At 62.3% G+C, this 55,684-nt stretch carries 58 protein-coding genes (2 of these 58 only partly in view); 33 read left to right on the top strand and 25 right to left on the bottom strand.

Translation table 11 applies throughout. The features are described from left to right. The 4 genes from FEV51_RS03900 to FEV51_RS03885 all read left to right on the top strand — a co-directional run. Nucleotides 1–878: the 3' portion of a beta-ketoacyl-ACP synthase III gene (locus FEV51_RS03900; RefSeq protein ID WP_138616038.1), read on the top strand. 88 nt of this gene lie to the left of the window's left edge; only the last 878 of its 966 coding nucleotides appear in the window; the start codon falls outside the window, past its left edge; its stop codon occupies nucleotides 876–878. Between the two features lie 106 nt (nucleotides 879–984). Continuing rightward, on the top strand, nucleotides 985–1,284 hold the full coding sequence (locus FEV51_RS03895) for an integration host factor subunit alpha (RefSeq protein WP_171033024.1): 300 nt from the start codon (nucleotides 985–987) through the stop codon (nucleotides 1,282–1,284). 34 nt (nucleotides 1,285–1,318) lie between these two features. Then, nucleotides 1,319–1,684, top strand: coding sequence for a MerR family transcriptional regulator (locus tag FEV51_RS03890; protein WP_138616036.1), 366 nt, complete (start codon nucleotides 1,319–1,321; stop codon nucleotides 1,682–1,684). Nucleotides 1,685–1,740: 56 nt separating this feature from the next. After that, nucleotides 1,741–2,028, top strand: a complete 288-nt coding sequence (locus tag FEV51_RS03885) for a hypothetical protein (protein WP_138616034.1) — start codon at nucleotides 1,741–1,743, stop codon at nucleotides 2,026–2,028. 30 nt (nucleotides 2,029–2,058) lie between these two features. On the opposite strand, the gene smc is transcribed toward FEV51_RS03885, so the two are convergent. From smc to FEV51_RS03865, 4 genes are all read right to left on the bottom strand, one after another. Next, nucleotides 2,059–5,481, bottom strand: coding sequence for a chromosome segregation protein SMC (gene smc / locus FEV51_RS03880; protein ID WP_138616033.1), 3,423 nt, complete (start codon nucleotides 5,479–5,481; stop codon nucleotides 2,059–2,061). Between the two features lie 30 nt (nucleotides 5,482–5,511). Beyond that, nucleotides 5,512–6,255 (bottom strand): thioredoxin domain-containing protein, encoded by a 744-nt coding sequence (locus FEV51_RS03875; RefSeq protein WP_138616031.1) that lies wholly within the window; start codon nucleotides 6,253–6,255, stop codon nucleotides 5,512–5,514. A gap of 128 nt (nucleotides 6,256–6,383) precedes the next feature. Continuing rightward, nucleotides 6,384–7,103, bottom strand: a complete 720-nt coding sequence (locus FEV51_RS03870) for a thioredoxin domain-containing protein (RefSeq protein ID WP_138616029.1) — start codon at nucleotides 7,101–7,103, stop codon at nucleotides 6,384–6,386. Further along, nucleotides 7,100–7,663, bottom strand: coding sequence for a DUF721 domain-containing protein (locus FEV51_RS03865; protein ID WP_138616406.1), 564 nt, complete (start codon nucleotides 7,661–7,663; stop codon nucleotides 7,100–7,102). The genes FEV51_RS03870 and FEV51_RS03865 overlap by 4 nt, the downstream gene beginning before the upstream one ends. Nucleotides 7,664–7,692: 29 nt before the next feature. On the opposite strand from FEV51_RS03865, the gene FEV51_RS03860 reads away from it, so the two are divergent. Next, on the top strand, nucleotides 7,693–8,739 hold the full coding sequence (locus FEV51_RS03860) for an A/G-specific adenine glycosylase (protein WP_138616027.1): 1,047 nt from the start codon (nucleotides 7,693–7,695) through the stop codon (nucleotides 8,737–8,739). Here the strand turns inward: FEV51_RS03860 and FEV51_RS03855 are convergent. Beyond that, nucleotides 8,736–8,957 (bottom strand): hypothetical protein, encoded by a 222-nt coding sequence (locus FEV51_RS03855; protein ID WP_138616025.1) that lies wholly within the window; start codon nucleotides 8,955–8,957, stop codon nucleotides 8,736–8,738. The genes FEV51_RS03860 and FEV51_RS03855 overlap by 4 nt on opposite strands. A 143-nt stretch (nucleotides 8,958–9,100) precedes the next feature. Here FEV51_RS03855 and FEV51_RS03850 point away from each other — a divergent pair, with 143 nt between their 5' ends. The 3 genes from FEV51_RS03850 to FEV51_RS03840 are packed head-to-tail and all read left to right on the top strand — an operon-like array spanning nucleotide 9,101 to nucleotide 11,967. Then, nucleotides 9,101–10,405: a serine hydrolase domain-containing protein gene (locus tag FEV51_RS03850; protein WP_138616023.1), complete on the top strand. Its 1,305-nt coding sequence runs from the start codon at nucleotides 9,101–9,103 to the stop codon at nucleotides 10,403–10,405. A gap of 6 nt (nucleotides 10,406–10,411) precedes the next feature. After that, entirely contained in the window at nucleotides 10,412–11,281 is an 870-nt protein-coding gene (gene nudC, locus FEV51_RS03845; protein ID WP_138616021.1) for an NAD(+) diphosphatase, read from the top strand. Next, nucleotides 11,278–11,967, top strand: coding sequence for a DsbA family oxidoreductase (locus FEV51_RS03840; protein ID WP_138616019.1), 690 nt, complete (start codon nucleotides 11,278–11,280; stop codon nucleotides 11,965–11,967). The genes nudC and FEV51_RS03840 overlap by 4 nt, the downstream gene beginning before the upstream one ends. A 56-nt stretch (nucleotides 11,968–12,023) precedes the next feature. On the opposite strand, the gene FEV51_RS03835 is transcribed toward FEV51_RS03840, so the two are convergent. Continuing rightward, complete coding sequence (locus tag FEV51_RS03835; RefSeq protein ID WP_138616017.1) at nucleotides 12,024–12,815, bottom strand: histidine utilization transcriptional repressor HutC; 792 nt, start codon at nucleotides 12,813–12,815, stop codon at nucleotides 12,024–12,026. A gap of 40 nt (nucleotides 12,816–12,855) precedes the next feature. Here FEV51_RS03835 and hutI point away from each other — a divergent pair, with 40 nt between their 5' ends. The 4 genes from hutI to hutG are packed head-to-tail and all read left to right on the top strand — an operon-like array spanning nucleotide 12,856 to nucleotide 18,204. Further along, complete coding sequence (gene hutI / locus FEV51_RS03830) at nucleotides 12,856–14,058, top strand: imidazolonepropionase (protein ID WP_138616015.1); 1,203 nt, start codon at nucleotides 12,856–12,858, stop codon at nucleotides 14,056–14,058. Continuing rightward, nucleotides 14,052–15,596 carry a histidine ammonia-lyase gene (gene hutH, locus FEV51_RS03825; RefSeq protein WP_138616014.1) on the top strand — a complete coding sequence of 515 codons (1,545 nt, stop codon included), beginning with the start codon at nucleotides 14,052–14,054 and terminating at the stop codon, nucleotides 15,594–15,596. The genes hutI and hutH overlap by 7 nt, the downstream gene beginning before the upstream one ends. After that, a complete protein-coding gene (gene hutU, locus FEV51_RS03820) occupies nucleotides 15,589–17,265 on the top strand; it encodes a urocanate hydratase (protein WP_138616013.1) in 1,677 nt (558 codons plus the stop codon). The genes hutH and hutU overlap by 8 nt, the downstream gene beginning before the upstream one ends. A gap of 9 nt (nucleotides 17,266–17,274) precedes the next feature. After that, nucleotides 17,275–18,204, top strand: a complete 930-nt coding sequence (gene hutG / locus FEV51_RS03815; protein WP_138616012.1) for a formimidoylglutamase — start codon at nucleotides 17,275–17,277, stop codon at nucleotides 18,202–18,204. Between the two features lie 136 nt (nucleotides 18,205–18,340). On the opposite strand, the gene FEV51_RS03810 is transcribed toward hutG, so the two are convergent. After that, nucleotides 18,341–18,730: a DUF1489 family protein gene (locus FEV51_RS03810; protein WP_138616011.1), complete on the bottom strand. Its 390-nt coding sequence runs from the start codon at nucleotides 18,728–18,730 to the stop codon at nucleotides 18,341–18,343. Nucleotides 18,731–18,929: 199 nt separating this feature from the next. Continuing rightward, nucleotides 18,930–20,381 carry a magnesium transporter gene (mgtE, locus tag FEV51_RS03805; protein ID WP_138616010.1) on the bottom strand — a complete coding sequence of 484 codons (1,452 nt, stop codon included), beginning with the start codon at nucleotides 20,379–20,381 and terminating at the stop codon, nucleotides 18,930–18,932. Between the two features lie 111 nt (nucleotides 20,382–20,492). Here mgtE and FEV51_RS03800 point away from each other — a divergent pair, with 111 nt between their 5' ends. The 6 genes from FEV51_RS03800 (at nucleotide 20,493) to FEV51_RS03775 (ending at nucleotide 25,831) form a co-directional block, all read left to right on the top strand. After that, nucleotides 20,493–20,957: a peptidylprolyl isomerase gene (locus tag FEV51_RS03800; RefSeq protein WP_138616009.1), complete on the top strand. Its 465-nt coding sequence runs from the start codon at nucleotides 20,493–20,495 to the stop codon at nucleotides 20,955–20,957. A gap of 13 nt (nucleotides 20,958–20,970) precedes the next feature. Beyond that, on the top strand, nucleotides 20,971–22,329 hold the full coding sequence (gene miaB / locus FEV51_RS03795) for a tRNA (N6-isopentenyl adenosine(37)-C2)-methylthiotransferase MiaB (RefSeq protein WP_138616008.1): 1,359 nt from the start codon (nucleotides 20,971–20,973) through the stop codon (nucleotides 22,327–22,329). A gap of 91 nt (nucleotides 22,330–22,420) precedes the next feature. Next, complete coding sequence (locus FEV51_RS03790) at nucleotides 22,421–23,452, top strand: PhoH family protein (RefSeq protein ID WP_138616006.1); 1,032 nt, start codon at nucleotides 22,421–22,423, stop codon at nucleotides 23,450–23,452. Beyond that, nucleotides 23,452–23,940 carry an rRNA maturation RNase YbeY gene (gene ybeY / locus FEV51_RS03785; protein ID WP_138616004.1) on the top strand — a complete coding sequence of 163 codons (489 nt, stop codon included), beginning with the start codon at nucleotides 23,452–23,454 and terminating at the stop codon, nucleotides 23,938–23,940. Before FEV51_RS03790 ends, ybeY begins: the two co-directional genes overlap by 1 nt. A 20-nt stretch (nucleotides 23,941–23,960) precedes the next feature. Further along, a complete protein-coding gene (locus FEV51_RS03780; RefSeq protein ID WP_138616002.1) occupies nucleotides 23,961–24,878 on the top strand; it encodes a hemolysin family protein in 918 nt (305 codons plus the stop codon). Between the two features lie 68 nt (nucleotides 24,879–24,946). After that, complete coding sequence (locus FEV51_RS03775; protein WP_138616000.1) at nucleotides 24,947–25,831, top strand: LysR substrate-binding domain-containing protein; 885 nt, start codon at nucleotides 24,947–24,949, stop codon at nucleotides 25,829–25,831. Here FEV51_RS03775 and FEV51_RS03770 read toward each other — a convergent pair. The 7 genes from FEV51_RS03770 to FEV51_RS03740 all read right to left on the bottom strand — a co-directional run bounded on the left by FEV51_RS03770 (nucleotide 25,828) and on the right by FEV51_RS03740 (nucleotide 30,065). Beyond that, nucleotides 25,828–26,664, bottom strand: coding sequence for a lysophospholipid acyltransferase family protein (locus tag FEV51_RS03770; protein WP_138616404.1), 837 nt, complete (start codon nucleotides 26,662–26,664; stop codon nucleotides 25,828–25,830). The genes FEV51_RS03775 and FEV51_RS03770 overlap by 4 nt on opposite strands. A 28-nt stretch (nucleotides 26,665–26,692) precedes the next feature. After that, nucleotides 26,693–27,115 (bottom strand): Fur family transcriptional regulator, encoded by a 423-nt coding sequence (locus FEV51_RS03765; RefSeq protein WP_138615998.1) that lies wholly within the window; start codon nucleotides 27,113–27,115, stop codon nucleotides 26,693–26,695. Nucleotides 27,116–27,189: 74 nt separating this feature from the next. Further along, complete coding sequence (locus FEV51_RS03760) at nucleotides 27,190–27,630, bottom strand: Ros/MucR family transcriptional regulator (RefSeq protein ID WP_138615996.1); 441 nt, start codon at nucleotides 27,628–27,630, stop codon at nucleotides 27,190–27,192. A 109-nt stretch (nucleotides 27,631–27,739) separates the two neighbouring features. After that, nucleotides 27,740–28,204 carry a GNAT family N-acetyltransferase gene (locus FEV51_RS03755; RefSeq protein WP_138615994.1) on the bottom strand — a complete coding sequence of 155 codons (465 nt, stop codon included), beginning with the start codon at nucleotides 28,202–28,204 and terminating at the stop codon, nucleotides 27,740–27,742. Further along, a complete protein-coding gene (gene tsaB / locus FEV51_RS03750) occupies nucleotides 28,201–28,812 on the bottom strand; it encodes a tRNA (adenosine(37)-N6)-threonylcarbamoyltransferase complex dimerization subunit type 1 TsaB (protein ID WP_138615992.1) in 612 nt (203 codons plus the stop codon). The genes FEV51_RS03755 and tsaB overlap by 4 nt, the downstream gene beginning before the upstream one ends. 39 nt (nucleotides 28,813–28,851) lie before the next feature. Beyond that, entirely contained in the window at nucleotides 28,852–29,460 is a 609-nt protein-coding gene (locus FEV51_RS03745; RefSeq protein ID WP_138615990.1) for a malonic semialdehyde reductase, read from the bottom strand. Nucleotides 29,461–29,483: 23 nt separating this feature from the next. Next, nucleotides 29,484–30,065 carry a NifU family protein gene (locus tag FEV51_RS03740; RefSeq protein WP_138615988.1) on the bottom strand — a complete coding sequence of 194 codons (582 nt, stop codon included), beginning with the start codon at nucleotides 30,063–30,065 and terminating at the stop codon, nucleotides 29,484–29,486. Nucleotides 30,066–30,177: 112 nt separating this feature from the next. Between FEV51_RS03740 and FEV51_RS03735 the strand changes: the two genes are divergently transcribed. The 11 genes from FEV51_RS03735 (at nucleotide 30,178) to trxB (ending at nucleotide 44,692) form a co-directional block, all read left to right on the top strand. Further along, entirely contained in the window at nucleotides 30,178–33,111 is a 2,934-nt protein-coding gene (locus tag FEV51_RS03735) for a M16 family metallopeptidase (protein ID WP_138615986.1), read from the top strand. Nucleotides 33,112–33,238: 127 nt separating this feature from the next. After that, nucleotides 33,239–34,612 carry a class II 3-deoxy-7-phosphoheptulonate synthase gene (locus FEV51_RS03730; RefSeq protein WP_138615984.1) on the top strand — a complete coding sequence of 458 codons (1,374 nt, stop codon included), beginning with the start codon at nucleotides 33,239–33,241 and terminating at the stop codon, nucleotides 34,610–34,612. Nucleotides 34,613–34,722: 110 nt separating this feature from the next. Then, nucleotides 34,723–35,805 (top strand): GGDEF domain-containing protein, encoded by a 1,083-nt coding sequence (locus tag FEV51_RS03725; RefSeq protein WP_138615982.1) that lies wholly within the window; start codon nucleotides 34,723–34,725, stop codon nucleotides 35,803–35,805. A 144-nt stretch (nucleotides 35,806–35,949) separates the two neighbouring features. Further along, entirely contained in the window at nucleotides 35,950–37,209 is a 1,260-nt protein-coding gene (gene egtB / locus FEV51_RS03720; RefSeq protein WP_138615980.1) for an ergothioneine biosynthesis protein EgtB, read from the top strand. Nucleotides 37,210–37,211: 2 nt separating this feature from the next. Beyond that, nucleotides 37,212–38,204 (top strand): L-histidine N(alpha)-methyltransferase, encoded by a 993-nt coding sequence (gene egtD, locus FEV51_RS03715; protein WP_138615978.1) that lies wholly within the window; start codon nucleotides 37,212–37,214, stop codon nucleotides 38,202–38,204. A gap of 46 nt (nucleotides 38,205–38,250) precedes the next feature. Further along, nucleotides 38,251–38,925 (top strand): retropepsin-like aspartic protease family protein, encoded by a 675-nt coding sequence (locus tag FEV51_RS03710; RefSeq protein WP_138616402.1) that lies wholly within the window; start codon nucleotides 38,251–38,253, stop codon nucleotides 38,923–38,925. Nucleotides 38,926–38,955: 30 nt separating this feature from the next. Beyond that, nucleotides 38,956–39,699, top strand: a complete 744-nt coding sequence (otsB, locus tag FEV51_RS03705; RefSeq protein ID WP_138615976.1) for a trehalose-phosphatase — start codon at nucleotides 38,956–38,958, stop codon at nucleotides 39,697–39,699. Continuing rightward, nucleotides 39,696–41,483, top strand: coding sequence for a glycoside hydrolase family 15 protein (locus FEV51_RS03700; protein ID WP_138615974.1), 1,788 nt, complete (start codon nucleotides 39,696–39,698; stop codon nucleotides 41,481–41,483). The genes otsB and FEV51_RS03700 overlap by 4 nt, the downstream gene beginning before the upstream one ends. A gap of 41 nt (nucleotides 41,484–41,524) precedes the next feature. Continuing rightward, nucleotides 41,525–42,871 (top strand): alpha,alpha-trehalose-phosphate synthase (UDP-forming), encoded by a 1,347-nt coding sequence (locus FEV51_RS03695; protein WP_246034419.1) that lies wholly within the window; start codon nucleotides 41,525–41,527, stop codon nucleotides 42,869–42,871. Beyond that, complete coding sequence (locus FEV51_RS03690) at nucleotides 42,868–43,647, top strand: tyrosine-protein phosphatase (protein ID WP_138615972.1); 780 nt, start codon at nucleotides 42,868–42,870, stop codon at nucleotides 43,645–43,647. Before FEV51_RS03695 ends, FEV51_RS03690 begins: the two co-directional genes overlap by 4 nt. Before the next feature lie 64 nt (nucleotides 43,648–43,711). Further along, entirely contained in the window at nucleotides 43,712–44,692 is a 981-nt protein-coding gene (gene trxB, locus FEV51_RS03685; protein WP_171033023.1) for a thioredoxin-disulfide reductase, read from the top strand. Between the two features lie 3 nt (nucleotides 44,693–44,695). On the opposite strand, the gene FEV51_RS03680 is transcribed toward trxB, so the two are convergent. From FEV51_RS03680 to FEV51_RS03670, 3 genes are all read right to left on the bottom strand, one after another. Continuing rightward, nucleotides 44,696–45,127 carry an MAPEG family protein gene (locus tag FEV51_RS03680; RefSeq protein ID WP_138615970.1) on the bottom strand — a complete coding sequence of 144 codons (432 nt, stop codon included), beginning with the start codon at nucleotides 45,125–45,127 and terminating at the stop codon, nucleotides 44,696–44,698. Between the two features lie 16 nt (nucleotides 45,128–45,143). Next, complete coding sequence (locus FEV51_RS03675; RefSeq protein ID WP_138615968.1) at nucleotides 45,144–45,575, bottom strand: MAPEG family protein; 432 nt, start codon at nucleotides 45,573–45,575, stop codon at nucleotides 45,144–45,146. 63 nt (nucleotides 45,576–45,638) lie between these two features. Continuing rightward, complete coding sequence (locus FEV51_RS03670) at nucleotides 45,639–46,586, bottom strand: threonine ammonia-lyase (protein ID WP_246034418.1); 948 nt, start codon at nucleotides 46,584–46,586, stop codon at nucleotides 45,639–45,641. A gap of 86 nt (nucleotides 46,587–46,672) precedes the next feature. Between FEV51_RS03670 and FEV51_RS03665 the strand changes: the two genes are divergently transcribed. The 4 genes from FEV51_RS03665 (at nucleotide 46,673) to FEV51_RS03650 (ending at nucleotide 51,420) form a co-directional block, all read left to right on the top strand. Beyond that, entirely contained in the window at nucleotides 46,673–47,884 is a 1,212-nt protein-coding gene (locus tag FEV51_RS03665; RefSeq protein WP_138615964.1) for a saccharopine dehydrogenase family protein, read from the top strand. Beyond that, the gene (locus FEV51_RS03660) at nucleotides 47,884–48,849 is read left to right on the top strand and encodes a peptidyl-alpha-hydroxyglycine alpha-amidating lyase family protein (protein ID WP_138615962.1); all 966 of its coding nucleotides are present in this window, start codon (nucleotides 47,884–47,886) and stop codon (nucleotides 48,847–48,849) included. Before FEV51_RS03665 ends, FEV51_RS03660 begins: the two co-directional genes overlap by 1 nt. After that, the gene (locus FEV51_RS03655; RefSeq protein WP_138615960.1) at nucleotides 48,849–50,024 is read left to right on the top strand and encodes a carboxynorspermidine decarboxylase; all 1,176 of its coding nucleotides are present in this window, start codon (nucleotides 48,849–48,851) and stop codon (nucleotides 50,022–50,024) included. The genes FEV51_RS03660 and FEV51_RS03655 overlap by 1 nt, the downstream gene beginning before the upstream one ends. A gap of 193 nt (nucleotides 50,025–50,217) precedes the next feature. Continuing rightward, the gene (locus FEV51_RS03650) at nucleotides 50,218–51,420 is read left to right on the top strand and encodes a type III PLP-dependent enzyme (protein ID WP_138615958.1); all 1,203 of its coding nucleotides are present in this window, start codon (nucleotides 50,218–50,220) and stop codon (nucleotides 51,418–51,420) included. Between the two features lie 17 nt (nucleotides 51,421–51,437). Here FEV51_RS03650 and FEV51_RS03645 read toward each other — a convergent pair whose 3' ends face one another. From FEV51_RS03645 to hemA, 7 genes are all read right to left on the bottom strand, one after another. Continuing rightward, a complete protein-coding gene (locus FEV51_RS03645) occupies nucleotides 51,438–52,211 on the bottom strand; it encodes a hypothetical protein (RefSeq protein WP_138615956.1) in 774 nt (257 codons plus the stop codon). Between the two features lie 75 nt (nucleotides 52,212–52,286). Continuing rightward, on the bottom strand, nucleotides 52,287–52,748 hold the full coding sequence (locus FEV51_RS03640; protein ID WP_138615954.1) for a response regulator: 462 nt from the start codon (nucleotides 52,746–52,748) through the stop codon (nucleotides 52,287–52,289). After that, nucleotides 52,745–53,779 (bottom strand): sensor histidine kinase, encoded by a 1,035-nt coding sequence (locus FEV51_RS03635; RefSeq protein ID WP_171033022.1) that lies wholly within the window; start codon nucleotides 53,777–53,779, stop codon nucleotides 52,745–52,747. The genes FEV51_RS03640 and FEV51_RS03635 overlap by 4 nt, the downstream gene beginning before the upstream one ends. Nucleotide 53,780: 1 nt before the next feature. Further along, the gene (locus FEV51_RS03630; RefSeq protein ID WP_222927435.1) at nucleotides 53,781–54,311 is read right to left on the bottom strand and encodes a methanogen output domain 1-containing protein; all 531 of its coding nucleotides are present in this window, start codon (nucleotides 54,309–54,311) and stop codon (nucleotides 53,781–53,783) included. A 194-nt stretch (nucleotides 54,312–54,505) separates the two neighbouring features. Next, nucleotides 54,506–55,183, bottom strand: coding sequence for a nitroreductase (locus tag FEV51_RS03625; protein WP_138615950.1), 678 nt, complete (start codon nucleotides 55,181–55,183; stop codon nucleotides 54,506–54,508). A gap of 21 nt (nucleotides 55,184–55,204) precedes the next feature. Further along, entirely contained in the window at nucleotides 55,205–55,483 is a 279-nt protein-coding gene (locus FEV51_RS03620; RefSeq protein WP_138615948.1) for a YdeI/OmpD-associated family protein, read from the bottom strand. Nucleotides 55,484–55,496: 13 nt separating this feature from the next. Continuing rightward, on the bottom strand, nucleotides 55,497–55,684 hold the final stretch of the coding sequence (gene hemA, locus FEV51_RS03615; RefSeq protein ID WP_138615946.1) for a 5-aminolevulinate synthase. The gene runs 1,033 nt beyond the window's last position; 188 of the gene's 1,221 nt are visible here — the last part of the coding sequence; the start codon falls outside the window, past its right edge; it ends in the stop codon at nucleotides 55,497–55,499.

The following is a 55,684-nucleotide window of genomic DNA, read 5'->3' as shown; positions in this document are numbered from 1 at the left end:
GCGATGACTGGATTGTCGAGCGGACCGGCATACGCCAGCGCTATATCGCGCAGGACGACGAGACGACTTCCACACTGGCGACCGAGGCCGCGCGCCGCGCGCTGGAGGCGGCCGGAATGGACGCTTCGGAAATCGGGCTGATCGTGCTGGCCACGGCGACGCCTGACCACACCTTTCCCGCCACTGCCACACAGGTGCAGGCGGCGCTGGGCTGCGGCGGCGGCATCGCTTTCGATGTGGCCGCAGTCTGCTCGGGTTTTCTTTATGCGATGGCGACAGCCGATGCGATGCTGCGCACCGGCATGGCCAAGGCCGCGCTGGTGATCGGTGCCGAGACTTTCAGCCGCATCCTCGACTGGGAAGACCGCACCACTTGCGTGTTGTTCGGCGATGGCGCGGGCGCAATCGTGCTGGAGGCGCAGGACGTGGCGCAGGACGGCCCCGGTATTCTGGCCAGCAAGCTCCATGCCGACGGCGCGCATAAGGACATGCTCTATGTCGATGGCGGCCCGTCCACCACCGGCACTGTCGGCAAGCTGCGCATGAAGGGCCGCGAGGTCTTCCGCCACGCGGTGGTCAATCTCGCCGAAGTGCTGAAAGAAGTCAGCGCGGATGCCGGGATCGCCGCCAGCGATGTGGATTGGGTGGTCCCGCACCAGGCCAATTCGCGCATTCTGGACGCCACTGCGCGCAAGCTCGATCTGCCGCCTGAAAAGGTGGTGGTCACGGTTGACCAGCACGCCAACACCTCCGCTGCATCGGTGCCATTGGCGCTGGATGTTGCAGTGAAGGACGGGCGGATCAAGCCGGGCGATCTGGTGATGTTTGAGGCGATGGGCGGCGGCTTTACCTGGGGCGCTGCGCTGGTCAGAATGTAAGGTGCGGTGGACACTTCACCGCGCCGGTTGCGAAAATGCATACAAACCGTTAGTTTGATGGATGAACTTTGCTCGGGGTCGCATCCTAGCAAGAGGACAAATGACCATGATGCGTTCTGTGGGAACACTCACTCGCGCCGACCTTGCCGAAACCATCAACCGCAAGATGGGGCTTTCGCGCGCCGAATCGCTCGACATGGTTGAATCGATTCTCGCCAAGATGTGTGAAGCCATGTCGAGCGGCGAAAACGTCAAGATTTCGGGCTTCGGCAGCTTCATTTTGCGTGACAAGAAAGAACGCATTGGCCGCAATCCCAAGACCGGCGTCGAAGTGCCGATCACCCCGCGCCGGGTGATGACTTTCCGCGCCAGCCAGCTGCTCAAGGATCGCATCGCCAAGGGCTGAACCGGCCTGCCGCGCTGCTGCAAAGGAACCTGCGATGACCAAGTTCGACGATGGCAAGGATGCCGGCGCGCTGCGCACCATCGGCGAAGTCGCGCAGGCCACCGGGATCAAGACCCATGTGCTGCGCTATTGGGAGCAGCAGTTCCCCACGCTCAAACCCCTAAAACGCAGCGGCGGGCGGCGGTATTACCGTCCCGAAGACGTGGCCGTGGTCGAAAATATCGACCGCCTGGTCAACCGTGAGGGCTACACACTCAAAGGCGCGAAGGCGGCTTTGAAGGGTGGGGGCGAGGCACGCGCTATTGTTGAAGAAGCCGCGCCGTCGGCTCCTGTTGAAGGTGATATGCTGGCAAGGTTGAAAGCCATTCGCGAAGATTTGCATGTGGCGCTGGCAGCGTAGCTTACCTTCGCTTTCCGCGAGCTTGGCCATGTTGTCCAACGACCCAATAGCAGACGTTGACCGACCCACCCATGTGCGTGGCAATGGCAAAATTTTCTCCGGCGAGAGACTATGATGCGAACCGACACGCCAATGTGATCGACGGAGATTACGTTGGCGACCGCACTGACATCTTGCGTCTAGAAATGGCTGATGGGTCAACGATGAAGAGTGAGGCAATCTCAATCCAAGACTATCCTACGTTGGATGAGCGCCAGGTTGATTTGATTGGGATATTTGAGCCGAGCTTTGATGAGCTTTTCAAAGAGCACCCGAGTTACACGGCGTATTGGGCCAAGGAATAAAGTCCGCTTCCCACCCAATCCCTGAGGCCTTTACTCCGCCGCCAGCAACTCCTCCGCTCTGCCCAGATCCACGCTGACCAGACGGCTGATGCCTTTTTCGATCATCGTGACGCCGAACAGGCGGTGCATCCGGCTCATGGTCACGGCGTTGTGCGTGACGATCAGATAGCGCGTCGCGGTTTCGCGGACCATCGCGTCGAGCAGGTCGCAGAAGCGGTCGATATTGGCATCGTCGAGCGGCGCATCAACCTCGTCCAGCACGCAAATCGGTGCGGGGTTGGTCAGGAACAGCGCAAAGATCAGCGCGATGGCGGTCAGCGCCTGTTCGCCGCCGGACAGCAGGGTGAGCGATTGCAGCCGTTTGCCCGGAGGTTGCGCGAAAATCTCCAGACCAGCCTCCAGCGGATCGTCGCTGTCGATCAGCGCCAGATGCGCCTGACCGCCTTCGAACAGCCGGGTGAACAGGCGGCGGAAATGCGTGTCCACCTGTTCAAAGGCGGTGCGCAGCCGTTCGCGGCCCTCGCGGTTGAGGCTGCCGATTGATCCGCGCAGGCGGTGGACCGCTTCGCCCAGTTCGGCCTGTTCCTCGGCGCTGGAACCGGCGCGTTCTTCCAGCTTTTGCAATTCCTCTGCGGCAACCAGATTGACCGGTCCGATCCGTTCGCGGCTGGCGGTGAGGCGGTCCATCGTTTCGCTTTCCGCCTCGGCGCTGGCGACTTGGTTGTCATCGAAGGCAAAGCGTTCGGGCAGCAGCGGGGGCGGGCATTGGAAGCGTTCGCCCGAAATCCGGCCCATCTCGATGCGCCGCGCTTCCTGGCTTTCGGCCCGCGCGGCCAGCCCGGCGCGGGTTTCGCGCGCTGCGGAAAGGGCTTCATTGGCGGCGGTGAAACCGGTATCGGCCACGCGCCCGGCTTCGCTGGCGGAGGCTACGGCAGTCTCCGCCGCCGCCAGTTCGCGGGTCAGCCGTTCGCGCACCGTGTCGCCCTGCTCGATTTCGCGCAGCAGCCCTTCGGGTTTGGCGGCGGTCACTGCGCGCTCTTGCTCGATCTCTTCGAAGCGGCGGGCCATATCCGACAGCCGCCGTGCCGCTTCCCCCGATCGCGCCTGCCAATTGGCCATATCGCTGCGCTGCGCCGCCGTGCGTTCGCGCGCGACTGCGAGGCCTTGATCATGCGCGGCCACCTCGGCAGCGCGGGTTTGAAGAGCCCGCCGCGTATCCTCATTACGCTGCCGTGCCGTCTCCAGAGCAGCGCGTCCTGCCGCCGGATCGGGCAGCGCGGCACGTTTGGCCTCGGCTGCTGTCAGATCATCCTGCGCGGATGTCAGCGTCTCGCCATGTTCGGTCAGCGCGGTGTCCAGTTCGTCAAGCCGGGCGGCGATACGGTCGCGGGCGGCCTCCGCCTGATCGAGTGCGCGCAGGGCGGCGCGTTCCTGCTCGCTGGTTTGCGCAATCTCGCGCTCGGCAGCGATCAGCGCGCGCTGGAGTTCTGACAGCTGCGTTGCGGCGACGTCCTGCGCGGCGCTGGCGGATTCGACTGCGGCATTCAGCGCCGGGAGCTGCTGGTCAAGTTCGAGAAAACGGTTCTCCGCCTCCAGCCGCGCCGCCTCTGCCGCCCCTTCGCCGCGCACCACGAAGCCGTCCCACCGGCGTAGCTGTCCGTCCTGCGTGACCAGCCATTCGCCGGGAGCCAAGGTGCGACTGTCATCGACCGCAGCGACATGGACCAGCGCCAGCCGGGCCTGTAATTCGGCGGGGCATCTGGCGACATGATCAGCCAGGCTGTCGGCGACTTTCGCGGGCGATCCGGCACCCGTCCAGAACCGGCCTTCGTCGCGGTCGGCATCGCCCAGCAGAGCCTTGCCATTGCGACCCAGAACCGCTGCCAGCGCGCGTTCATAGCCCCGCTCGGCCCGCACTGCGTCGATGGCTTGCTGCTTGCCGGCGCGCTTCTCTGCGGCGCGGCTGCGAGCCTCGCGGTCGCGGCGTAGCGCTTCGTGTTCGCGGCTGACGCCCGCCAGTTCGGCCTTGGCGGAGGCAAGCGCGGTTCCGGCTTCGTCACGCTCGGCCTGCAGGGCGGCCTTGCGCTGTTGCATATCACTTAGCGCGGTGCGCATCTGTTCGACTGCCTGCGCCAGCCGCTCAGCCTCGGACCGCGCAGCTTCCACGCTGTCGGCACCATCCCCCTCGGCAGTAAGCGCGGTGCGCTGGTCCGCCATGCGCTGCCCCTCGGTGCGGATGCGTTCGAGCCGTCCTTGTGCCTGAGAAACCTCTGCCTCCACCACGCGCCATTCCGCTTCGACCCCCGCATGGTCGGCGGTTGCCTTGGCCAGTGCCAGTTCGGCGGTGCGACTGTCGCGCTCGGCATTCTCGGAATGCGCCACCAGTGCGGGACGCCGCGCCTCGTCTGCGGCCAGCTTTTGCTCGCTGTCGGCCAAATCCTTTTCCAGCCGCGCCAGCGCCTCGCCCGCATCCTTGGTCAGGCGGTCAGCCTCGCCGCGATCCGCCTCCAGCCGGGCGCGCTGGCGGTCGAGATCGGCCAGGCGTTGCTCGGCGGCTTCGAGCTGGCTGGTGAGCGCCGCCATGCGGTGGCCATGCGCGCTGGCATCGTCTCGGCGGTCAGCCTGTTCCTCGCGCGCTTCGGCAAGAGCCCCGGCTGCGGCGTGCTGCGCCTTCTGCGCTGCCGCCGCCTCGATCCGGGCACTGGCAACCGCCGCATCGGCAATGCCCGCCGCCTGCTTCGCTTCGTCCGCCGCTGCCGCCGCATCGCGCCAGCGGGCAAACACCAGCCGCGCCTCGGCAGTGCGGATTTCGTCGGATAGCCTGGTGTAGCGTTCCGCCTGCTTGGCCTGCCGCCGGAGCGCGGCGATCTGGCTGTCCAGACCCGCCATCAGATCCTCCAGCCGCGCCAGATTGGCTTCGGTCTGGCGCAGTTTGCTTTCGGCATCGCGGCGGCGCACGTGCAGGCCCGCGATCCCCGCCGCTTCTTCCAGCATCATCCGGCGTTCGGCGGGCTTGGCGGCGATGACCTGCGCGATCTTGCCCTGGCTCACGAGCGCCGGGCTGTGAGCGCCGGTGGCGGCATCGGCAAAGGTCAGCGCCACATCCTTGGCGCGCACATCGTGGCCATTGACGCGGTATGCCGATCCAGCCCCGCGCTCTATCCGGCGGACGACTTCCAGCTCTTCACCCTCGGCGTCTGCGCCTTGCAGCACCACTTCGGCAAAGTCGCGCGGCGGGCGGCTTTGCGTGCCTGCGAAGATGACATCTTCCATTCCGCCGGACCGCATGGATTTGGGCGAGTTTTCACCCATGACCCAGCGGATCGCTTCAAGCAGGTTGGACTTGCCGCAGCCATTGGGGCCGACAACGCCGGTCAGGCCGGGTTCGATATGCAAAATGGCAGGCTCGACGAAACTCTTGAAACCGCTGAGTTTGAGCCGCCTGATGAGCATTGCGTTCGCCTGTCCCCCGCTGCCGCTGCGTTATCTGGCGCCGGCGCGCTGGAGAATGGGTTCGAGCGCGCTCCAGGTGATGGCGTCAACCTTCTGGCCGTTGACCATCAGCGTGGGCGTGCCGGTGATGCTGAATTCCTCACCCTGCGCGCGGGTGTCTTCGGCCAGCTGTTCCATCGCCGGGATATCGGCAAGGCAGCTGCGCGCCTGATCTTCGCTGATGCCGCGGGCGGCGAAGAAATCGTAATAGCCGGCGACCTGCGCGAACGCGCCAAAGCGCTGTTCCATCGGTTGCTGCATGGCAGCTTCCAGCGCGGCGGCATTGGTCTGCAAGGGTGCCAGCAGCGTTTCGAGATTGGCCCAGATCTGGTCAGACAGCGGAACCACCGCTTCGGGCGAGGAACAGCGGGCCAGCCGCGCCAGCACCACGTCGACCGTTCCGTGCAGCGCGAAATTGCGCAGTTCGAAGCTGACCACGCCGGAATTGACGTATTTGTCCATCAGCGGCTCCACCCCTTCCACGCTGAAACGCGCGCAGGTGGGGCAGGTGAGCGAGCCATATTCGACCAGCTTGATCGGGGCATCGGGATTGCCGACCAAATGGCCGTTATACTTGGTGACCTGCACCGTATCGCGCCACGCGCTGCCCGCCGGGGCAGGGACTGCGGCGATGGCATCGCCTTCCAGCGATCCGGGTTCTTCCGCGCCGGAATTGCACGAGGCGAGCGCCAGAGCGAGCGGGGCGGCGATGGCGAAACGCAGGGTCTTGATCATGGGATTCCTTCGTGGGGCCGAAACAGTCGATTGACCGGAGAGGCTAGGACAAGCGCCGGGACAGGTGAAGCGCGGCGGCGGCCTTGTTCACAGGGCTGTCCCCCGCAAAATCCTGCTGGTCGTGATGCTCAGATAGCCTTGTCGAGATGCGGCTGGAGCATTTCCCAGCCATGGGTGCCTTCCAGCAGCGTGCCGTCCAGCATGAAACTGGGCGTGCCCTTGATGTCGTAAGCCACCATGTCCGCACGCGAATTTTCGGCCAGCGAATTGGCTTTCGCCTCGTCAGACAGGCATTTGTCGAGGTCGGGCCGCGAATAACCGCGCACCAGCATGATTTCGTAAAAGTCGAGATCGCTGGCAATCGCCTGGAAGCGTGCGCCAACGGTGCCGAACTGCCAGCGGGCGCGCTGCGCCTGGGTGGTCTTGCGTGCCTTGTCCAGCCAGACGTCCTGACGGATCATGATCGCTTCGTGATTGCCGAAGAATTTGTCGGCCGGGCCGCAATGCGTCAGCAGTGCAGCGGCCAGATCGACCGGGTCGCGCACCAGATGGCGGATTTCGTAATTGATCTTGCCCGTGGGGACATACAGCAGTTTCAGCGCGCCATCGCCGGTGCGCGCAAATTCGGCGCAGTGCGAGCAGGTGTAGCTGACATATTCGACCAATTTGGCCTTGGCTTCGGGATTGCCGATGCGGTGCCCACCTTCGGTTTCGGCAACCATCACCGCCCAATTGGCGCGCTTAGGCTCGGAAGAAGGGGAATCCTGTGCCGCAGCGGGACCGATTGCCGCGATACAGCTGGCTGCTGCGAGCATGACTGCTTTGGCTGCTCCGAAAGTCTTTCTCACGTGTCTGCTTCCCCATCTTCTTCTTGCGAACCGATGCTGCGCGCCAGTGATTCGAGCACTGTGCGCAGTTCCGGGTCGCCAATATCGCGCAGACTGTCGCCCAATTCCATCGGAATCGGTTTTAGCGACGGCGGCGCGGCTGGACGGGTTTTGCGCTCTGGCGGCTTAACTGCACCTTGCCGCAGCTTGATCCGCGCCACGGCGCGATAGCCGAAGAAACGGTTCACCCGCTCGATAATCTCCGGGATCACCTGCTGGATCAGCGGCGCATTGGCAGACACCACCACCAGTTCAAGGATACCGTCCGATTTCTCGCCCGGTGGAAAGCGGATCATTTCCGGTGCGCAGACCCGTGCGTGTGCCTCGCCCACAATTTCGGGCCAGCGGCTGACGACGGAGGATTGGACAAAGCCGAAGCGGCGAAACGCGCTGCGGCCGATTTGCGGCATCAGATCGGCGATTGCCTTGGCGCTGCCGCCGCGCGGGCGCTGCCACGCGCGCGGCGTCTTGCCCGGCTTGCGAGCGGTGCCTTTCGGCTTGGCTTTATCATCCCGTTCCATTGCGCCGGGGGTCATGCCATAGCCGCGCGGTGACCGCCACTGCCACTGCCACCATTCCAGACAAATTGCTCGGCTGGTACGATGCCCATGCCCGCACGCTGCCGTGGCGCGCACCGCCCGGCACACCGCCGCCCGATCCCTATCGCGTGTGGTTGTCCGAAGTGATGTTGCAGCAGACCACTGTGGCGGCGGTAAAACCCTATTTCGCAAAATTTACCAATAGCTGGCCCACTGTCGAAGCATTGGCGGCAGCCCCAGAGGAAGCCGTTATGGCGGCATGGGCAGGGCTGGGCTATTACTCGCGCGCCCGCAATCTGGTGAAGGCGGCGCGCGCCGTGGCGCAGCGGGGCGGCTTTCCCGATACCGTGGAGGAATTGCGCAAGCTGCCGGGGCTGGGCGCTTATACCGCCGCTGCTGTGGCGGCGATCGCCTTCGGACGGCGCGCGGTGGTGGTCGATGCCAATGTCGAGCGGGTGACAGCGCGGCTGTTCGCCATTGCCGAGCCGTTGCCCGCCGCGCGCAAAGCGATCCGCGCCGCGACCGACACAATCACGCCGGACGCGCGCGCCGGAGATTTTGCGCAGGCGATGATGGATCTGGGCGCGACGCTGTGCACCGCGCGCGATCCCAAATGCCTGCTGTGCCCACTCAGCGCCGATTGTGCGGGCAGGGCAACTGGCGAACCGGCGCAGTTTCCCGTCAAAGCGCCCAAGCAGGCCAAGCCGATGCGGACAGGCCAGTGTTACTGGATCGAACGCGCTGGCGCCGTTTGGCTTGTCACCCGCCCGCCCGCCGGGATGCTGGGCGGGATGCGCGCCTTGCCCGATGACGGGTGGAGCGTGCACGGTAATGGCAGCGGGCAGTCCCCGGTCACTGGCGCTGGCGAGCCGCTGGGCGTGGTGCGCCACGGTTTCACGCACTTCACGCTGGAGTTGTCAGTTGTGCGCCATCAGACCGCAGCGCCGATTGCGGGCGAGGGGACATGGTGGCCCATCGACCGGATAGAGGATGCCGGATTGCCCACCTTGTTCGCCAAGGCCGCGCGACTGGCACTGGCCCAAAGCGGTGAGGCTTAGATAATCCCGCCGCCCAGGCTCAGCCGGATGGCGGCAATGGCCAGCACGATCAGGCAGAAATTACGGCCGCCATTGGTCGAAGACAGCGCTCCGATCCCGGCACCCGCCACTGCGAATGGCAGTGCCAGCCAATTGCCCCAGCCAAGCAGCGGAATGGCCGAGGGGATGACGATGACCAGCGAAATGATCCCCAGCAGGATCGAGAGTAGATTAAGCATGTGTCTTATATGCATAGCACAGCCGCGCATTTCAAGGCTGGTTTTACTCTCGCCAATTCTCCAACGGTTTCAATTCGCAATTGACCGTTCATCGCGGCTCCCGCACAGATGCACCGCAAAATAATCAGACGGAGAGACCACGCATGGCTTATCGCGATTTCGCAGACCCACAATTCTCGCGGCGTTCGCTGCTGCGCGGCGGGGCATGGCTGACCGCCGGTGCCGCCATGTCGGGCCTGCCGATGGGCCGGTTGGCGATGGCGCAGCCGGGCGGCACGGGTTGGACCAATGTCGCGGCGATGGTCGATAAATATGTGGGCGAGCGCAAGGTCGCCAATATGGTTGCGGCGCTGGGCTGGGGTGACAAGGACCCGGCATTTATCGCACGCGGTGAACTGGCGTTTGGATCAGGAGTGCGCGCGGATGCGGAAAGCCTTTACCGCGTCTATTCAATGACCAAGCCGGTCACCGGCATGGCAGCGATGATGCTGATCGATGATGGCAAGCTGGGCCTCGATCAGCCGATTGCCGAGATACTGCCCGCCTATGCCAATATGATGGTGCAGAAGACCTATGACGGGACGATCACCGATCTGGTCCCTGCCGATCGCCCGATCACGGTCCGCCACCTGATGACGCACACCGCCGGGCTTGGCTATGGCATCGTCCAGAAGGGCGCGATCAAGGATCATTATGAGGAACAGGGGCTGGTCCCCGGTCAGGTCAGCCGCATTCCGATCCCCGGCCTTGGCCGTTCGGTGGCAGTGGCCGGGCTGGACGTCTTCGCCGACCGGCTGGCCAAGGCGCCGCTGGTCCTGCAACCGGGCACCAAGTGGAGCTATTCGGTCGGTCTGGACCTGCTGGGCCGCGTGATCGAAGTTGCCAGCGGGATGAAGTTCGACGAATTCCTGCGCACGCAGATTTTCGAACCGACCGGCATGAACAGCACCTATTTCGCGGTTCCGGCCAGCGAGGCGCGCCGCCTGACCACCAATTACGGTATCCTCAACGGCACCCCGCTGCCGATCGATCCGGGCTCGGCCTCGATCTATCTCGACACGCCGCCCTTCCCGATGGGCGGGGCCGGTCTGGTGTCCAGCCCGCGCGATTACGACCGCTTCTTGAAGATGTTGCTGGGTTATGGCGTTATCGACGGCAAGCGCGTGATGGGCGAGCTGGCCGTGCGGGTCGGCACATCCAATCTGCTGCCCGAAGGCGCCACCACCGAAAACACCTGGATCGCGGGTCAGGGCTTCGGCGCTGGCGGGCGCGTGCAGGACGGGGCCTATGGCTGGGGCGGGGCCGCCGGAACGGTCGCTTTCGTCAGCTACAAGGCCAATCTGCGCGCCAGCATGTACACGCAATACATGCCGTCCGAAGCCTATCCCATTCACGGCGGCTTCCCGGCTGCGGTGATGGCTGATCTGGCGGCGATGCAGGGGGCGTAACGCCTGATGATCGCCTTCACCGGATCGCCGATCGACCGGGCGGACAATATCCGCGCCGACCCATCGGTATTGGCCGGGCTGATGAACTGGCGTGCGCGGCTGTTGGTGATGGACGGGCTGAACCCGGTGTTCGACGATGCCGGGTCGCTGACCTGGGGCACGCTGGCCGATGCAGAGGAAACGGCAGAGCTGGTGTTCCTCGGCATGATGGCGGGCAAGGCTTGCTTTGCCGCTGTACCGGACCAGGGGGCGGGCAGTCCGGCCTATGCCGATCCGGCGATCTGGCAAGCGATGCAGGTGCTCAGCCCGGGCGATCTGGCGCTGTATGGCGGTGCGCGCAGTCTGGTGGACTGGCACGCACGGCACCGCTTTTGCGCCCGCTGCGGCGCGACGACCAAGCTGGCCAAGGGCGGCTGGCAGCGTGATTGTCCGGACTGCGCCGCGCTGCATTTCCCGCGCACCGATCCGGTCACCATCATGCTGGTCGAACATGAAGACCGCCTGCTGCTGGGCCGCCAGCCGCGCTTTCCGCCGCGCATCTATTCCGCGCTGGCGGGCTTTGTCGAACCGGGCGAAAGCATCGAGGAGGCCGTGGCGCGCGAGGTGTATGAGGAAGCGGGCGTCCGCGTGCGCGATGTGACCTACATCGCCAGCCAGCCGTGGCCCTTTCCCAGCCAGCTGATGATCGGCTGCCACAGCTTTGCCGACGACCCTGACCTCACCATCGACCGGACCGAACTGGACGATGCCCGCTGGTTCACCCGCGCCGAGCTGGAGACTGCCCGCGCCGCAGGCGAACAGGGCACGGAGGATCTGGTCTTCCCGCGATCCTATGCGATTGCGCATCATCTGGTAACTTGGTGGATGGACAAATGACCAACGCGCGCAGGCTGACAATCGACATCTGGTCCGACGTGATGTGCCCGTGGTGCCTGGTCGGCTGGGGCAATCTGCAACAGGGGCTGGCACTGGTGGCGGGCGAGATCGACGCCGAAGTGCGCTGGCACGCGTTCGAGCTTAACCCCGATATGCCGCCCGAGGGCGAAGAGCGCACCGCCCACATCGCGCGCAAATATGGCCGCACTATGGAACAGTCGCGCGGCGTGCAGGGCCAGATGCGCGAAGCGGCGGAGAAAGCCGGCGTATCGCTGGATTACACTGGCGCCGAACCGGCCCCCGACGCGATGATGTGGAACACCTTTGCCGCGCACAAATTGCTGACCTGGGCGGGTGAGGAACACGGCGCAGCCCAGCAGACTGCACTCAAGCTTGCGCTGTTCACCGCCCATTTCAACGCCCGCCGCCCGATTGGCGAGCAGGCCGTTCTGCTCGACATTGCCGAGGAAACCGGCCTCGACCGCAAGGCCGCCGCCGCCGCGCTCGCCAGCGAGGAATATGCCCGCAAGGTCCGCGCCGAAGAAAGCGCCGCCTGGGACATGAATATCACCGGCGTCCCCGCGATGCTGATCGAAGGCCGCTACATGATCCCCGGCGCACAGGGCGCGCAGGTTTACGCCGACGCATTGCGGAAGGTGGCTGAGAAGGTTGCGGCGGCGGGTTAGGCAGCTGGCGTCTGGCGTTCCCGCAAAATGAGCCACAAACGGCGTGCCGCAGCGCTTTAATCAAACACGCCAGTTTGTGTCGTAATCGAAAACAGATCTGCCGGGTGGCTCATCTTGACCAGCGTTACAGGCAGGATGTCGAGGTGGGTTTGCCGTTCGATTACAAACAGAGGGTAGCCCTTCCTGATCTTCAGGTGCCGGGCCTGTGTGCTATCTGCAGCTTCGGCCCTCAGAACTGTGCCCACGGCGGAATAGGGCACTTTTTCCACAAGCCACTCATTGGGGCTCTTGTTATCGAAGTTTGTTTCCGCCGCATCCGGTACAGCATCCAAATTGATCAGCCTGTCTTCAAACTGGTAGGGTCGCCCGTCCGACAGGTGCAGGCAACAGATATGGAAGAGCGGCGCGCCCTTGAAATGTCCGGTCTTGTCGAGAGCGTTGCCGCCCTTTTCCGCCGAGAGTAATTCATAGCCATAATCCGCGCCGCTATCGATAATCTCATGGCGGACGATGGGGATTGTAAGCGTTGACGAGTGGGCGATGCGCGAGGCCACTTTGCTGCCCGCTTTGCGTCGGCGCACGATTATGCCTTGCTGAACCAAATCAGCCATCGCCCTGCGGATGGTGCCGCGTGCCACGCCAAATTCGGCAGCCAACTGCTCTTCATGCGGCAGGTTGCCGCCCGCAGGCCATATCTGTCTGGTGATCCGATGCAGCATCTCGGCCCTGATTTTCTCGTATGCGTGCATCAACTTCCTGACCTTGGTGCGCTTTGGTCGGCCATGCCGGAACTGTCTGTAAAAATACACCAGCGCAGGTGATTGACAATGACGATTATGTATAGACATATTAGCCCTCTGCCTATCGCCAATGACTCGGGATTCGCCAATGTCTGACTGCTATATTCTGACGGATGCTCGTCTCGCACCCATGCATCTGGAGGGGGAGGCAGGTTACTCGCAGTCCGGCGCTATTGGGGTCGAGGGCGACACGATCGCTTTTGCGGGCGCTGAGATTGATATCCCTGAGCGCTTTGATCAGATGCCGCGGCGACCGCTGGGCGGACGCCTTGTCACGCCGGGACTGATCGATTGTCATACGCATCTTGTCTATCATGGCTCGCGGGCGCGAGAGTTCGAGATGCGGCAAACCGGTGCGAGCTATGAAGAGATAATGCGCGCGGGCGGCGGGATATTTTCCACGGTTAAGGCGACCCGGTCAGCCACAGACGAAGAGTTGCTGGCGGGCGCTCTAACGCGAATTGACCGCCTGATTTCAGACGGCACAACGACGGTTGAAATCAAATCCGGATATGGGCTGGATTTAGAAACTGAACTTCGCATGCTGCGCGTCGCACGGATGATCGAGCAGCATCGCCCCATTCGGATCTGTACAACTTTTCTGGGGGCGCATGCTTTCCCCAAACATATGGAAGCCGATGATTATCTGACCGAAATCTGCCTTCCAGCGATGGAGGCTGCAGCGGCAGAAGGGCTGGTCGATGCGGTCGACGGGTTCTGTGAAACGGTTGGATTTTCGGCGCGGCAGATTGAGCGTGTTTTTGAACATGCGGCAAAGCTTGGCCTTCCCGTCAAAATCCACGCTGAACAATTATCAGATCAGGGCGGCGCGATCCTGGCGGCCCGTCACCGGGCCTTGTCCGCCGATCATCTTGAATTCCTGAGTGACGAAGGCGTTGCGGCAATGGCGGCCGCTGGCACAGTCGCAGTCCTGCTGCCCGGCGCATTTTATATGTTGAAGGAAACCCGCAAACCGCCCGTTGAAAAACTGCGCGAAGCGGGTGTGCCGATGGCGCTTGCCACTGACAGCAATCCGGGATCATCACCGATGACTTCGCTGCTTCTGGCCATGAATATGGGCGCGATTTTGTTCGGGCTTTCGCCGCAGGAATGTCTCGAAGGGGTCACGGACAATGCGGCCCGGGCGTTGGGGCTTTCGCAGGTTGGTCAGTTGAAGTCCGGAATGCGCGCCGACCTCAATATCTGGGATGTGACCGACCCTGCAGAACTGACCTACCGCATGGGCGATGCGCCCTTGCAGCAACGTATTTTTGGAGGTGTCACATGCTGACCCTGTCTCCTGGGAAAGTCAGCCTGGGCGCGCTCGAACGGATCTGGCGTGACGAATTGCCGGTATCGCTGGATGATGCAGCGCGCGAAAGAATTGCCGCTTCGGCTGCGCGAATAGGGAAGGCAGCAGCTGGGCCCGATGCCGTCTATGGCGTCAATACCGGGTTTGGAAAACTGGCCTCCATCCGCATCGCCTCAGAAGATACCGAAACGCTTCAGCGCAATCTGATCCTGTCGCATTGTTCGGGCGTAGGCGCTGACACGCCGCGCCCGGTCAAACGGCTTATGATGGTGCTCAAGCTGATTTCTCTGGGCCGCGGCGCGTCAGGCATCAGGCCGGAAACAGTCACGCTGCTGGAAGCCATGCTGGAGGCGGGGGTTCATCCAGTTATTCCCGCGCAAGGGTCGGTTGGCGCTTCGGGTGATCTGGCACCGCTCGCGCATATGGCTGCGGTCATGATGGGTGAGGGAGACGCGGAGTGGCGCGGTGAGGTGATGTCCGGTGCGGCTGCGCTTGGCAAAGCCGGATTGTCGCCAGTTGTGCTGGGCCCAAAGGAAGGGCTGGCCCTGATCAACGGGACGCAGTTTTCAACTGCGCATGCGTTGGCCGGGCTGTTCAATGGTTGGCACGCAGCGATGACATCCCTGCTTTCCTCCTCGATGTCGATTGATGCCGCAATGGCATCGACCGCTCCGTTGATAGAAGAAATCCACACTCTGCGCGGGCATCCCGGCCAAATAGCAGCGGCTGCAACCATGCGCGCACTGCTGAACGGAAGTGATATCCGCGAAGCGCATCGTGAAGACGATCCGCGCGTGCAGGATCCATATTGTATGCGCTGCCAGCCACAAGTTGTGGGGGCGGCAATGGATATACTGGCACATGCAGCCATTACCTTGCGGCGCGAAGCCAATGCCGCGACCGACAATCCGCTGGTGCTGACATCGGAAGACCGCATTGTTTCGGGCGGCAATTTCCATGCCGAACCGGTCGCATTCGCCGCCGATATCATTGCTCTGGCCCTGGCTGAGATAGGCGCAATTTCACAGCGCCGGATCGCGTTGCTGGTGGATCCAACGCTCAGCTTTGATCTGCCGGCGTTTCTGGCCGCGGATCCCGGCCTCAATTCGGGGATGATGATTGCCGAAGTAACCAGCGCCGCCTTGATGAGCGAGAACAAGCATCTGGCCAATCCATGCTCAACCGATTCGACACCGACCAGCGCCAATCAGGAAGACCATGTCAGCATGGCAGCGCATGGCGCGCGCCGATTGGGGCTGATGGCAGACAATCTGTTCCGGATATTGGGCATCGAAATCTTCAGCGCGGTCGAGGGTATCCGTTTTCGCAGTCCGCATAAGACCAGCCCGGCCCTGATGGCGGTGGCAGAGCGGTTTCACGGCGACGTCGCACCGTTGACGCAGGACCGTTTTCTCAGCCCCGACCTTGAAGCCGCAGCACGCCTTGCCGAACATTTTGCCTTGCTGGACGCCGCAGCAATATCCTTCCCAAAGATTGAGGATTTTCTCGATGGTTGATCGCTCTCACAACAGCCGTGCGGTGTTCCCGCCGACAGGCACGAAGCTGAACGCGAAAAGCTGGCTTACCGAAGCGCCGCTGCGCATGCTGATGAACAATCTTCACCCCGATGTTGCAGAAAATCCTGACGAGCTGGTGGTTTATGGCGGGATCGGGCGGGCGGCGCGCAATTGGGCGGCTTTTGATGCCATTGTCGAGAGCCTTAAGGCACTGGAATCTGATCAGACATTGCTTGTCCAATCGGGCAAGCCTGTTGGCGTATTCCGGACCCATGCCGATGCGCCCCGCGTGCTGATCGCCAATTCCAATCTGGTCCCGCATTGGGCGACCTGGGATCACTTCCACGAGCTCGATAAGAAAGGCCTGGCGATGTACGGCCAGATGACGGCCGGTTCGTGGATTTACATCGGTACGCAGGGCATCGTTCAGGGCACTTACGAGACTTTTGTCGAGGCTGGCCGCCAGCATTATGGCGGCGACCTGACTGGCAAGTGGATCCTGACTGCCGGACTGGGCGGGATGGGCGGTGCGCAGCCGCTTGCAGCGGTTATGGCCGGGGCATGCTGTCTGGCCATAGAATGCGACGAAACCCGCGCGGATTTCCGGCTTCGCACAAATTATGTCGATGAAAAGACCAGCGATGTTGATGAAGCGCTGGCGATGATCGATCGCTGGACATCGGCAGGTGAAGCGAAATCGGTCGCGCTGATCGGTAACGCGGCGGAGATTGTGCCGGAGCTGTTCCGGCGCGGTGTCCGTCCCGATATTGTGACCGACCAGACCAGCGCGCATGATCCTGTTCATGGGTATCTGCCCATCGGATGGGGCGTTGCTGAATGGCGCGCGAAACAGGAAAGCAACCCCAAGGCGGTCGAAAAAGCCGCCCGCGCCGCTATGAAAATCCACGTCAGCGCAATGGTGGATTATCACAAGGCCGGCGTGCCCACCGTCGATTATGGCAACAATATCAGACAGGTCGCCTTGGAAGAGGGGCTGGAAGATGCCTTTGCCTTCCCCGGCTTCGTGCCCGCCTACATCCGCCCGCTGTTCTGCCGCGGCATCGGCCCGTTCCGCTGGTGCGCGCTATCGGGCGATCCCGAGGATATCTATAAGACCGATGCCAAGGTAAAGGAGATCATCCCCGATGATCCCCATTTGCACAATTGGCTCGACATGGCGCGCGAGCGGATCAGTTTTCAGGGCCTGCCCGCGCGGATATGCTGGGTGGGGTTGGGGCAGCGCCACAAGCTGGGACTGGCTTTTAACGAAATGGTCCGCAGCGGCGAATTGAGCGCGCCGGTAGTCATCGGGCGCGACCATCTGGACAGCGGCTCTGTCGCGTCCCCCAATCGCGAAACCGAGGCCATGATGGATGGCAGCGATGCGGTTTCGGACTGGCCATTGCTCAACGCCCTGCTCAACACCGCGAGCGGCGCGACATGGGTCAGCCTGCATCATGGCGGCGGCGTTGGCATGGGCTTTTCCCAGCATAGCGGCATGGTCATCTGCTGCGACGGAACCGAAGATGCCGACCGGCGGATCGGCAATGTCCTGTGGAATGACCCGGCGACAGGTGTGATGCGCCACGCCGATGCGGGTTATGAAGATGCCATCGCCTGCGCGCAGGAACACGGGCTCGATTTGCCCGGTATTGCCGGTGTGGGCTAGAGACCTTTCATGCCGGTAAATGTCATCCCTGCGCCCCCGTGGAGTGGCCGCTCTGATCCTGAAGACGGGGCGGGTGCGGTCCGCCTGCATCATATTGTTCAGGACAACGCCGGGCGCGCGCTGATTGGTTTTGCTTGCGAGGCCGGTGTTATCCGCAACAAGGGGCGAGGGGGCGCACATGCAGGCCCAGCGGCACTGCGCGGCGCACTTGCAAACATGGCCGCACCGCCGGATGCCAAGCCGTTCTCCGATCTTGGCGACATTGATGTCACGGCCGACGATCTGGAAGCGGGACAGTCAGCGCTGAGCGATACGCTCGCAGAGGTATTGCAGCAGCACGAGAGGGTGATCGTACTGGGCGGCGGGCACGAAACCGCCTTTGGCAGTTATTGCGGGCTGGCGGCACGCTATCCGGGCAGGCAGATCGGTATCATCAATCTGGATGCGCATCTGGATTTGCGATTGACCGGCGACAATGGTCCATCATCAGGCACGCCTTTTGCCCAGATCAGAGAACTGGACCCCAACAGATTTGATTATCTGTGTCTTGGTGTTGCCGAAGAATCGAACACCCAAGCCCTGATGAACCGGGCGCGGGATTGGGGAGTCAATATCGTTACCGATCACGCCCTGATTGCCGATCGGAACGCTGCCAACCGCGCTATTGACGAGCTCGTTGCGCGGTCGGATATCATCTATCTGACAATCGATATAGATGTGCTGCCGCATTACGAGGCTCCCGGTGTCAGCGCTCCGGCTGCACGAGGGGTGCCGTTCGCCACCATCGAATATCTGGTTGGCTATATCCTGAGCCAGAGCAAGCAGTCGGGGCGTCCCTGCCCGCTGGCCGATATAGTGGAATTGTCGCCGCCAAATGATCCACAAAATGTGACAGCGAAGAGCGCTGCACTCTTGGTGCGGCGCCTACTGTTCTCGTAAGAAGTACAGAAACAGACCCGTCAGATCAGGCAGGACAGCAGCTATCACCGATGTCTGCCGTCCACCGCAGCTTGCGGACGTCGGCGCTGGTTCGCAGCATTGTTGACAGCCAACAATTGCGGATATCCGTCCTGCTTCAGATCAACCCCAGCCGCTCCAGCTTGCCTGCCAGTTTGCCCGGCAGCACATCGCCGATATCCTCGCCCTCTTTAAGATCGCGCGGGGGGTCGCCTTTGAGGTAGCGCCAGCCCTGGTGGGCGCGTTTGGGGCGGGGCATTACGCGGATCAGGCGTGGTTCCAGGTCGATGGACCAGCGCCCGTCGCTCGTCTCGCTGAAGCCAAAGATTTCGCTGCGCGCGACGATGCTGTGCTGGTGAATCCAGTAGAGCGATCCGCCGATGCACTGCTCCCACTTCGTCGGGCGATAGCGGGTGGTCAGGTTCGGGCTGCGCCGCGCGCTGTACCAGCCTTCGATATCGGCAAAGCTTTTCGCACCGAAGGCGATCTTGGTCAGGTTGAGCGGCATGGCAGAGCAGATAGCAAACGCAGCCGTTTTTGCGACCAGTGTTTTTAATTTTCCTACAGCCGAAGCGCGGGTGCATTCGTAGCAGACGATGTGTTTTTCCGCTGATATTCAAACTGTGCCGACACTGTTTGCAGTGCCGTTACGGGCGGCCGGTTTTTTCTATCCTGGACCGTGTAACACCCGGTCCATGTCTCCCGCCCTATCCGGCAATCCCGCTGAGCACGGCGAGGCCGAGGAAGGCGAAGAAGCCCATCGAATCGGTGATCATGGTCACGAACACGCTGCTGGCGACGGCGGGATCCTGATCCAGCCGCTCGAACGCCACGGGCACCAGCACGCCCGCCATTCCGGCAACGAAGACGTTGATCACCATCGCCAGCGCAATCACCACGCCCAGCGTCGGTCCGAAGATCACCGCTGTCGCCGCGCCGACCAGCAGCGCGATGGTCGCCCCGTTCAGCATCCCCACGCGCATTTCGCGCCACAGGATGCGCCGCGTGTTGCTGCGCGTCAGCTGGTTGGTGGCAATCGCGCGCACCGTGACGGCCATCGTCTGGGTGCCCGCATTGCCGCCGATGCTGGCGACAATCGGCATCAGCACGGCCAGCGCCACCAGCTGTTCGATGGCCGCACCAAAGGCGGCGATGATCAGGCTGGCGACCAGCGCAGTGCCAAGGTTGGCGACCAGCCAGCGCACGCGCGCGGAATAGGCATCGCGGATCGGTTCGTTGATGTCGCCTTCACCCGCACCCGACAGCAGAAGCGTATCCTCGCCCGCTTCTTCGGAGATGATGTGGACCACGTCATCGACGGTCATCTGGCCGACCAGCCGACCGCTGTCGTCGATCACCGCGGCGCTGATAAGGCCGTATTTCTGGAACATCAGCGCGACTTCTTCCTGGTCGAGCATGGCAGGGATCAGTGTCTGGTCACGCTTCATCACATCGCCCAGCGCGATGGCGCGGGGGGTGCGCAGGATCCACGAGAGCTGGCAGGTGCCCACCGGATGATGGCCCGCATCGACCACGAAGATCTCGAAGAAATCTTCGGGCAGTTCATGCCCATCGCGCAGAAAGTCGATCAGCTGACCCACGGTCATGTGTTCGGGTACCGCCACGAAATCGCGGCTCATCAACCGGCCGGCGGTTTCCTCGGGATAGCCCAGCGCGGTTTCGATCGCGATGCGGTCTTCGGCGTCGAGTTCGGCAAGGATGGCCTGCTGGTCATCCTCGTCCAGATCCTCGATCAGCTGGACCGCGTCATCGGTATCGAGCTGTTCGGCGATCAGCGCCACGCTCGCCGCCGGGAGCGATTCCATCATGTCCTCGCGGACGTAGTCGTTGAGCTCGGCGACCACTTCGCTGCTCATCAGATCGGTGATGGCCGCGGCCAGCTCGTGCCGCTCGTCGCGGCTCAGCAGTTCGAGCAGATCGGCGATGTCAGCGGGGTGGAGCGGTTCGACCAGCTCGTACACCGCCTGCTTGTCGCCAGCGTCCAGCCCGTCCTGAATGGCGCGGATATAGCCGGGCTTGAGCGTATTCTCCTCGTCCATCCGCTCGTCATCGATGCGGTCGTCCGGACGCGCGCCTTCGCCTGCCGGCAATTCCGCCAGCATCAGGTCATCTTCATCGGGGCGCGGGGTCTCGGCCATGGCGTCGCTCTAGGCGGTGCCCGATCAAAATCAAGACCAGCGGGGCCGCTGCGGGGTGACACAGGCCGCACAATCCCTATATCGGCCCGCAACCCTTCAAGGAGATCACAAATGTCAGGCGATAAACTCACACTCACCCTGGATTGCGGCGATGGCAAAGGCGGCGATGTCGTCATCAAGCTGCGCCCCGATCTGGCCCCCGGCCATGTTGCGCGGATAACCGAGCTTGCCAAAGACGGGTTCTACGATGGCGTGGTGTTCCACCGCGTGATCCCCGGCTTCATGGCGCAGGGCGGCGACCCGACCGGCACCGGCATGAGCGGCAGCGACAAGCCTGACCTCAAAGCCGAATTCAACGCCGAACCGCACACCCGCGGAACCTGCTCGATGGCGCGCAGCCAGATGCCCGACAGCGCCAATTCGCAGTTCTTTATCTGCTTCGACGACAGCCATTTTCTCGACGGGCAGTACACCGTCTGGGGCCAGGTCGAGAGCGGCATGGAACACGTCGACGCGCTGCCCAAGGGCGAACCGCCACGCGAGCCGGGCAAGATTGCCAACGCGAGCGTTTCCTGATTCCGGAACAACGATGAGCACCGAGGCACCCCCCAAGACCTATCGGGTCGAGAGCTTCGGCTGCCAGATGAACGTCTATGATGGCGAGCGGATGGGCGAAATGCTGTCCGAGCGTGGGATTGCGCCTGCTGCCGATGGCGAGGATGCCGATCTGGTGGTGCTGAACACTTGCCATATTCGCGAGAAAGCGGCGGAGAAGGTCTATTCGCGTGTCGGGCGGCTCACCAAGGCCGGGCGCAAGGCGGGCAAGCAGCCGCTGATCGCGGTAGCTGGCTGCGTCGCTCAGGCCGAGGGTGAGGAGATCATGGCGCGCAGCCCGGCGGTCAGCATGGTCGTCGGCCCGCAGGCCTATCACCGCCTGCCCGAAATGCTCGAACTGGCGGTGGCCGGTGGACGCGCGACCGACACCGATATGCCCGCGATTGCCAAATTCGCGGCCCTCCCGCCCAGAAACGCAGGGGGCCGCAAAAGCGCACCCGCCGCGTTCCTGACCATCCAGGAAGGCTGCGACAAATTCTGCACCTATTGCGTCGTGCCCTATACGCGCGGCGCGGAAATCTCCCGACCGTTCAGCGACCTGGTCAATGAAGCACAGAAACTGGTCGAAGCGGGCGCGAAGGAAATCACGCTGCTGGGCCAGAACGTCAGCGCGTGGAGCGACGAGGATGACAAGGGCCGCGCAGTCGGGCTGGCGGGGCTGATCCGCGCGCTAGCCAAGGTCGATGGCCTTGCCCGCATCCGCTATACCACCAGCCACCCCGCTGACATGGATGACGCGCTGATCGCGGCGCATGGCGAGATCGAGAAGCTGATGCCGTTTCTGCATCTGCCGGTGCAGGCGGGCAGCGACCGCGTGCTCAAGGCGATGAACCGCAGCCACACGGTGGACAGCTATCTGCGCCTGCTCGAACGCTTCCGCGAGGCCCGCCCCGATCTGGCGCTGAGCGGCGATTTCATCGTTGGCTTCCCCGGTGAAACCGATGCCGAGTTCGATGAGACGCTGAAGCTGGTCGATGCAGTCGGCTATGCACAGGCGTTCAGCTTCAAATATTCGCCGCGCCCCGGCACGCCCGCCGCGACGATGGAAGGGCAGGTGGCGATGGAAGTCATGGACGAACGCCTCCAGCGCCTGCAAGCCGCGCTCAACCGCGACCAGCACGCTTTCAATCAGGCCAGCGTGGGACAGACCTGTCAGGTCCTGGTCGAGCGCAAGGGCAAGCACGAAGGCCAATGGCTGGGCAAATCGCCCTGGCTGCAATCGGTGTGGTTCGAAGGGGACTGCGCCATCGGCGATCTGGTGCAGGCAGAACTGATGGAGGCCGGGCCGAATTCGCTGGCCGGGCGCGTGTTGATACCCGCCCACGCCACATAAATACGCGCAGCTTTCCACCGGCTTGTCGCAGCCTCTCTTGCGCCGCGACAATGTGGGCCTAGATTTGCGAATCACAGATCGAAAGGAGCGCATGGCCCGTAAACCCGCACGAAGTGCCGATCGGCCCTTCAGCCCGCCGCCAAGTCCGCAGCGCGAAGTGCGCCGTGCGCAGATCGATGTCAGTTTCGACAACCAGAGCCTGCTGGGCGCGTTGTTCGGACAATTCGATGCCAATCTGGTGCAGGTCGAAAACCGGCTGGGCGTGTTTATCTCTGCCCGCGGTGACCAATTGCATCTGGAAGGGCCGGAGGACGCGGTTGCCCGCGCGCGCGATGTGCTGACCACCATGTATGACCGGCTGGCTCAGGGACAGGATCTTGATGCCGGTGCCATCGAGGCGCTGATTGCCATGTCGAACGAGCCAACGCTGGAAGGGATCATCTCTGGCAAGGTCGATGCCCCGCCGATCATGATCCGCACCCGCCGCAAGACCATCGTGCCGCGCAGTGCCATGCAGGTCGATTACATGCGCAGTCTGGTGCGTGACGATATCATCTTTGCGCTTGGCCCCGCAGGCACCGGCAAGACCTATGTGGCGGTCGCACAGGCGGTGGCGCAGCTGATTACGGGCAGCGTGCAGCGGCTGATCCTGTCGCGTCCAGCCGTGGAGGCGGGCGAGAAGCTTGGCTTTCTGCCCGGCGATATGAAGGAAAAGGTCGATCCCTATCTGCGCCCGCTGTACGATGCGCTGTATGATTGCATGCCGCCCGAACAGGTGGAGCGGCGGCTGGCCTCTGGCGAGATCGAGATTGCGCCGATCGCCTTCATGCGCGGGCGCACGCTGGCCGATGCCTTCGTGATTCTGGACGAAGCGCAGAACACCACGCGCGAACAGATGAAGATGTTTCTCACCCGCTTTGGCCAGAACAGCCGGATGGTGGTGTGCGGCGATCCGCGTCAGGTCGATATTCCCGGCGGTGACCGGATGAGCGGGTTGGCTGATGCGGTGGACAAGCTGGAGGGGGTGGACGGCTTCGGCACCATTCGCTTCACCGCCGCTGATGTGGTGCGCCACCCGATCGTAGGGCGCATCGTGGAAGCCTATGAAGGTGTGGACCCTTAATGGATCTGGATATCGAAATCGACGGTTGGCCGCGTACCAGTGACTGGGCCGATCTGGCCGAACGCGCGCATGAGGCGGCCGAGCGGGTCGAGACCCTGCTGGCCAACCGGCGCCTGTCTGCCAGCATCCTGTTCACCGTCGATGCCGAAGTCCGCACGCTGAACCGCGAATGGCGCGCCAAGGACCAGCCCACCAATGTGCTGTCCTTCCCAATGCTGACGCGCGAAGAACTGGCGGCGCTTGAGGGCGAGGGCGGGCCGGAAATGCTGGGCGATCTGGCGCTGGCGCATGAAACCTGCGCGCGCGAGGCGGCGGAAAAGGGCATCACGCTGGAGCAGCACGCGGCGCATCTGCTGGTCCACGGAATGCTGCATCTGGCGGGTCATGATCATGTGAATGATGACGCACAGGCGGAAAATATGGAGGCGCTGGAGATTACAGCGCTTGCGCACATGGGGCTTGCGGACCCATATGGGGATCGCGACTAGAAGGAGCGCGTTAAGCGGCTATGGCCGACACTAATTCACCCGCAGGAGATGCGGACAGTAGCGGCGGGCTGTGGCTCGCAATCCGGAAAATTTTCGATCCCGAAAGCGGCGACCGGTCCCTCCGTGCGCAGCTTGAGGACGCTATCGACGAGCATGAGGTCGAAAATGGCGACGAGGAGGAGAGCGAGGCCGTCAAGGGCGACCTGTCGGGCGTCGAGCGCCAGATGCTGCGCAACCTCCTGCATTTCAGCGAGCATGATGCCGACGATGTAGCGGTGCCGCGCGGTGAGATTGTGGCGCTGTCGGCAGATGCCGCGTGGGACGAGGTCGTGGCGTCCTTTGCCGAGCATGGCCATTCGCGGATGCCGGTCTATCGCGACACGCTGGACCGCGTGGTGGGGATGATCCACATCAAGGACATCTTCCCCTTTCTGGCGAGCCAGGACGAGCCGCCGGCCGACTGGACCGTGCTGATGCGTCAGCCGCTCTATGTCCCGCAAACCCGTAATGCCATTGATGTGCTGGCCGATATGCGCCAGCAACGCGTCCACCTCGCCATCGTGCTTGATGAGTTCTCTGGCACGGACGGACTGATCACTATCGAGGATCTGGTCGAGGAAATTGTCGGCGATATCGAAGACGAACATGACGATGCCCCCGAAGAACTGATCGTGCCGATTGGTGACGGAATGTGGGATTGCGACGCGCGGGCCGAACTGGATGACGTCGCGGAGCAGGTCGATCCCCGGCTTGGCGAAGTGGCCGAATCGGTGGACACGCTGGGCGGTCTGGCATTCGTACTGGCGCAGCAGGTGCCCGAGGTGGGCGCGGTGCTGGAGCATTCGAGCGGGTGGAAAATCGAAGTGACTGGCGGTGACGAACGCCACGTTACCCGGCTGCGGCTGCACGCCCCGGATGACACCGCAGCGGCAAGTTAGACGCGGCTGGTTGCGAAAATAGCAATTCATCCTCGACAAGCGCGGCCCGCACTTGCAAGGTTCGCAGCATGGCGACCCGCCGGCTTCCTCCCCTCCGCGCGCTCGAAGCTTTCGTGCGCACCGTCCGGCTCGGCTCCGCCCGTGCGGCTGCGGACGAGCTTGGGCTGAGCCCATCGGCGCTATCACGGCGGATCGGCAATCTGGAAGAATTCGTCGGCAAGAAGCTGTTCACACGCGCGCGGCAGGCGATGCAGCTGACCGACGATGGTCATGCATTCTACGAAGCGGTCAATCCGCAGCTAGAGGCGCTGGCCCGCGCGGTGGAAAGCCAGTCGGAAAATCTCTCGCTCTTGCGGCTGCACCTTGGTGTCTTGCCGCTGTTTGGCACACAGCGGCTGTTCCCGCGGCTGGCCGAATTGCGCGCCAAGCATCCGCTGCTGCATATCGACATCGATACCGGCGCGCATCTGGAGGACCGGGTGGGCGATCTGCTCGATGCCGCGATCATCCTGTCGCGCGGGCCGAGCACCAGCCTGCACGCGGTGCGGCTGGATTATAACAAGGTGCACGCGATCTGTAGCCAGGAACTGGCGGACTCGCTTGGTCCTGAGCCCGATCCTGCGCGCTTGGCGAAGCAGACATTCCTGATCCACAACGAATTGCCTGAAAGCTTCGTGGCGTGGAAAGCCGAGATGGAGATGGTCGATTTCGAACCGGTAGCCATTGACCACTTCGATTCAGGGCAGCTGATGCTCGAAGCCGCAGCACAGAACCTTGGCATCGCCATCATGCATGATGACCACCTCGCCCGCGCGCATGACAAGCGGCTGGCGCGATTGTTCGATGTCGAGGTTGAAAGCCCGTACAGCTATTGGTTCGTGTGCAAACCGACCGCGCTGGAAGAACGGCCCGTGCGGCTGTTCCATGATTGGCTGGTCAGCGCCGGGCTTTAGCTTTCCGGCGTGTCAGGCTTGTCCGGCTCGTACCGCACCGCCGCCACCGTATGCGCGAAACTGCGCAAGGGCTTGCCCAGCGATGCCAGCAATTCGTTCTCGATCGCCTCTCGTGCGCGGGCGGCGATTGCCTTGCGGCCGGGGAAGTCAGCGGGGCTGAACGGTTCGAGGAAATGGATGCGCAGGCGGAATGTGCCCTGTCGGCCCAGCACCCGGCGGCCATTGTTCGGGCCGTTTTCATTGCCGATCCAACCGATTTCCTCAGCAGCTTCGCCATAATCCATCAGCACGGGCTGGACCATTACGCCAGCAGGCGGCGGTTCGAGGACGGACAGCATCGAGGATTTGAACGGCAGCAGAGAATGGCCGTCAGTTGTCGTTCCTTCGGGGAACACTGTCACAGACCAATTGTCCTGCAAAGCCTCACGCAGTGCATTGATCTGTTCGGCCACGCCCATGCGGTTCTCGCGCTTGACGAAAACGGTGCGGTTGAGCGTGCACAGCCAGCCGATGACCGGAACCTGGCTCAGCTCCCACTTGGCAACGAATGCGGTGCCGCTCGCGCCCGCCAGCGCCAGAATGTCGATCCATGAAACGTGATTGGAGATGAAAAATACGTCGCGGCGCAGCGGAGTGCCGACCCGCTCGACACGCGCGCCGATCACCCGCGCGGTCAGGCCCAGAAACCACATCGGGAAGGGTGATCCATAGGCAAAAACGCGGTACAGATAGTGCAGCGGCACGAAGACGATCAGCAGGGCGATGATCCCCACCAGACGCAGCGCAAACCGCAACCATCCCATGACGGATAGCGGCGTGGTCGCCCCATGCATCGCGTCGACACGCAGCTGGCCGTCGCGGTCAGCCTTCGCGGTCAAGCCGGACACCGTAGAGTTCCATCCGGTGATCGACGAGGCGGTATCCCAGCTTCTCGGCAATCTGCTTCTGCAAGGCTTCCAGTTCGGGGTCGACGAATTCGACCACCTTGCCGGTTTCGACATCGATCAGATGATCGTGATGCGCCTCGGGCGCGGCTTCGTACCGGGCGCGGCCGTCGCCAAAATCATGGCGGTCGAGGATGCCTGCTTCTTCGAACAAACGCACTGTCCGATAGACTGTGGCGATCGAGATCTTGGGATCGATGGCGCTGGCACGGCTGTGCAGCATTTCGACATCGGGGTGGTCTTCGCTTTCCGACAGGACGCGCGCGATCACCCGGCGCTGCTCGGTTATTCGCAGACCCTTGTCGGCGCACAATTGTTCAAGATCGATCTTTTGCTGCACCCAAGTCTCCGCGAAACGAAAAACGCCCCGGACCCATAGGGGGGCGGGGCGCTCTTCTCAAGTTATCGGCGTGTTCAGGCGGTTTTCTTCTTCCGCCCGCGCTTCTGGCCCGGCTTGCGGCCCAGGCCGATTTTCACCGCGAGGTCGCGGCGGGTTTCGGCATATTCCGGGGCAACCATCGGATAGTCGCCGCCCAGGCTCCAGCGTGCGCGATATTCGTCGGGGGTCATATCATGCTCTGTCGAGAGGTGGCGTTTCAGCATCTTCATCTTCTTGCCGCAGTCGAGGCAGACGATGTGATCTTTCTTGATCGATGCACGAACCGAAACCGCCGGATCGGGCAGTGCTTCGGCAGCATTGCCTTCGCCGCCCAGGCCCGCGAGCGCGGAATAAGTGTTGGTAATCAGCGTCGGAACGTCTTCCACCGCAACATTGTTATTGCTCACATGCGCGGCAACAATGTCAGATGTTAACGTAATCAGCATTTCTGCGATGTCAGTTTCCATGGAATCCATTCTTTCGATACTCCCTCACCGTCCTTTTATTGGATGGCGAGGGGTTTGTCGACTGTGAATTGTATAAATCCGACATTTTTCTTAGTGCAATTGCAGAATCTGGGGGAAATCAGTCGCTTTTAAAGACCTTGCCGAAGGTAATGGCGTCGATCAGCGTCCCATCCAGCGCCCGATAATAGTCCTTGCGAGTACCGATCGGCTGGAATCCCAGCTCGCAGTAAAGCCGTTCAGCGGGATTTCCTGCTCGCATTTCCAGGAAGACGCGGTCGGCGTTCGATTCGCGCGCGCTTTGGAAAAAGCGTTCGATCAACGCTTGGCCAATTCCGCGCCCGCGAAGTTCAGGCCGCACCGCGACCAGTAACAATTCAACCTCGCCCGGTGCGCGCCGCGCCAAGACGAAACCGGCAGCGGGCTCTTCCTCGCGCCAGGGTCCGCCATCTTCACCGGCCAGAATAGTATAGGTGTGCGGCATACACAGTGAATCGGCGACCTGGCGGCGGGTCCATGCCTCGCGCCAATGCGGATCGAAAGATGCCTCCATCACGGCCATCAGCGCGTCCAGCGCATCTGTCATGCGGGCAGTTTGGCGTCTGGCGGGCGGCCATAGAGCGGAGCCAGCGCATCAGTGAGCAGCGCCGCAGGTATTTGCAGGGCAAAGCGGGCATCGGGCAGGATATCGAGCACCCGATGGTCCGATCCCGCAATCTCGCCCTTTTCGCGCGCCCTGTTCCCGGCGATGGTCGGATGGTTGCAGCAGGTGGTGACGGCATCGGGGCGTAGCGAGACCAGCGCCATTTCTGGCAGGCCGTCACCGGCAAAATCCTGCATGAACCACTCGCCGTGCCCGCCTGCCATGCAGACCGACACCGGGCCGGGATATTGCGCGCGCGCCATCGCGGCCACCAGCGCGAGCGTTGGATAGCCGCGCACAATGCTGCTCCAGGCCACACCCAAAGCGCGTGCGGCGGCGAGGCCGATCCGTGTTCCGGTGAAGCTGCCCGGACCCAGCGAGACGAGGATTTTCTCCGCGCGCCCCTTGTCTGGCAATTCGGCAATCAGCGGGACCAGCCGCTCGGCATGGCCGCGGCCCAGCACGACGTGGCGCGCATCGCGCAATGCGCCATCCTCGAACAGCGCCACCGAGCATGCCTCGGTCGCGGTTTCTATCGCCAATATTCGCATAATGCGGTGTTGCCCGATGGGGGTGCGGGCTTCAAGGGGTCAGCCGATCCGGTTGAACTTGTCGAAATCGGGCCGCGGGCTGCGGTCATGCACCGTGGTGGGGTCGCCATAACCGATCGAACAGATCCAGTCAGCGCGGTGGCGCGGCTGGTCTGCGAAAAATTCCTTGGTCACGCCGTCCAGATCGACACCCGACATCGGTCCGCAATCCAGTCCCAATGCGCGGGCAGCAATGATCAGATACGCGCCCTGCAAAGCCGAATTGCGCGCGGCGCCTTCCTTGCGGCCAGCTTCATTGCCTTCAAACCAGCTCTTGGCATCGGTATGCGGGAACAGCCACGGCAGTTCTTCGTGGAAATCGATGTCATAGCCGATGATGACCGTAACCGGCGCGGCGCGGACCTTGTCTTTATTGGCGTCGCTGCACAACTGCGCGAGCTTTTCCTTGGCATCATCCGATGTGACCCACACCAGCCGCGCGGGCTGCATATTGGCCGAGGTCGGACCCATCTTCATCAGTTCGTAAATGGCGTGAATCTGGGCCTCGCTCACCGGCTTGTCGAGCCAGCCATTATAGGTGCGTGCGGCGCGAAATATCTGGTCGAGTGCCTGGCCGGAAAGCGTCGTGTCGTGAAACTGCTGCGTCATAAAAATCCTCAGTCGGCAAATGGTCAGGCGGCGCGGACTTCAACGACTTCCGGTACGTAATGTTTCAGCAGGCCTTCGATGCCGTGCTTCAGCGTGGCGCTGGACGAGGGGCAGCCTGAGCACGCGCCCTGCATGGTCAGATAGACCACACCGTCCTTGAACCCGCGATATTGGATATCGCCGCCATCGCCCGCAACGGCGGGGCGGACCCGCGTTTCGAGCAATTCGTTGATCTGCGCGATAATATCGGAATGCTCGGGATTTTCCTCGAACATCAGTTCGGTATCGTCCGGCGGAACGGCAATACCGGCCGCGCTCCCGGGGGTGAACAAAGGTGCCTCGGACACGAAATGATCGAGCAGGATCGATAGCACTTGCGGCTTGAGATCGGTCCAGTTGACGCCGGGTGCAGCGGTGACGGAAACGAAATCGCTGCCGAAGAACACGCCGGTCACTTCGCCAGTGTCGAAGATCGCCTGCGCCAGCGGGCTGGCCTCGGCCGCCTCGGGACTGGTAAAATCGCGGGTGCCCGCGCTCATCACTGCCTGTCCGGGCAGGAATTTGAGGCTGGCGGGGTTCGGTGTGGTTTCGGTCTCTATAAACATGACCGGGATGTAGGGATGCACGGCGACAGCGACAAGCAATCGTTTGTGCGAGGGGCTTTGTTTCAAGCGATGTTCACTGGCCCTTCACCAACAGGCTTCCTATATCGCCGCCATGGCTATTCTTCCGTGCGCCAGCCGGCGTCTCGCGCTTTTCCTCCCCCTTGCGTTGCTCGCTCCGCAGCTCAGTTCTGCGCAGGAGGCCTTACCGGCACCGCGCGCGCTGCAAACCGGCGATGAAACCCCGTGGATTTACGAAGGCAGCGACGTCCCGCAGGACAAGGAGTGGACCTTTGGCAAGATGGCCAATGGCCTGCGCTATGCGGTTCGCAAGAACGGCGTCCCGCCCGATCAGGTGTCGATCCGTGTGCGAATCGATGCAGGTTCTCTGCACGAGGAGGACAGCGAGCGCGGCTATGCGCATCTGCTGGAGCATCTGCTGTTCCGTGAGAGCAAATACCTCGGCCCCGCTGAAGCGATACCGACGTGGCAGCGGCTGGGCGCGACCTTTGGCAGCGACACCAATGCCGAAACCAGCCCGACGCATACCGTCTTCAAGCTGGACCTGCCCAATGTCGATGCGGCCAAGCTGGACGAGAGTTTCAAGCTGCTGTCAGGCATGGTCCGCGCGCCGGTTCTGAGCGACCGCAATGTTGCCGCAGAAGTGCCCATCGTGCTCGCCGAAATGCGCGAGCGGGGCGGGGCGCAGCAGCGTGCCGCCAAGGCCATGCGCGAGGCGCTGTTCGCTGGGCAGCGGCTGGCCGTGCGCGATCCGATCGGCACCGAAGCCACGCTGAACGCGGCGCGCGGTGCGCCGGTCAAAGCCTTTTATGACCGTTGGTATCGCCCCGAAAACACCGTGATCGTCGCGGTTGGCGACATTGAGCCGGAACAGCTGGCTGCCGAGGTCGAAAAGTATTTTGGCGACTGGGAAGGCAAGGGCCCGCTGACGCCCGCGCCCGATTTTGGCGATCCGGTCGCCCCGGCTGGCGCAAATCCGGCCAATCCGATTGGCGAGACCGCTGTTATTGTCGAACCCGATTTGCCGCGCAATTTCAATTATGCCGTGCTGCGCCCGTGGCGTCCGGTGCAGGACACGATCGTCTATAACGAGGGGCTGCTGCGCGATTCACTGGCCGTTGCGCTGATCAATCGCCGCCTGGAAGCACGCGCCCGCGGGGGCGGCAGCTATCTTTATGCTCAGGTTCAGCAGGATGACGTCAGCCGTTCCGCCGATGCGACCTTCGTGTCCTTTGCGCCCCTGACCAATGATTGGCAGAAGGCACTGTCGGACGTGCGTTCTGTTATTGCCGATGCGGTATCCATTCCACCGACGCAGGACGAGATTGACCGCGAAATTGCGGAATTCGAAGTGGCTTTTGCCAGTTCCGTCGAGCAGCGGCGGGTGATGGCGGGGGCCAAGCTGGCTGACGATATTGTCAACGCGGTAGATATCCGTGAGGCTGTGGCCGCGCCCGAAACCGTGCTGATGGTCTTCAATTCGATGAAGGGCAAAATCACCGGACAGCAGCTGCTTGAACATACGCAGGCGCTGTTTTCGGGTGCAGTGATCCGCTCTGCTTATTCAACCCCCGCCACTGGAGAGGCTGACGCTGCGACATTGCGCACTGCGTTGACCACCACCGTTGATGCCGATGGCAGCGCGCGGCTGGCGGCCAATGCGATTTCCTTTGCCGATTTGCCCGCCATCGGGACGCCGGGAGAGGTCGTGCAGGCGGCTCCCATCGGTGTGCTCGACATCGAGCGGGTCGATTTTGCCAATGGCGTCAAGGTGCTGCTGTGGTCGAACGATGCCGAACCGGGCCGGGTGGCGCTTAAAGTGCGTTTCGGTGCGGGCAACCGGGCGTTCGAAGCCAAGGATGCCGCCTATATGACGCTGGGCGAGATGGCGCTGGTCGGATCGGGTTTGGGCGAACTGGGGCAGGAGGAACTTGACCGCATTTCCACCGGACGCCGGATGGGTTTCGATTTCGGCATCGGTGATGGCGCGTTCACGCTGTCGGCACAGACACGCCAGCAGGATCTCGGCGACCAGCTCTATCTGTTCGCCGCCAAGCTGGGGATGCCGCGCTGGGATCCCAATCCGGTGATCCGCGCCAAGGCTGCCGCGCGGCTGGCCTATGAAAGCTATGCCACCAGCCCGGTTGGCGTATTGGGCCGCGATCTGGAGTTCCTGCTGCGCGATTCCGACCCGCGCTTTACCACACCCACCCCCGACATGATTGCCGCCGCAACACCTGAGCGTTTCCGCGAAGTGTGGGAGCCGCTGCTGAAACAAGGCCCGGTTGAAGTGCTGGTGTTCGGCCAGTTCGACCGCGAAGAAACCATCGAGGCCCTGCGCAAGACCTTTGGCGCTTTGCCTGCGCGTGAGGCGATTGCGCCAGCTGCGCTGAACCGCACTACCGGCTTCCCCGATGCGGGCGAAACCGTGGTCGAATTTCATCGCGGCGATGCCAATCAGGCAGCGGCTGTGATCGCCTGGCCCAGCGGTGCCGGGCTTGCTGATTTGCGCGAATCGCGCCAGCTGGAAATCCTGACGCAGGTCTTCAACAACCGGCTGATGGATGCACTGCGCGAACATGCCGGGGCCAGCTATGCGCCCGTGGTGCGGTCCGAATGGCCGAGCGATGTGAACAGCGGTGGTCGCATCAGCGCGCTGGCGCAGCTGACGCCCGAAGACGTGCCGGTGTTCTTCCGTGAAGCCGACAAGATCGCCGGGGATCTGGCCGCTAGCCCTCCGACGACCGATGAATTGCAGCGGGTCACCGAGCCGCTGCTGCAATATATCAACCGCGCATCGACCGGGAACACCTTCTGGCTTTATCAGCTGGAAGGCGCGACCACCGAGCCCAAGCGGATTGCGTTGCTGCGCTCGCTGCTGGCGGATTACACACGCACTACGCCCGCTGCGATGCAGACATTGGCGCAGAAGTATTTCGGCGGCACGCCCGGCTGGCGTCTGGCGATTATTCCTGCCGGCCAGTCGCTGGCGACATCGCTGCCGCAACCGGCTGTTGGCGGGCGTTGAACCGCCCGGCGCAAATCGCGCGTATCGGCGGGCCAAGCAAAAGCTGCTTGTGTCAAATCGCCTGAACCGCTTGCGCTGAACGTCAGCGGCGCGCACGATTGCGCCGGATCAGGAGTGTAGGACGGTCATGGCGAATAATTGGGAACCCGACAGCTGGCAGCGTCATGAAGCGCGGCACTTGCCTGCCTATCCCGATCCCGCCGCGCTGGAGCAGGCGCAGGCCACATTGACCACGCATCCGCCACTGGTGTTTGCGGGCGAGGCGCGGGCGCTGAAAGCTGATCTGGCCGAAGTGGCAGAAGGCCGCGCGTTCCTGTTGCAAGGCGGCGATTGCGCCGAAAGCTTTGCCGAGTTTCACCCGAACAACATTCGCGACACCTTTCGCGTGTTGCTGCAGATGGCGGTGGTGATGACCTTTGCCAGCAAGAAGCCTGTGGTAAAGGTGGGGCGCATGGCGGGCCAGTTTGCCAAGCCGCGCAGTTCGCCCAACGAAACGCAGGGTGACATCACGCTCCCCAGCTATCTGGGTGACAATATCAACGGCATCGATTTCGAATATGCCTCGCGCCAGCCTGATCCGGCGCGGATGGTGCGCGCCTATTCACAGGCCGCCGCCACGCTCAATCTGCTGCGCGCCTTTGCCGGCGGCGGCTATGCCAATTTGCGGCAAGTCCACCAGTGGACGCTGGATTTCATGGATCGCAGCCCCTGGGCCGATAAATTCAAGGATGTCGCCGACCGGATTGGCGAGGCGCTCGATTTCATGGAAGCCTGCGGGATCGACCCCGCCACTGTGCCGCAATTGCAGGGCACCAGTTTCTATACCAGTCACGAAGCGTTGCTGCTGCCCTACGAACAGGCGATGTCGCGTCAGGACAGCCTGACCGGCGATTGGTACGATACCAGCGCACATATGTTGTGGATCGGAGACCGCACCCGGTTCGAAGGCAGCGCACATATCGAATTCGCCCGCGGCATCGGTAACCCGCTGGGTATCAAGTGCGGTCCCAGTCTGGAGCCCGACGCGCTGCTCAGACTGCTCGATACGCTCAACTCCGGCCGCGAGGCGGGCCGCATCACGCTGATCAGCCGGTTTGGCCATAACAATGTCGAGGAAGGCCTGCCGCGCCTGATCCGCGCGGTTGAGCGTGAAGGGCACAAGGTCGTGTGGAGCTGCGACCCCATGCACGGCAATGTCGTGAAATCGGACAGCGGCTACAAAACACGACCGTTCGACCGTATTCTGACCGAATTGAAGCGCTTCTTTGACGTGCACCGCGCCGAGGGCACGCATCCCGGCGGGGTGCATGTCGAAATGACCGGGCAGGACGTGACAGAATGTGTCGGCGGCGCTGTGGCGATTACTGATGCGGCGCTGGGCGACCGCTATCACACGCATTGCGATCCGCGTCTGAACGCTGCGCAATCGCTGGAACTGGCGTTTCTGATCGCCGAAATGCTCAACACCGAACAGGCTGTCCGCCGCGCCGACGCGGCCTGAGATACGTATAAGCCCCGGGTTTCCGCTTCACCCGATGTGGAGCGTGCCCGCGCATAGCGATCCTTCGAGAAGAGGAGCGATATGTGCGGTTACCCTGGGGAGATACGTTTGTGAGTGTCGTGTGCTGGTCGGTCGCTGCGCTGCCGGCCTTGGCGCTGCTGCGTGAGATAAGCCTCGAGCCGGTGCGCTGGCTCCTCGCCGCGACAGTGGTGCCGGTGCTGGGTCTGCTGGTACGGCAAATGTGGTTCGCGCAAGAGCTTGACCGCTGCGAACGCTCGCTGGAAACCAGCGACCGCCAGAACGAGATGGCTGACGAGCTGGCAGGTGTCGCGCGGTGGAGCTACGATGTTGTCAATGAACACCATCGCTGGTCACAGGAAATGTGCCGGATTTCCGGGCTTGATGCAGAAACTGAACCAAGCGACGCGGTGCTAGGACAGATGTTGCTGGGCGGTTTCGGTCAGGTTATGGTGACGCTGGACGAACACGCAAATGATCGCCGCCCCTATGCGGTCGAGTTTGAAATCGAGCATGTCGTAACCGGCAGCCGCGTGCTGCGCGCGCGGGCGTGCAATTGCTTTGCGCCTGATGGCACGCGTGAGCAGATATTCATGGTGCTGCGCGATATTACCGAGGAGTATCTGCGCATTGCCGAGGCCGAAGCCGAACGCGCGGCGGCCCTTGTTCAGGCGCAGGAGGCGCTGCGGCTGGCCAATACCGACCCGCTGACCGGGTTGGCCAATCGCCGCAGTGCAATGGCCACGCTCGACAGTGCGATCATGGCCGCGCGCAGCAAGAAGCACCCTCTGTCGCTGCTGGTATTCGACATCGATCACTTCAAGCAGGTCAACGACACGCATGGCCACCAGGCAGGCGACCGGGTGCTGGTGCGGCTTGCCGAACTGGTCAACCGGCAGGCGCGCGAAGGCGATCTGATCGCGCGGATGGGGGGTGAGGAGTTTATCTGGTTGATGACAGATGCCGATCGCCGTGCCGCGCGTGAAGCCGCCGAACGGCTGCGCTGGGCCATCGAAGCAGGCACTGCTCTGGCACCCGTAGCCGCCGTGACAGTCAGCGTTGGCCATGCCACGCTGGGGCCGCAAGATGCCTCGCTGACGCTGTTCGCGCGTGCCGATGCGGCGTTGTATGAGGCCAAGCGGCATGGCCGCAATCAGGTGAGCATGGCGGCCTGATCGGCACCGGATAACCGCTGGCAGGGCCGAAAATCGCGATAGAATACCGCTATTTCCCGCAATGGGTCTTTAAATCGCAACGGATGTCCGCCATGATGGATCATGGTTGCCAAACTCCGGCAGCCGCAACGTCAGGGGGGCTGCATGTCCCGGATTTCTAGCCTTTCCCATCCGGCCAACGCCGGAGATCGCGCCGGCAATTTTGCTGCGGTCCGCGCGCTGAGCGAAGGATTGGTCGCGCCGCTGAGTGAAGCGGACGCGACGTTGCAATCGATGGAGGATGCCTCCCCCGCCAAATGGCATCTGGCGCACACCACATGGTTCTGGGAAACCTTTCTGCTGCGCGATCACGCGCCGGGATACACGCTGTATGACGAGCGTTGGCCGTTCGTCTTCAATTCCTATTACGAGGCTGAGGGTGAGCGGATCGACCGCTTTTCGCGCGGGATGCTGTCGCGCCCGACGCTGAGCGATCTGCTCGACTGGCGCGCGCATGTTGATGCGGCGATGGTTTCACTGCTCGACCGCGAAGACCTTGCGCCGCTGATCGACATCGGCCTGGCGCATGAGCAGCAGCATCAGGAATTGCTGCTGACCGATATCAAGCATGCACTGTTCCAGAACCCGCTGGGTCCGGCGATGTGGGATAGCCCACCGCCGCCAGCAGTGCATACGGGGGAGCGCGGCTGGCACCGCCATCCCGGCGGCATCGCCCGGGTCGGGCATCTGACCGGCGGCTTTGCCTTCGACAATGAAGGCCCCGCGCACCGCAAACTGTTTGAACCCTTCGCCTTGGCTGACCGGCTGGTCACCAATGGCGAATGGACGGAATTTATCGCCGATGGCGGGTATGCGGCGGCCAGACTGTGGCTGTCGGATGGCTGGGGCTGGGTGCGCGACCATGGCATTACCGCGCCGCTATATTGGCGCGATGACGAGCAGTTCACCCATGCCGGATGGCAGAGCCGCGACCCCCATGTGCCGGTGACGCATATCTCCTATTACGAGGCTGATGCCTTTGCGACCTGGGCCGGTTTCCGTCTGCCGACCGAATGCGAATGGGAAGTCATCGCGCGCGGGACGCAGGGCGAAGTTGCGGCGCATGATCCCGCTGCTGGCAACCAGCTCGACCGCGCACACGCGCCCATGCCTAAAGGCGGCACCGATCTGTTTGGCGATTGCTGGCAGTTCACCCGCTCCGCCTATCTGCCCTATCCGCGCTTCCAACCGGCAGAAGGCGCAGTGGGTGAATACAATGGCAAATTCATGAGCGGGCAGTTCGTGCTGAAAGGCGCCAGCTGTGCCACGCCGCGCGGCCATTCGCGCGCTTCCTACCGCAATTTCTTCTATCCCCACCAACGGTGGCAGTTCACCGGATTGCGACTGGCAAAGGATCTACCGTGAAAATGACCAAGGGACTCTCGCTGGTTGAGCGGGATGATCAGGGTGTCGACCGCGCATTTCGCGAGGATGTGCTCAGGGGGTTGCGCCAGCGGCCCAAGGCAACGCCTGCGCGCTGGTTGTATGATGATGCCGGGTCCGAATTGTTCGAGGATATCACCGGGCTGGAGGAATATTACCCGACCCGCGCCGAAACCGAAATTCTCGATACGCGCGGTGCGGACTTTGCCGAGCTGATCGGACCGGGCCGTGCCGTGGTCGAATTTGGCTCTGGCAGTTCGGTCAAGACGCCATTGCTGCTCAGCGCGATTGCGCCGGGTGCTTATGTCCCCCTGGATATTGCCGGCGATTTCCTGCGCCAGTCTGCTGCTGCTCTGGGCGAGAAGTTTCCCGGCCTGCCGATCTATCCGGTCGAAGCCGATTTCATGCGTGACACGCAATTACCCGATGAAGTGATGCCGTTGAAGAAGCTGGGGTTCTTCCCGGGTTCGACCATCGGCAATATGGTCCCGCGCACTGCGGTCGATCTGCTGCGCTCGATGCGCGCCACGCTGGGGGCCGATGTCGGCGAAAGCCCTATGCTGCTGATCGGAATGGATCTGGTGAAAGATCGGGATGTGCTCGAAGCCGCTTATGACGATGCGCGCGGTGTCACGGCAGAGTTCAACCGAAATCTGGCGCGGCGCATCAATCGCGAGCTGGACGGCACGATCCCGGTCGATGCCCTGCGCCATGTGGCGCGTTGGAACGATGAATTCGCGCGGGTCGAAATGCACTTGCAAGCGACCGAGGCGATTGATTTCATTGTGTCGGGAGAGCGTTTTTCGATGGCTGAGGGTGAGACGATCCACACTGAAAACAGCCATAAGTTTACCCGCCGCAGCGCCTTCCTGATGCTGGGGGCTGGGGGCTGGACTCCGCTCAAACGCTGGAAGGATTCGGCGGGCCGCTTCTCGCTGATCCTGGCGCAGGCGACCGAGCACCGCGACGCGCCCTGACACGCTTTCATTTGCGCGCAAGGTCGGGGCACTTATAGTGGCCGATATGGAACTTGGTCCCCTGTTTGCTTCGCTTGCCGAAGTCATCCGTTCGATCCCGCGCTCCGAACTGCTGGTCGCCGCGCTGATGGCGATGGTGGCCGGGTGGGTCGGATCGGCAATGGTCCGCCGCCGTATTGCCTTTGGCGGAATGCTGCGCGCCGCAAGCTCGGTGGTGCTCGGCCTCGTGCTGCTGACCGTAATGCTCCAGCTGTCCCGGATGGACCCACGCTTCGATATTGCCGTGCCGCAATTGGGAATGCCCGAACAGATTGTGGAGGGCGGCGAAACCCGCATTCCCATGGCGCAGAACGGCCATTTCTGGCTGCGCGCGGAAATTAACGGCGTGCCCGCCAATTTCCTGGTCGATACCGGGGCGACTTACACGGCGATTTCGGAGGATGTTGCGCAGCGCGCCGGGCTGACCCCGCGCCGGGGCGGGATTCCGATTATGCTGGAAACCGCCAATGGCACGATCTCGGCGCATATGGCGACGGTCGACCGGCTGAGCTTCGGAAATATTTCGGCCACCGGCACCGATGCGGTGATCGCCAGCAATTTTGGCGACACCAATGTGATCGGCATGAATGTGCTCGCCAGGCTGAAAAGCTGGAAGGTGGAGGACGGCGTGCTGGTGCTGGTACCCAAACCTGCGGATATCGCCGCCACCCCCGCCATTTGACCTCGCAGCAGCAGCGGTTAAGGCGCGCTGATGCCCAGTGTGACCACGCTTCCCGCTCCCCCCGCATTGCCTGACCTGATGGCGGCGGGGCCGATTGCCCTGTTCGTTGATTTTGACGGCACTCTGGTAGAGATCGCTTCAGGGCCGGACGCAATTGTGGTCCCCGATACGCTGACGGCAAGGCTGCATGATCTACGCAACCGAATGGTGGGGCGGCTCGCACTGGTCAGCGGGCGGGCGCTGGATGATCTGGAGAAGCACATCGGATCCTGCGAGATCGCGCGTGCCGGTTCGCACGGGGCGTCATGCCTCATGGCCGATGGATCGCGGTTGGGGACGGAGCCTGAACCGCTGCCTGCCGACGCAATCCATGCCTTGCGGGACTTCGCCCAAAGCCATGACCTGACCTACGAGGCCAAGCAGCACGGCGGCGCTTTGCATTACCGCGCACGGCCCGATCTGGGTGAAGCCGCGCTCGCCTTCGCCCGCCAGATCGCGGCGCAGCATGGATTGGTGGTCAAAACCGGCAAGGCGGTGGCCGAACTGGTGCACCCCGGCGCTGACAAGGCCGGTGCGGTGCGCGCATTTATGGCAGAGGCACCCTTTGCCGGAGCCACACCGATTTTCATCGGGGACGACGTGACCGACGAGGATGGCTTTGCCGCTGCAATCGAATTCAGCGGGTTTGGCATTGCCGTGGGGGACCGGCAAAGCGAAGCCGCGCGTTACCGTCTCGACTCTGTTACCGCAGTGCACCATTGGTTGGACCTATGACCCAAGCCTCACTCGAACTCTCGCCCATCGGCAATTGTCAGGTCAGTGCGCTGGTCGACGCGGAGGGCGGGTTCACCTGGGGCTGTATCCCGCGTGTCGATGGTGATCCGGTGTTCTGCTCGCTCCTCAATGGCGGGGAGCGTATGAAAGGCACATGGCGCTTCGAGCTGGAAGGCCAGACTACCGCCTCGCATTGGTACGAGCGCAATTCCGCCATTCTGGTGACCCGGCTTGAAAGCGAAGATGGCAGCGCGGTGGAAATCCACGACTTCGCGCCGCGCTTTGAAAAATCGGGGCGAATGTACCGCCCGGTTGCCTATTGTCGGATAGTCCGCCCGGTGGCGGGCGCGCCGCGGATGCGGGTCATCCTCTCGCCGATGAAGAATTACGGCGAGGCGGTGGCCGAAACCACCAATGGCACCAATCACATCCGCTATCTGGTTGGCCCGCAGGCGCTGCGCCTGTCCACCGATGCGCCGGTTGGCTATATTCTTGAGCAGCGCAGTTACCGGGTCGAGCATGATCAGCATTTCTTCCTTGGCCCTGACGAGCCGTTTGTGGGCAATATCCGCTCCGAAACCCGGCGTATCGAGGCCCGCACCGCGCGCTATTGGCAGCATTGGGTGCGCGGCTTGCATATCCCGCTGGAATGGCAGGACGCGACGATCCGCGCTGCCATCGGCCTGAAGCTGTGCCAGCACGAGGAAACCGGCGCGATTGTCGCGGCGCTGACCACGTCGATTCCCGAAGCACCGCTGAGCGAGCGCAATTGGGATTACCGCTACTGCTGGATCCGCGACAGCTATTACACGGTGCAAGCGCTTAACCGGCTGGGCGCGCTGGATGTGTTGGAGAAATACCTCACCTATCTGCGCAACATCATCGATCAGGCGCGCGGCGGGCAGATCCAGCCGCTGTATTCGGTGATGGGCGAGGGTGAACTGATCGAACGCAAGGCAGAACATCTGGCGGGCTATCGCGGGATGGGTCCGGTACGCGTCGGCAATGCTGCCTATCACCAGATCCAGCACGATTGTTACGGCCAGATTGTCCTGCCAACCGCGCAGGCCTTCTTCGACCGCCGCCTGCTGCGAATGGCGGACGAGCGTGACTTTGCCGCGCTGGAGGAAGTGGGCGAGCAGGCCTTTGCCATGCATGACCAACCCGATGCCGGCCTGTGGGAATTCCGCACGCGGCAGGAAGTGCACACCTATTCCGCCGTCATGTGCTGGGCCGCGTGTGACCGGTTGGCCAATGTCGCAAAGCAGCTGGACAAGGACGACCGCGCTGCCGTCTGGACAGACCGCGCCGACACCATTCGCGCCCGGATCGAGAGCGAGGCCTGGAACGAAGAGGGCGCACATTACGGCGCCAGCTTCGAAAGTGATTATCTGGACGCCAGCCTGCTGCAAATGGTGGAGCTGCGGTTCCTGTCGCCCGGCGATGACCGGTTCAAGTCCACCTTCGCTGCAGTCGAGCGCGAGTTGCGGCGCGGCGATCATATGCTGCGCTATGCCGCAGAAGATGATTTCGGCGCGCCCGAAACCGCGTTCAACGTGTGCACATTCTGGTTGATCGAGGCGCTGCATCTGGCGGGCCGCAGCGAAGAAGCGCGCGAGATATTTGTCGCCATGCTGGGGCACCGCACCCGATCGGGGATGCTGTCCGAGGATTTGGATTATCAGGTCAACGAGCTGTGGGGGAACTTCCCCCAGACCTACTCGCTGGTAGGTATCATCAACTGCGCCGGCCTGCTGTCAAAACCCTGGAGCGAAGTCCGCTGAGCGATCAACCGCGTCTTGTCGTTATTTCCAACCGAGTTGCGGTGCCCAAGGCTCGCGGTGTCGCGGGTGCGCAGGGCGGTCTGGCGGGCGCGCTGAATGCTGCGTTGAAGAAATACACCGGCGTGTGGTTCGGCTGGTCGGGCGAGGAGGTGGATGAGCATACGGGCGAAATCTCCACTCAGACCACCGACGGCGTCACCACCGCGACGATGGATCTGAGCGCGCGCGATATTGACGAATATTACAACGGCTATGCCAATTCGACGCTGTGGCCGCTGTTCCATTATCGGCTCGATCTGGCGGAATACGAACGCGAAACGGGCAAGGGCTACGAACGCGTCAACGAACTGTTTGCCGAGGCTGCCGCGCCGCTGATTAATGATGGCGATCTGGTCTGGGTGCATGATTATCACCTGATCCCGCTGGGCGAACGGCTGCGGGCGCGCGGGCTGAAAAACCGTATCGGCTTCTTCCTCCACATCCCATGGCCCGCCGCGCGGCTGTTCGTGTCGCTGCCCTATCACGAGCGGCTGGTGCACACCTTGCTGCATTACGATGTGGTGGGTTTCCAGACCGCCGAATGGCTCGACAGCTTCCTGCATTATTGCCGCACCGAACTGGGCGCGGAGGTTGATGATGAAGCTGGCACAGTCACGCTGGACGGTCGCACCACGCTGGCGCGCGCTTACCCCATAGGGATCGATTGGGACCATTTCAGCGCGCTGGGCGCGACTGCCGAGGCACAGAAAGCGGAAAAGCGCCTGCTTTCCTCCACCCGCCACCGCACCGCGATGATCGGCGTGGACCGGCTCGACTATTCCAAGGGCCTGCCCGAACGGCTCGACGGGATCGGGCGGTTTTTCGACCAGCACCCCGAGCGTGTGCGGGATCTGGTGTTCATCCAGATCGCACCGCCCAGCCGCGAGGATGTGGATAGCTATCAGCAGATCCGTGCCGAGCTTGAGCAGAAGACCGGCCAGATCAATGGCGCACGTTCCGAAGTGGATGCGGTGCCGGTCCGTTACGTCAATCGCGGTTATAGCCACGGCGAATTGTTCGGCTTCTTTCGCGCTGCTAAAATCGGGCTGGTGACGCCATTGCGGGACGGCATGAATCTGGTCGCCAAGGAATATATCGCGGCGCAGGACCCCGATGATCCCGGCGTGCTGATCCTGTCACGTTTTGCCGGGGCGGCGGCGCAATTGCCTGACGCGTTGCTGGTCAATCCGCACAGCCCGGACGATCTGGCGCACGCCATTGGCAAGGCGCTGGATATGCCGCTGGCAGAACGCAAGGAACGGTGGGAGAAACTGGTGGTCACAGTACGCGACGATAATGTGCAGGACTGGACGGCCAATTTCTTGCGCGATCTGGCGGCGCAGGTATGAGCCTCGCCAAATTCGTCCCTACTCAGGGCATTCACAATCTGCGAGATTACGGCGGCTGGCCCGTTGCGGGCGGCGGTGCGGTGAAAACCGGGCTGCTGTACCGATCAGGCCAGCACGTTGCCGCGACCGATGCCGATCTGGCGGCGGTTGAGGCGCTGGATATTCGCACTGTGATCGATCTGCGCGGTGTTGGGGAGCGAGAGCGCAACCCTTGCCGCCGAACTGCCGGCTGGGACGGGTCGGTCGTCGCCTTCGAGGGCGAAACCACTTCCAGCCCGCCGCATATGGATGTGGACGAGAGCACCACCACTGCCAATTTCGCGCGGCAACGTATGATGGCAGTGTACATTCGAATGCCGCGCAATCCGGCGATGACCGAGATGTTCGGCCGCTATTTCCGCGCGCTGGACAGCCGGGATGGGGCCAGCCTGGTGCATTGCTTTGCGGGCAAGGATCGCACCGGCGTAGCGGCGACCCTGTTGCTGCATGTTCTGGGCGTGAGCGAGGAAGACCAGCGCGCCGAATTCTTGCTGACCAATGCCGCACCCACCCTGTCGGTGCTGCGCGACCAGTCGGTGCCGATGATCGAACAGCGGCTGGGCCGCACTCTGGACGAAGCTGCCATCCGCGCTTTGTTGGAAGTGCACGAAGACTATTTGGATACCTTCATGGCGGAGGTCGCGCAGGACCACGGCTCGCTCGACGCCTACCTCGCCAGTGCGATAGGTGTGGACGACGCAATGCGCACACGGTTGCAGCAACGCTTCGTGGCGTGACACAAGGCCTGCGGCTTCCCATATAGCCGCGACATCCCGAATCCTCACTGCACGAGACACCATCATGGCCACCCATCGCACCAAAATGCTCATCATCGGCTCCGGCCCCGCAGGCTATTCCGCCGCGATCTATGCCGCGCGCGCGATGATGGAGCCGATCGTGGTGCAGGGCCTGCAACCCGGCGGCCAGCTGACCATCACCACAGATGTCGAAAACTATCCCGGCTTTGCCGATGTGGTGCAGGGCCCGTGGCTGATGGAGCAAATGCAGAAACAGGCCGAGCATGTCGGCACGCGGATGATGTGGGACACGATTGTCGATGTCGATCTGACCGGCGGCAGCCCGTTCCGCGCAATTGGCGACAGCGGCGATGAATATATCGGTGATGTGCTGGTGATCGCTACGGGCGCGCAGGCCAAATGGCTGGGCGTGCCGGGCGAAATGGAGCTGGGCGGCAAGGGAGTGTCGGCCTGCGCAACGTGTGACGGGTTCTTCTATCGCGGCAAGAAGGTCGTGGTGATCGGCGGCGGCAATACTGCGGTCGAGGAAGCGCTCTACCTCACCAATCATTCCGATGACGTGACCCTGATCCACCGCCGCGATTCGCTGCGGTCGGAACGGATTTTGCAGGAGCGCCTGTTTGCCAATCCCAAGATCAAGGTGCTGTGGAACAAGGCGGTCGAAAGCTTTGAAGGCAATCCGGCCTCAGGCGGGCTGACGCATCTGAAACTGCGCGATACTGCGACGGGCGAGGATAGCGAGCTGCATGCCGACGGCGCCTTCGTGGCCATCGGTCACGCGCCTGCAACCGAACTGTTCAAGGGCAAGCTGCCGATGGACGATGGCGGCTATCTTGAGGTTGAGGCAGGCACGCCCAAGACCGCAATCCCCGGCGTGTTCGCCTGCGGCGATGTGATGGATCACACCTACCGTCAGGCGGTCACCGCTGCGGGTACTGGCTGCATGGCCGCGCTGGACGCCGAACGCTTCCTCGCCACGCTCGATTATGCCGAGCAGATGGGCGAGAGCGAAGCGGCGGAATAGCCCTTAGTGAAAGACAGCAAACCCTGCGTGCAGGATCATCGCCATCAGCACCAGGCTGGATAAGGCGAACAGGACAAACCGCACCATGACGCGGTTGGCGGTCGCCTGCACCAGCGAGTGGATCACGCGCAGCCCGACATAAATCCACGCCAGCAGCGCGTTCATGTCATTGCCCTGACCGATCATCGCCAGCAGCAGCGCAGCTGCATAAAACACAGTCGGTGCCTCGTGCAGATGATTGTAATTGTGCGCTTTCCACTGAACCTTGTCAGGCAGCGCATCGTCCAGACTGCTCGGCGTGCTGCCGACTAGGTTTTTGGCATCGATCCCGGCTTTGGTCATGGCGGGAATGCGGGTGGCATACATCCACACCCACATGAGCATGGTCCACGCCATCAGGACGACGACGGGTTGCAGGATCTGGCTATCGATCATGGTCAGGCTCCGAAATTCAGCTAAACAGGGTGAGCGCCAGCGCGCGCCACGAGAGGTAGGCCAGCGCCAGTGTCGACAGCAGGAACAGCATCAGCCGCACTGTCACCACATTCACCGTCGCCTGCCAGATCGAATGGACAATCCGCAGCGCCACATAGATCCACGCCGCCAGCGTATCGCCTGCCGCAGCGCCGAGCATGGCGATGACCACGCAGACCGCATAGAACAGCGTCGGCTGCTCCATCAGATGCGTGTAATTGTGTGATTTCCAGTTCACCGATGCGGGCAAATGCTCTTCGATATCCTGCCCGCGAATGCCGGGTTTGGCCTTGCCGACGGAACCGCCGCCCTTCGCCAACGAGGGAAACCGCGTCAGCGCCATCCAAATCAGCATGATCAGCGACCACGCAATCAGTACCGCCGCCGGTGCCAGCATCTGTGCCTGCATTATTGTGTCTCCCCCAAAGTGGCATCAAGCGTGCTGCCCGTTGCAGACATTGTCAAAGGAAACCTATTCTCCGGCCAGCATGGCGGCGAAGCTGGCGGCATCGGTATTTCCGCCGGTCAGCATGATCACGCTGTATTCGTCGAGCGGGACCTTGCCCGCCAGTGCCGCCGCCAGCGCCGCTGCGCCGCCGGGTTCGACCACCAGCCGCAGCTTGGCGAAAGCAAAACGCTGCGCGGTGCGAACCTCCTCGTCGGTCACAGTCACACCGGGGTCGGCGCGGTCCTTGAGCACGGCGAGGTTGATCGGCTTGGTCGCATCGGGCTGGAGCGCGTCGCAAATCGTTGCGGGCGGATTGGCACTGACCCGCACGATCTCGCCCGCTGCCAGCGCCTGCCCAACCATGTCCCAGCCTTCTGGTTCGACCGGCACTACCGCGCTTTCGGGGCAGGCGAGGGCGAGGCCAGCGGCCAGGCCTCCACCGCCGCAGCACGCCAGAATATTGCTGGGCTGGCGGCCCAGCTGTGCGGTGATTTCGATACCCGCGCTGCCCTGTCCCTCGATCACCCAAGGATCGGCAAAGGCGTGCACCAGCACCGCGCCGCTTTCCGCCACCAGCCGCGCGGCCACTTCGTCGCGGTCCTCGCCGGGGCGATCGTACAGCACGACTTCGGCCCCCAAGGCGCGGGTCGCATCCAGCTTCACCCCCGGTGCGTTGCGCGGCATCACGATGGTCGCGGCAATCCTCAGCTCACGCGCGGCCCAGGCCACGCCTTGCGCATGGTTGCCGCTGGACACCGCGACCACGCCGCGCTCGCTTTCAGCGTCTGTCAGCGCGCTCAAACGGTGCCATGCGCCGCGGATCTTGAAGGCGCCCACCGGTTGCAGCACCTCGGCCTTGGCCCAGCAGCGCACCGCGCCTATCTCCACCGGCAATAGCGGCGTCATCGGCAAGATCGCAGCGATCTTGTCCGCCGCCTCCTGAACCCCCTCGCGCGTTGGCATCCGCTGCATACCGTCTAACCTTTCTCGGATCATTTGGCGGCGATAGCGCATTTCGTTACAGGGCACGCAAGAATCGAAATGGAGAATACGGAATTATGTCGACAGTCCTGGTCATCGGCGCGGGCGGCGTCAGCTCGGTATGCGTCCACAAGATGGCGATGAACGCTGATATTTTCAGCGACATCCATCTGGCCAGCCGCACCAAATCGAAATGCGACGCAATCGCCGCTTCGGTGAAAGAGCGCACCGGCGTGGGCATTTCGACATATGAGATTGACGCTGAGGAAGTCCCCGCAATGGTCAATCTGATCAAGAAGGTCGGCCCCAGCCTGGTGGTCAATCTGGCGCTGCCGTATCAGGATTTGCCGATCATGGACGCCTGTCTGGAAGCCGGTGTGAACTATCTCGACACCGCGAATTACGAACCGAAGGAAGAGGCCAAGTTCGAATACAAATGGCAGTGGGCCTATCACGAACGCTTCAAACAGGCTGGGCTGATGGCGCTGCTGGGATCGGGCTTTGATCCCGGTGTCACCAGCGTGTTCACAATGTGGCTGAAGAAGCATAAGCTCAAAACCATTCGCCAGCTCGACATTCTGGACTGCAATGGCGGCGATCACGGCCAGCATTTCGCCACCAATTTCAATCCCGAAATCAATATCCGCGAAGTCACCGCGCCCGCCCGGCACTGGGAAAATGGCGAGTGGGTCGAAACCCCCGCAATGCAGGTCATGACCGAGTTCGACTTTGCCGAAGTCGGGACGCGCAATGCCTATCTGATGTATCACGAAGAGCTGGAAAGCCTTTCCAAATTCATCCCAGAACTGCAACGCGCACGGTTCTGGATGACCTTTGGCGATGCCTATATCAAGCATCTGACTGTGCTGCAGAATGTTGGCATGACCAGCATCGAGCCAATCCGGTATCAGGGCAAGGATATCATCCCGCTGCAATTCCTCGCCGCCGTTCTCCCCAAGCCGGAATCACTGGGCGAGACGACCAAGGGCAAGACCAATATCGGCGTAATCGCCACTGGCGAGGCGCTGGATGGATCGGGCGAGAAAACGTTCTACATCAACAATATCTGCGACCATGAGGACGCTTATGAGGAAACCGGCAACCAGGCGGTTTCCTACACCACCGGCGTCCCTGCAATGATCGGCAGCGCGATGGTGGTGCAGGGCACATGGCAGGGTGCGGGCGTCTTCAACATGGAAGAATGCGACCCCGATCCCTTTATGGAAATGCTGGGCGCGCATGGCCTGCCGTGGAACGTCACCGAACTTGATGGTCCGGTAAACTTCTGATGATGCGATCGGGCGCCGTCATGCTGATGCTGGCAGCGCTCGCAGCTTGCGGCAGCGGGGCCGAGGAAGACGTGCCGCGCGCGGTCGTCGATGCCGAATGGGCGCAGATCCCGGAAGGGATGGTGTTCGGGCAGGTCAGCGCGGTAGATACCGACAGCCACGGCCATGTTTTCGTCCTCCAACGCGGGACACGCGCCTGGGCAGAGCCATTTCCGACCGATACGATTGCCGAGCCTACTGTGCTGATGTTTGCGCGTAATGGCAGGTTGCTCGACAGCTGGGGTGCGGATGAGTTTGTCATGCCGCACGGTCTGTCGGTCGATGCCGATAACCGCGTGTGGATCACCGATGTCGCGCGCGAACAGGTGCTGCGTTTCTCGCACAATGGCGCGCCGGAGGCAGCCTGGGGTGAGCGCGGCGTTTCGGGTGACGATCAGGCGCATTTCGGGCGCCCCGCCGATGTCGGATTTGTGGGTGAAACCGTGCTGGTCGCCGATGGCTATACCAACCACCGGATTGCCGCTTTCGATGTTGCGGGCACACTGCTGGGCCGGACAGGCGAAGCGGGTTCGGGGGCCAGAAGCCTCGCCATCCCGCATTCGGTCGCGGCTGCTGATGGCAAGATCTACGTCGCCGACCGCGAAAATTCGCGCATCCAGACGCTCTCGCCCACTGGCGATGTGCTGGCCAGCTGGCCAACCCCCGGCCATCCCTACGCCGTCAAGCCACTGGGGGCGGGCTGGGTGGTCTCGCTGGAGGGCCGCGATGCTGCCGACCGTCCCGGCGCGATCATCCGCGTCTGGCGGCCCGACGGAACTGTCGAGCGCAGTTTTGATGTCAGCGCGCAGGACGGGCCGACCAAGGGACACGACTTTGCCATCGACAGCGACGGATCGATCTATGTCGCCGATGTCGATGCGGGCCGGATCGTAAAATTTGAACTTGCACAGGGCGGGGCGAAATAATGGAAACCAGAGCCGGCGATCCGGGCGCATTTGCGCAATTTGATCTGAACCGCGTCGACAGCCCCGCTTTCGTGGTAGATGCGGCCAAATTGCGCGCCAATCTGCAGGTGCTAGCCGATATTCGCGATGCCGCCGATATCAAGGTACTGGCCGCGCTCAAGGCGTTTTCGATGTGGTCGGTTGCGCCGATCATTGGCGAATATCTCGACGGCGTGTGCACCAGCGGACTGTGGGAAGCGCGGCTGGCGTCGGAATTCTACGACGGCGAAATCGCGACCTATTCTGCGGCGTACAAGCCCGATGAGCTGGAGGAGGTGTGCCGCCTGTCGGATCACGTCATCTTCAACTCGCCTGCACAGATGGAACGCGCCGCGCTGATCTTGGCGCATGCGCGTAGCCAGGGCGGCAGCTTCGATGTCGGGCTGCGCATCAATCCGCAAAGCCCGCAGGGCGAGGTGCCGCGTTACGATCCCTCCAGCCCCGGCTCACGCCTTGGCTTCCCGCTGGACCAGCTGACGCCTGAAATCATGGAGGGGGTGGAGGGCATTCATTTCCACAATCTGTGCGAACAGGATTTCGAACCCCTGCGCGAGACATGGGACAAGGTGTTCGATGCGATCGAGCCGTGGTTCGGCCAGCTCAAATGGATCAACATGGGCGGTGGCCACCACATCACCCGCGCCGATTACCAGCGCGACGAACTGATTGAATTCCTGCGCGACGCCAAGGAAGATACCGGCGCCGAGATTTACCTCGAACCGGGTGAGGCGGTGGCGCTGGATGCGGGCATTCTAGTGGGCACGATCCTAGACAATGGCTGGAATGGGCTGCCGGTGGCGATCACCGACATTTCCGCCACTTGCCACATGCCCGATGTGATCGAAGCACCCTATCGCCCCGCGATGTTGCATGAGGAGCAGGGTGCGGGCGAAGCGGTCAGGCTGGGCGGTCCATCCTGTCTGGCGGGCGATGTCATTGGTGATTACCGCCTGCCGGTGCCATGCGAGCCGGGTCAGCGCGTGGCCTTCCTTGATCAGGCGCATTATTCGATGGTCAAAACCAACACCTTCAATGGGGTGCAATTGCCCAGCATCTGGCTGTGGGATTCGGCCAGCGACGCGTTGGAGCAGGTGAAGACGTTCGGCTATCAGGATTTCCGCGACCGGCTCAGCTGACCGGCGCACTCCGTTTGGGCGCACCCACACCCCGCCGCAGCGGGCTTGGCCTTGTATCTGCGCAGTGACATTTCACTTGCAGTTCATGAAGCAGCTTATATACGCGCCCTCCGCAGCCAAGCTCCCTGCAAAGGGGGGACTTCCCAACCGCAAGGCTGCCTTGTCCGAAATAACCGTTTGGGGGTCCCTTGAATTGCACAGCTATCCTGACGCCCGGTCCGTAGTCCGCGCTTTTACGCCGGACGAGCCGATTATCCTCAACCGCCCGCACGCTGCGGCGCGCGCTGCCCGCTTCTTTATCGAGAAGTTTCCGGGCAAGTCGCTCTATGCGGTCAAGGCGAACCCGTCGCCGGACCTGCTGCAGATCCTGTGGGACAATGGCGTGACGCATTATGACGTCGCCTCGATTGCCGAGGTGCGGCTGGTGCGCGGATTGCTACCCGAGGCCGTGCTGTGCTTCATGCATCCGGTAAAGGCGACCAGCGCCATTCGTGAAGCCTATCACGAGCACGGGGTGCGCACTTTCAGCCTCGATTCGGCGGAAGAGCTGGAAAAAATCGTCGATGCCTGCCGCGATGCCGATGGCAAGCGCGCCAGGGATCTGCGCCTGTGCGTGCGCCTGCGCGTGTCGAGCGAATATTCCGAGCTGAGCCTGGCCAGCAAATTCGGCTGCGATTTGACTGAAGCGCCCGAGCTGCTGCAGCAGAGCCGCCAGCATTGTGACTGGCTGGGCGTGTGTTTCCATGTCGGCAGCCAGGCAATGACGCCGTTTGCCTATGTGCAGGCGCTGGAGCGCGTGCGCGTGGCGATTGGCGAGGCATCGGTGGTGATCGACATGATCGACGTCGGTGGTGGATTCCCCAGCGTCTATCCGGGTATGGAGCCTCCCCCGCTGGAGGACTTCTTCGCCATCATCCACCGCCAGTTTTACGCACTACCGATCGCCTACAATGCCGAGCTGTGGTGCGAACCCGGTCGGGCGCTGTGTGCCGAATACTCCTCGCTGATCGTGAAAGTCGAAAAGCGCCGAGGTGACGAATTGTATATCAATGACGGCGCGTATGGCGCGCTGTTCGATGCCGCGCATGTCGACTGGAAATTTCCTGTCCGTGCACTGGAAGACGACCTGATCAAGCCGGAGATGGACTTCGCCTGCTATGGCCCCACCTGCGATGATGCGGATTACATGAAGGGGCCGTTCACGCTGCCCGAAGACATCCAGGCCGGTGACTATTTCGAGATCGGGATGCTGGGTGCCTATGGCGCGGCAATGAAGACCGATTTTAACGGCTTCGGAGCAGCCGAACGCGTCGTGGTCGAGGATGAGCCTATGGCTAGCCTCTATGACGGCAGCCGCGTCCGCGAAGTTGCGGACAACGTAGTGAGTTTGCGCTGAGGCTTTTGCCCTGAACGTCAGCCAAATTCGGCGCGGTGGGCGTCCAGCACTGGTTTGACGCGCCCCAGTGCCTCGCCGATCAGCTGCGGAAATTCGCCGACATACATTTCCAGGATCGAATTGTGTGCGGCAACCACACGGCGGGCTTCGTGCCATTCCATACCCAGCGCAATCGCCCACTCGCGAAACGCATCGGCGGCCCCTGCTTCGGGCTTGAGCGACTTGGCCAGCGTGGGATGGAAATCCAGACGCCCCTCCATCGGCAGCAGTGCCAGCGGGAAGGGCAGCTTCAGGCGGGTTAGCGTATCATCGACATGCAGGCTGCCGCTGACCGGATGATAGGCCAGGATCGAGCTGAAATGCACATTCTCGTCCGCGCATACCATTTGTGTGCCGGCAGGGACCGAGAAGCGCAGATCGTCGCCAAAGATCGCCGGAAACGCATCATCTTCGCACTGCTGGCTTTGCCACGGCAGGTCTGGGAATTTGGCGTGATGCCGCGCGGTGCCATACAGCTTCGCTTGCGGAAAGGCGCGGTGCATCCATTCGCAGTGCACGGTGTGGAATGGATGCAAATTTACAATCGCCGCGACCTTGGCACCGCCATCGGTCAGCCGGTCCACTTCGCGGCGCACCGCATCGGTTAGCGTATAACTGTCGAGAAAAATGAATTCGCCGGAGCCGATGCGGATGAGCGAGCATTGCGTGCCGACATTGACCACCCCGCCGACGCGATAAGATCCGCGGACCGACCAGAAGCCGCCGCCGCAATCGATAAATTGTCCGGCCATGTGTGAAACTCCCATCTTGCGCATCCCTGCGCAATCAACGGGCCAGCCGCCGATTATGTCCCTATGCGGAAGATTTCAGTGGCTTGTCTTGGAGCGCAGTTCGCTATCGACCGCGCGCACCAGATCACGGTTGCTGAACGGCTTCACCAGCCAGTCTGCCGGAGGAAACCCGTCAGCCCGCGCGCGGGTTTTGGCATCCGAATGTGCTGATGCGATAATGTAGGGTATGCCCAGTTGTGCGGCACATTTTGCCACGTCGATCCCGTCCAGTTCGCCGCACAGGCGAATGTCTGTCACCACCAGATCGGGTTTTTCAGCTGCACACAATGCAATGGCCCGTTCGGCGGTGTCGACCACGTCGACGATTTTATAACCCGCATCCTGCAATGCGGTTTCGATCGACATGGCGGCAAAATAATCGTCTTCGACCAACAGAACCTTGAGGGCAGATGCACCTGCCAGCTCTTCGCGGTCCTGATCGCTTGCGGGTGTGAAACCGGGGCGGTCGCCGTTCTGCGGCATGCTTAGGCGTATCATAAATCTTTCCCGCTCTTCGTTATCTTGAAGGTCGCCACACACCGCGTCCCGTCTATCGATTCAATGGTCAGATTGCCACCCAATTGGCGCAGCAATCCGCGAACCAGTCCGATGCCAGACGCCTTGTGCAGCGCCTCTTGCGGTTCGCAGCCCGGACCGTTGTCATTCACCGACAGCGCTATGAGGTCACCGCGGTCTTCAAGAGCAACAGCGATTGTCTGGCGACCTTGTTCCGGTTGGCCGTATTTCAGCGCATTGGTGAGCAGTTCATTGAAGATCAGCGCCAGCGAGGTGGCGACATTCACGGGCAAGTCGATGCTGTCGCAGTCAATCGTGTGATCGACCTCGTGCCCCACAATGCCGAAGGTTGCATCAGCGAGTGCGGTCACCATCGCTTCGCCGTCGATCCGCTCAAGTAGATCCGATTTGTACAACATCTGCTGTACAGTGCCGAGCGCGGCAACCCGCGCGCCGATATCTTTCAAGGCACCGCGCGCCTCGTTTGTTTTGGCCTCTCGTGCGGCACCATTGAGCAAGGCGCCGAGCATATGCATGTTGTTTTTCACGCGGTGGTGTAGCTCGCGCAGCAGCAATTCGCGTTCGTTGACCGTTTCGGTCAAGATCGCTTCTGTTTTCTGCCGCTCGCGGGTTTCCTGCTTTAGAAGTTCGACTTGCTCTGACAGCACACGAAAGCGATCTCCGCCACCAGACTGCATCCTGACCAGCACACACGGCTCACCGCCAAGCTTCATCCGGCTGGCCCGCACGCGCATCCGCTCCGGCTCACCGTCGGATTCAACTGCCAGATTGGCCTGCACCGTACCGCTGCCAGCCAGCGCCGCATTGACCGCCTGCGCAGCATCGCCGACATCGGCGCGCAATGCTTCAGCCAGACAGCGCCCGACACAGTCCGGCCCCGCAAGTACGCGCAGCGCGCGATTGGCATGCAGCACAGTGCCTGCGCGGTCGAGACACGCGGCAGGATGGTCGAGCGCATCGACCACCGCGGCGGCATCTGCCGGGAAAGGCACCTCAGACTTTGTAATATTCGCGAGCGGTATCGGGTAAGTCATCGCTTGGCCTCAGATAAACGGTCACTCGGCAGCCCGGATCGCCCAGTGCAATAGTCTCCTCCAGATCAACGGCAGCGAAGCCGGAATTGTCCGCAGCGATGCGCCCAAACACGTTGGAAGTCATCATGCACAGCGATGGCCGGTCGCGGACCTTGTCGCCAAAGGGGCAGCGCTTGTTGCCAAAGACAATCTTGTCCTCGGTTTCCTCAAGCACGAAAAATTCACCCTGGATGCGGCGTTTCAGATCAACCAGCACATCGGGGATCTGGTCGCGCGACAGCTGGTCCACCTGCAATGCGCGGCGGTATTCCTGATCGATCTGCGTGCCCATTGCCGTGCCCACGACACTGATGAAACCGGCGGCATCGTCCAGCCCGACCACATCTTCGAGCACGCCCGACAATTCGCGCAGCAAAGTGCGCAGGAAAATATCGCGCTCCAGATCAATCCCGGCCTCGGCAACTTCTCCAGTCTTCGCGTTCACTGTCACTTTCAATTCCCCGATGGCGCCTGCACACACATGGCGCGCAGGACGGTTGGCTTACGAACGGCAGGCAATTTGATCGGTTCCAGCACCGCCCGCCCAATGCAGGTGAATGGTGCTGGCACGATTGCGTGTGCCGTTAAGCTGATTGCTACCAGGAGATGGTTGAGATTTGCTGCATATGCGCTGCGGGAAATACCCTAGTCAGCAAACCCCACAAACCGCACCGCCTCGTCCACGCCCTTGCGGTTCGACATCACTGCGTTGGCGGGGAAGTCTTCATCGGGCCAGCCCAGTGCGACGCAGATCATGATGACCTGATCCTCGGGGATATTGGCGTGTTGCCGCACCACGGGGCTTTGCATGATGCCCTGGCTGTTGATCACGCAGCCCAGACCGCGTGACCAGGCGGCATTGACCAGTGCGTTGGTGACCGCGCCGCAGTCGAAGGGCGCGATGTCGCTGCCCAGCAGCACCTTGTCATAGGTTACCACCACGCTGACCGGCGCATCGAACTGGCGGAAGCCGCGCAGGACCCAGTCCTGCCGCCCGTCCTTGTCCTCACGCTCGATCCCCATTGCGCCAAACAATTGCTTGGCAATTTCGATCTGCCGTCCGCGATGTTCATCGGGAACTGTGGTGAAGCTGCGAAACTCGCGGCTGTCGGGCTTGCCGGCCAGGATGCCTTCTGTGTTGCCCTTGCGGATCGCCTCCAGCGGGGCGCCTGTCACCACGCTGAAATTCCAGCACTGATTGTTGAAGCTGGAGGGCGCGCGCATGGCCATTTCCAGCACTTCGGCCAGCAATTCCTGCGGCACCGGCTTGTCGAGAAAACCGCGAATACTGCGCCGTCCAAGAACGACTTCGTCATAAGTCATAGAAACCCCTGAAATAGACAATCAGGCATCGACCCACTTGCGTGCCGATTCCCTGCGATGTGGACAGCCCGGCCAGCAACATGGCCGTTTCTTCCCTTCGTCAACTTCTTTGCGAAGGCGCGCCAGCCGTGTGTCCCGCGTTGCCGCCTTTTTGACAGAGGTCATCCAGCATATCCACTCATTACGCGCCAGCGAGGTGAGCGCGTCCCAACGATCTTTGAGCGCTGCATCGCCATCGAGGATTTCTTTGAGATCAGTTGGCGTTCGGTGCCGGAAATCCTTTGACGCAGGCTTGGTCATTGCCCGGACCCGGTCAAGCCGCTTTGCGTAATTGCATTTCCAGCCGGCCCCAGATTTCCACCAGCGCGGCGACCAGATCGGTCATCATGGCTGGCGTGTGCGCCGGGCCGGGGGTGAAGCGCAGCCGTTCGCTGCCGCGCGGCACGGTGGGGAAATTGATCGGCTGCACATAAACACCGTATTCAGCGAGCAGGATGTCGC

The organism is Qipengyuania marisflavi (genome assembly GCF_005884405.1).
In the GTDB taxonomy this organism is placed as follows: domain Bacteria; phylum Pseudomonadota; class Alphaproteobacteria; order Sphingomonadales; family Sphingomonadaceae; genus Qipengyuania; species Qipengyuania marisflavi.
This window is presented reverse-complemented; position numbering and strand designations above follow the sequence as displayed.

Excerpts from the sequence above, each read along its gene's own strand:
- otsB (WP_138615976.1), top strand. The coding sequence starts at position 38,956 with ATGCCCAGTGTGACCACGCTTCCCGCTCCCCCCGCATTGCCTGACCTG.
- FEV51_RS03730 (WP_138615984.1), top strand. The coding sequence starts at position 33,239 with ATGGCGAATAATTGGGAACCCGACAGCTGGCAGCGTCATGAAGCGCGG.
- FEV51_RS03665 (WP_138615964.1), top strand. The coding sequence starts at position 46,673 with ATGTCGACAGTCCTGGTCATCGGCGCGGGCGGCGTCAGCTCGGTATGC.
- FEV51_RS03625 (WP_138615950.1), bottom strand. The coding sequence starts at position 55,183 with ATGACTTATGACGAAGTCGTTCTTGGACGGCGCAGTATTCGCGGTTTT.
- FEV51_RS03755 (WP_138615994.1), bottom strand. The coding sequence starts at position 28,204 with ATGACAGATGCGCTGGACGCGCTGATGGCCGTGATGGAGGCATCTTTC.
- FEV51_RS03655 (WP_138615960.1), top strand. The coding sequence starts at position 48,849 with ATGGAAACCAGAGCCGGCGATCCGGGCGCATTTGCGCAATTTGATCTG.
- FEV51_RS03620 (WP_138615948.1), bottom strand. The coding sequence starts at position 55,483 with ATGACCAAGCCTGCGTCAAAGGATTTCCGGCACCGAACGCCAACTGAT.
- FEV51_RS03840 (WP_138616019.1), top strand. The coding sequence starts at position 11,278 with ATGACCAACGCGCGCAGGCTGACAATCGACATCTGGTCCGACGTGATG.
- FEV51_RS03775 (WP_138616000.1), top strand. The coding sequence starts at position 24,947 with ATGGCGACCCGCCGGCTTCCTCCCCTCCGCGCGCTCGAAGCTTTCGTG.
- FEV51_RS03835 (WP_138616017.1), bottom strand. The coding sequence starts at position 12,815 with ATGTCTATACATAATCGTCATTGTCAATCACCTGCGCTGGTGTATTTT.
- trxB (WP_171033023.1), top strand. The coding sequence starts at position 43,712 with ATGGCCACCCATCGCACCAAAATGCTCATCATCGGCTCCGGCCCCGCA.
- FEV51_RS03740 (WP_138615988.1), bottom strand. The coding sequence starts at position 30,065 with ATGTTTATAGAGACCGAAACCACACCGAACCCCGCCAGCCTCAAATTC.
- FEV51_RS03645 (WP_138615956.1), bottom strand. The coding sequence starts at position 52,211 with ATGGCCGGACAATTTATCGATTGCGGCGGCGGCTTCTGGTCGGTCCGC.
- FEV51_RS03770 (WP_138616404.1), bottom strand. The coding sequence starts at position 26,664 with ATGCATGGGGCGACCACGCCGCTATCCGTCATGGGATGGTTGCGGTTT.
- egtD (WP_138615978.1), top strand. The coding sequence starts at position 37,212 with ATGACCAAGGGACTCTCGCTGGTTGAGCGGGATGATCAGGGTGTCGAC.
- FEV51_RS03735 (WP_138615986.1), top strand. The coding sequence starts at position 30,178 with ATGGCTATTCTTCCGTGCGCCAGCCGGCGTCTCGCGCTTTTCCTCCCC.
- FEV51_RS03700 (WP_138615974.1), top strand. The coding sequence starts at position 39,696 with ATGACCCAAGCCTCACTCGAACTCTCGCCCATCGGCAATTGTCAGGTC.
- FEV51_RS03710 (WP_138616402.1), top strand. The coding sequence starts at position 38,251 with ATGGAACTTGGTCCCCTGTTTGCTTCGCTTGCCGAAGTCATCCGTTCG.
- FEV51_RS03670 (WP_246034418.1), bottom strand. The coding sequence starts at position 46,586 with ATGCAGCGGATGCCAACGCGCGAGGGGGTTCAGGAGGCGGCGGACAAG.
- hutH (WP_138616014.1), top strand. The coding sequence starts at position 14,052 with ATGCTGACCCTGTCTCCTGGGAAAGTCAGCCTGGGCGCGCTCGAACGG.
- egtB (WP_138615980.1), top strand. The coding sequence starts at position 35,950 with ATGTCCCGGATTTCTAGCCTTTCCCATCCGGCCAACGCCGGAGATCGC.
- mgtE (WP_138616010.1), bottom strand. The coding sequence starts at position 20,381 with ATGGCCGAGACCCCGCGCCCCGATGAAGATGACCTGATGCTGGCGGAA.
- nudC (WP_138616021.1), top strand. The coding sequence starts at position 10,412 with ATGATCGCCTTCACCGGATCGCCGATCGACCGGGCGGACAATATCCGC.
- FEV51_RS03760 (WP_138615996.1), bottom strand. The coding sequence starts at position 27,630 with ATGGATTCCATGGAAACTGACATCGCAGAAATGCTGATTACGTTAACA.
- FEV51_RS03675 (WP_138615968.1), bottom strand. The coding sequence starts at position 45,575 with ATGCAGGCACAGATGCTGGCACCGGCGGCGGTACTGATTGCGTGGTCG.
- hutI (WP_138616015.1), top strand. The coding sequence starts at position 12,856 with ATGTCTGACTGCTATATTCTGACGGATGCTCGTCTCGCACCCATGCAT.
- tsaB (WP_138615992.1), bottom strand. The coding sequence starts at position 28,812 with ATGCGAATATTGGCGATAGAAACCGCGACCGAGGCATGCTCGGTGGCG.
- FEV51_RS03690 (WP_138615972.1), top strand. The coding sequence starts at position 42,868 with ATGAGCCTCGCCAAATTCGTCCCTACTCAGGGCATTCACAATCTGCGA.
- miaB (WP_138616008.1), top strand. The coding sequence starts at position 20,971 with ATGAGCACCGAGGCACCCCCCAAGACCTATCGGGTCGAGAGCTTCGGC.
- FEV51_RS03680 (WP_138615970.1), bottom strand. The coding sequence starts at position 45,127 with ATGATCGATAGCCAGATCCTGCAACCCGTCGTCGTCCTGATGGCGTGG.
- FEV51_RS03780 (WP_138616002.1), top strand. The coding sequence starts at position 23,961 with ATGGCCGACACTAATTCACCCGCAGGAGATGCGGACAGTAGCGGCGGG.
- ybeY (WP_138616004.1), top strand. The coding sequence starts at position 23,452 with ATGGATCTGGATATCGAAATCGACGGTTGGCCGCGTACCAGTGACTGG.
- FEV51_RS03875 (WP_138616031.1), bottom strand. The coding sequence starts at position 6,255 with ATGATCAAGACCCTGCGTTTCGCCATCGCCGCCCCGCTCGCTCTGGCG.
- hutG (WP_138616012.1), top strand. The coding sequence starts at position 17,275 with ATGCCGGTAAATGTCATCCCTGCGCCCCCGTGGAGTGGCCGCTCTGAT.
- FEV51_RS03890 (WP_138616036.1), top strand. The coding sequence starts at position 1,319 with ATGACCAAGTTCGACGATGGCAAGGATGCCGGCGCGCTGCGCACCATC.
- FEV51_RS03745 (WP_138615990.1), bottom strand. The coding sequence starts at position 29,460 with ATGACGCAGCAGTTTCACGACACGACGCTTTCCGGCCAGGCACTCGAC.
- FEV51_RS03660 (WP_138615962.1), top strand. The coding sequence starts at position 47,884 with ATGATGCGATCGGGCGCCGTCATGCTGATGCTGGCAGCGCTCGCAGCT.
- FEV51_RS03640 (WP_138615954.1), bottom strand. The coding sequence starts at position 52,748 with ATGATACGCCTAAGCATGCCGCAGAACGGCGACCGCCCCGGTTTCACA.
- smc (WP_138616033.1), bottom strand. The coding sequence starts at position 5,481 with ATGCTCATCAGGCGGCTCAAACTCAGCGGTTTCAAGAGTTTCGTCGAG.
- FEV51_RS03790 (WP_138616006.1), top strand. The coding sequence starts at position 22,421 with ATGGCCCGTAAACCCGCACGAAGTGCCGATCGGCCCTTCAGCCCGCCG.
- FEV51_RS03850 (WP_138616023.1), top strand. The coding sequence starts at position 9,101 with ATGGCTTATCGCGATTTCGCAGACCCACAATTCTCGCGGCGTTCGCTG.
- hutU (WP_138616013.1), top strand. The coding sequence starts at position 15,589 with ATGGTTGATCGCTCTCACAACAGCCGTGCGGTGTTCCCGCCGACAGGC.
- FEV51_RS03895 (WP_171033024.1), top strand. The coding sequence starts at position 985 with ATGATGCGTTCTGTGGGAACACTCACTCGCGCCGACCTTGCCGAAACC.
- FEV51_RS03855 (WP_138616025.1), bottom strand. The coding sequence starts at position 8,957 with ATGCTTAATCTACTCTCGATCCTGCTGGGGATCATTTCGCTGGTCATC.
- FEV51_RS03800 (WP_138616009.1), top strand. The coding sequence starts at position 20,493 with ATGTCAGGCGATAAACTCACACTCACCCTGGATTGCGGCGATGGCAAA.
- FEV51_RS03810 (WP_138616011.1), bottom strand. The coding sequence starts at position 18,730 with ATGCCGCTCAACCTGACCAAGATCGCCTTCGGTGCGAAAAGCTTTGCC.
- FEV51_RS03865 (WP_138616406.1), bottom strand. The coding sequence starts at position 7,663 with ATGGAACGGGATGATAAAGCCAAGCCGAAAGGCACCGCTCGCAAGCCG.